General features: G+C 34.7%; 41 protein-coding genes and 1 tRNA gene (1 of these 42 cut by a window edge). 32 read left to right on the forward strand and 10 right to left on the reverse strand.

Annotated features, from left to right (window positions below; genetic code table 11):
* From aroB to ABD692_RS01985, 7 genes are all read left to right on the forward strand, one after another.
* Window positions 1-488 carry the 3' portion of a 3-dehydroquinate synthase gene (aroB, locus tag ABD692_RS01955; protein WP_344764490.1) on the forward strand. The gene continues 571 nt to the left of window position 1, outside the view, so 488 of the gene's 1,059 nt are visible here — the last part of the coding sequence; its start codon lies off the left edge, out of view; the stop codon is at window positions 486-488.
* A gap of 1 nt (window position 489) precedes the next feature.
* Entirely contained in the window at window positions 490-1,452 is a 963-nt protein-coding gene (locus ABD692_RS01960) for a sterol desaturase family protein (RefSeq protein WP_344764492.1), read from the forward strand.
* Window positions 1,453-1,729: 277 nt separating this feature from the next.
* Window positions 1,730-1,933, forward strand: a complete 204-nt coding sequence (locus tag ABD692_RS01965; protein WP_316758009.1) for a hypothetical protein — start codon at window positions 1,730-1,732, stop codon at window positions 1,931-1,933.
* 153 nt (window positions 1,934-2,086) lie between these two features.
* Window positions 2,087-2,290: a hypothetical protein gene (locus ABD692_RS01970; RefSeq protein ID WP_344764494.1), complete on the forward strand. Its 204-nt coding sequence runs from the start codon at window positions 2,087-2,089 to the stop codon at window positions 2,288-2,290.
* A gap of 79 nt (window positions 2,291-2,369) precedes the next feature.
* The gene (locus ABD692_RS01975; RefSeq protein ID WP_344764495.1) at window positions 2,370-3,269 is read left to right on the forward strand and encodes an MBL fold metallo-hydrolase; all 900 of its coding nucleotides are present in this window, start codon (window positions 2,370-2,372) and stop codon (window positions 3,267-3,269) included.
* A 216-nt stretch (window positions 3,270-3,485) separates the two neighbouring features.
* A complete protein-coding gene (locus ABD692_RS01980) occupies window positions 3,486-4,808 on the forward strand; it encodes a cytochrome ubiquinol oxidase subunit I (RefSeq protein ID WP_316758003.1) in 1,323 nt (440 codons plus the stop codon).
* Window positions 4,809-4,888: 80 nt separating this feature from the next.
* Window positions 4,889-5,893, forward strand: coding sequence for a cytochrome d ubiquinol oxidase subunit II (locus ABD692_RS01985; protein WP_316758001.1), 1,005 nt, complete (start codon window positions 4,889-4,891; stop codon window positions 5,891-5,893).
* Window positions 5,894-6,215: 322 nt separating this feature from the next.
* Here ABD692_RS01985 and ABD692_RS01990 read toward each other — a convergent pair whose 3' ends face one another.
* The 3 genes from ABD692_RS01990 to ABD692_RS02000 form a co-directional block, all read right to left on the reverse strand.
* Window positions 6,216-7,760 carry a M20/M25/M40 family metallo-hydrolase gene (locus tag ABD692_RS01990; RefSeq protein ID WP_344764497.1) on the reverse strand — a complete coding sequence of 515 codons (1,545 nt, stop codon included), beginning with the start codon at window positions 7,758-7,760 and terminating at the stop codon, window positions 6,216-6,218.
* Between the two features lie 290 nt (window positions 7,761-8,050).
* On the reverse strand, window positions 8,051-8,374 hold the full coding sequence (locus ABD692_RS01995; RefSeq protein WP_316757997.1) for a DUF3276 family protein: 324 nt from the start codon (window positions 8,372-8,374) through the stop codon (window positions 8,051-8,053).
* A gap of 78 nt (window positions 8,375-8,452) precedes the next feature.
* Complete coding sequence (locus ABD692_RS02000; RefSeq protein ID WP_344764499.1) at window positions 8,453-10,243, reverse strand: ABC transporter ATP-binding protein; 1,791 nt, start codon at window positions 10,241-10,243, stop codon at window positions 8,453-8,455.
* A 108-nt stretch (window positions 10,244-10,351) separates the two neighbouring features.
* On the opposite strand from ABD692_RS02000, the gene ABD692_RS02005 reads away from it, so the two are divergent.
* From ABD692_RS02005 to ABD692_RS02040, 8 genes are all read left to right on the forward strand, one after another.
* A complete protein-coding gene (locus tag ABD692_RS02005) occupies window positions 10,352-11,440 on the forward strand; it encodes a Glu/Leu/Phe/Val family dehydrogenase (protein ID WP_344764500.1) in 1,089 nt (362 codons plus the stop codon).
* Window positions 11,441-11,484: 44 nt separating this feature from the next.
* Window positions 11,485-12,435, forward strand: coding sequence for a transcription antitermination factor NusB (gene nusB / locus ABD692_RS02010; RefSeq protein WP_316757994.1), 951 nt, complete (start codon window positions 11,485-11,487; stop codon window positions 12,433-12,435).
* Window position 12,436: 1 nt separating this feature from the next.
* Window positions 12,437-12,883 (forward strand): DUF1573 domain-containing protein, encoded by a 447-nt coding sequence (locus ABD692_RS02015; protein WP_344764502.1) that lies wholly within the window; start codon window positions 12,437-12,439, stop codon window positions 12,881-12,883.
* Window positions 12,884-12,913: 30 nt separating this feature from the next.
* Window positions 12,914-13,231, forward strand: coding sequence for a preprotein translocase subunit YajC (yajC, locus tag ABD692_RS02020; protein WP_316757992.1), 318 nt, complete (start codon window positions 12,914-12,916; stop codon window positions 13,229-13,231).
* Window positions 13,232-13,350: 119 nt separating this feature from the next.
* Entirely contained in the window at window positions 13,351-14,298 is a 948-nt protein-coding gene (locus ABD692_RS02025; RefSeq protein WP_316757991.1) for a YbbR-like domain-containing protein, read from the forward strand.
* Entirely contained in the window at window positions 14,298-14,903 is a 606-nt protein-coding gene (coaE, locus tag ABD692_RS02030) for a dephospho-CoA kinase (protein ID WP_344764504.1), read from the forward strand. Before ABD692_RS02025 ends, coaE begins: the two co-directional genes overlap by 1 nt.
* A 79-nt stretch (window positions 14,904-14,982) precedes the next feature.
* Entirely contained in the window at window positions 14,983-15,924 is a 942-nt protein-coding gene (locus ABD692_RS02035; RefSeq protein WP_316757987.1) for an MBL fold metallo-hydrolase, read from the forward strand.
* A gap of 75 nt (window positions 15,925-15,999) precedes the next feature.
* The gene (locus ABD692_RS02040) at window positions 16,000-16,143 is read left to right on the forward strand and encodes a C1orf53 family protein (protein WP_344764507.1); all 144 of its coding nucleotides are present in this window, start codon (window positions 16,000-16,002) and stop codon (window positions 16,141-16,143) included.
* 34 nt (window positions 16,144-16,177) lie between these two features.
* On the opposite strand, the gene ABD692_RS02045 is transcribed toward ABD692_RS02040, so the two are convergent.
* The 3 genes from ABD692_RS02045 to ABD692_RS02055 are packed head-to-tail and all read right to left on the reverse strand — an operon-like array spanning window position 16,178 to window position 18,189.
* Entirely contained in the window at window positions 16,178-16,894 is a 717-nt protein-coding gene (locus ABD692_RS02045; RefSeq protein ID WP_316757985.1) for a ZIP family metal transporter, read from the reverse strand.
* Window positions 16,895-16,897: 3 nt separating this feature from the next.
* On the reverse strand, window positions 16,898-17,461 hold the full coding sequence (locus tag ABD692_RS02050; protein WP_344764510.1) for a phosphatase PAP2 family protein: 564 nt from the start codon (window positions 17,459-17,461) through the stop codon (window positions 16,898-16,900).
* Window positions 17,458-18,189 carry a class I SAM-dependent methyltransferase gene (locus ABD692_RS02055; protein ID WP_344764511.1) on the reverse strand — a complete coding sequence of 244 codons (732 nt, stop codon included), beginning with the start codon at window positions 18,187-18,189 and terminating at the stop codon, window positions 17,458-17,460. Before ABD692_RS02055 ends, ABD692_RS02050 begins: the two co-directional genes overlap by 4 nt.
* A gap of 407 nt (window positions 18,190-18,596) precedes the next feature.
* On the opposite strand from ABD692_RS02055, the gene glmM reads away from it, so the two are divergent.
* The 3 genes from glmM (at window position 18,597) to ABD692_RS02070 (ending at window position 22,190) form a co-directional block, all read left to right on the forward strand.
* On the forward strand, window positions 18,597-19,982 hold the full coding sequence (gene glmM, locus ABD692_RS02060) for a phosphoglucosamine mutase (protein WP_344764512.1): 1,386 nt from the start codon (window positions 18,597-18,599) through the stop codon (window positions 19,980-19,982).
* 60 nt (window positions 19,983-20,042) lie between these two features.
* Window positions 20,043-21,191: a cysteine desulfurase family protein gene (locus ABD692_RS02065; RefSeq protein WP_344764514.1), complete on the forward strand. Its 1,149-nt coding sequence runs from the start codon at window positions 20,043-20,045 to the stop codon at window positions 21,189-21,191.
* Between the two features lie 84 nt (window positions 21,192-21,275).
* Complete coding sequence (locus ABD692_RS02070) at window positions 21,276-22,190, forward strand: serine hydrolase (RefSeq protein ID WP_344764516.1); 915 nt, start codon at window positions 21,276-21,278, stop codon at window positions 22,188-22,190.
* Here ABD692_RS02070 and ABD692_RS02075 read toward each other — a convergent pair whose 3' ends face one another.
* A complete protein-coding gene (locus tag ABD692_RS02075; protein WP_344764518.1) occupies window positions 22,191-22,652 on the reverse strand; it encodes a DUF5362 family protein in 462 nt (153 codons plus the stop codon).
* A 138-nt stretch (window positions 22,653-22,790) separates the two neighbouring features.
* On the opposite strand from ABD692_RS02075, the gene ychF reads away from it, so the two are divergent.
* The 3 genes from ychF (at window position 22,791) to ABD692_RS02090 (ending at window position 25,262) form a co-directional block, all read left to right on the forward strand.
* Window positions 22,791-23,891, forward strand: coding sequence for a redox-regulated ATPase YchF (gene ychF / locus ABD692_RS02080; protein ID WP_344764519.1), 1,101 nt, complete (start codon window positions 22,791-22,793; stop codon window positions 23,889-23,891).
* A gap of 394 nt (window positions 23,892-24,285) precedes the next feature.
* Window positions 24,286-24,777 (forward strand): GNAT family N-acetyltransferase, encoded by a 492-nt coding sequence (locus ABD692_RS02085; protein ID WP_344764521.1) that lies wholly within the window; start codon window positions 24,286-24,288, stop codon window positions 24,775-24,777.
* Window positions 24,774-25,262, forward strand: coding sequence for a MarR family winged helix-turn-helix transcriptional regulator (locus tag ABD692_RS02090; protein WP_344764522.1), 489 nt, complete (start codon window positions 24,774-24,776; stop codon window positions 25,260-25,262). Before ABD692_RS02085 ends, ABD692_RS02090 begins: the two co-directional genes overlap by 4 nt.
* Here ABD692_RS02090 and ABD692_RS02095 read toward each other — a convergent pair.
* Window positions 25,259-25,870, reverse strand: a complete 612-nt coding sequence (locus ABD692_RS02095; protein ID WP_344764523.1) for an HAD hydrolase-like protein — start codon at window positions 25,868-25,870, stop codon at window positions 25,259-25,261. The genes ABD692_RS02090 and ABD692_RS02095 overlap by 4 nt on opposite strands.
* A 10-nt stretch (window positions 25,871-25,880) precedes the next feature.
* Complete coding sequence (gene mgtE / locus ABD692_RS02100; protein ID WP_316757963.1) at window positions 25,881-27,257, reverse strand: magnesium transporter; 1,377 nt, start codon at window positions 27,255-27,257, stop codon at window positions 25,881-25,883.
* Between the two features lie 366 nt (window positions 27,258-27,623).
* On the opposite strand from mgtE, the gene ABD692_RS02105 reads away from it, so the two are divergent.
* The 6 genes from ABD692_RS02105 to ABD692_RS02130 all read left to right on the forward strand — a co-directional run bounded on the left by ABD692_RS02105 (window position 27,624) and on the right by ABD692_RS02130 (window position 34,621).
* Window positions 27,624-27,695, forward strand: a tRNA-Arg gene (locus ABD692_RS02105).
* Between the two features lie 350 nt (window positions 27,696-28,045).
* A complete protein-coding gene (locus tag ABD692_RS02110; protein WP_344764526.1) occupies window positions 28,046-28,327 on the forward strand; it encodes a hypothetical protein in 282 nt (93 codons plus the stop codon).
* Window positions 28,328-28,397: 70 nt separating this feature from the next.
* A complete protein-coding gene (locus ABD692_RS02115; protein WP_344764527.1) occupies window positions 28,398-29,402 on the forward strand; it encodes an ABC transporter transmembrane domain-containing protein in 1,005 nt (334 codons plus the stop codon).
* Window positions 29,395-30,759, forward strand: coding sequence for an HlyD family secretion protein (locus ABD692_RS02120; RefSeq protein ID WP_344764529.1), 1,365 nt, complete (start codon window positions 29,395-29,397; stop codon window positions 30,757-30,759). Before ABD692_RS02115 ends, ABD692_RS02120 begins: the two co-directional genes overlap by 8 nt.
* 15 nt (window positions 30,760-30,774) lie before the next feature.
* Window positions 30,775-32,235 carry a TolC family protein gene (locus ABD692_RS02125; protein WP_344764531.1) on the forward strand — a complete coding sequence of 487 codons (1,461 nt, stop codon included), beginning with the start codon at window positions 30,775-30,777 and terminating at the stop codon, window positions 32,233-32,235.
* 370 nt (window positions 32,236-32,605) lie between these two features.
* Complete coding sequence (locus ABD692_RS02130) at window positions 32,606-34,621, forward strand: FUSC family membrane protein (protein ID WP_344764532.1); 2,016 nt, start codon at window positions 32,606-32,608, stop codon at window positions 34,619-34,621.
* Window positions 34,622-34,640: 19 nt separating this feature from the next.
* Here the strand turns inward: ABD692_RS02130 and ABD692_RS02135 are convergent, their stop codons facing one another.
* Entirely contained in the window at window positions 34,641-35,507 is an 867-nt protein-coding gene (locus ABD692_RS02135) for a DUF808 domain-containing protein (protein ID WP_344764534.1), read from the reverse strand.
* Between the two features lie 177 nt (window positions 35,508-35,684).
* Here ABD692_RS02135 and ABD692_RS02140 point away from each other — a divergent pair, with 177 nt between their 5' ends.
* The 5 genes from ABD692_RS02140 to ABD692_RS02160 all read left to right on the forward strand — a co-directional run bounded on the left by ABD692_RS02140 (window position 35,685) and on the right by ABD692_RS02160 (window position 42,179).
* Window positions 35,685-36,053 carry a hypothetical protein gene (locus tag ABD692_RS02140; RefSeq protein ID WP_344764536.1) on the forward strand — a complete coding sequence of 123 codons (369 nt, stop codon included), beginning with the start codon at window positions 35,685-35,687 and terminating at the stop codon, window positions 36,051-36,053.
* Between the two features lie 93 nt (window positions 36,054-36,146).
* Window positions 36,147-36,842: an ABC transporter ATP-binding protein gene (locus tag ABD692_RS02145; protein ID WP_344764538.1), complete on the forward strand. Its 696-nt coding sequence runs from the start codon at window positions 36,147-36,149 to the stop codon at window positions 36,840-36,842.
* Window positions 36,843-36,851: 9 nt separating this feature from the next.
* Window positions 36,852-39,362, forward strand: coding sequence for a TonB-dependent siderophore receptor (locus ABD692_RS02150; RefSeq protein WP_344764539.1), 2,511 nt, complete (start codon window positions 36,852-36,854; stop codon window positions 39,360-39,362).
* On the forward strand, window positions 39,362-40,807 hold the full coding sequence (locus tag ABD692_RS02155) for an ABC transporter permease (protein ID WP_344764541.1): 1,446 nt from the start codon (window positions 39,362-39,364) through the stop codon (window positions 40,805-40,807). Before ABD692_RS02150 ends, ABD692_RS02155 begins: the two co-directional genes overlap by 1 nt.
* A 4-nt stretch (window positions 40,808-40,811) precedes the next feature.
* Window positions 40,812-42,179, forward strand: a complete 1,368-nt coding sequence (locus tag ABD692_RS02160) for a DUF3526 domain-containing protein (protein ID WP_344764543.1) — start codon at window positions 40,812-40,814, stop codon at window positions 42,177-42,179.
* The last annotated feature ends 98 nt before the right edge of the window (window positions 42,180-42,277 follow it).

Here is a 42,277-nt window from a genome sequence, read left to right on the forward strand (position 1 = left end):
ATGAAAAGTTAAAAACGACTGATTATTTAACACCATCGGCAGAAGATATTTACCGTTCGGTAGAAATTAAAAACGAAGTGGTAACCATCGACCCGCATGAAAAGAATCTGCGTAAAATTTTAAATTTCGGCCATACCATTGGTCATGCTGTAGAAAGTTATTCTTTAGCAAACGATGAAAATCCATTAACGCATGGCGAAGCAATAGCCATTGGTTTTGTTTGTGAAGCAGCTTTATCGATTAAAAATAGTGGTTTAACAAAAGAAGAACTGAAAGACATTAGCGATTATATTATTTCGTTATACCCAAAATACGAGATTAAAAAAGAAAGTTTTGATACGATTTTGGAGTTAATGAAAAGCGACAAAAAGAATGAAGATGGCAACATTTTGTTCTCGTTATTAGAAACAACTGGCAAATGCACGTTTAACTGCCGTGTTAGCACAGCTGATATTTTAAGCAGTTTAGATTATTATAATAGTTTATAAAATGAAATACACTGGAAGTGATATTTCTGTAGGCGCATTATTTGGCTTTGTAATCGTTTTAACTTTGGTTGAAATGTATTTCAGCTATGCCCACGACAGAAAATTATACACCAAACGCGATACCTGGACCAATATTTACTTAATGGTTTCGGCAATCGTAATTAACCTTGGCATGAAAACAGCAACATTCTTTCTCTTAGAATATTGCTACCAATTTAGATTATTCCAAATTTCTAATATTTGGATTTATTGGACGGTTTTAATTCTTGCTCAAGATTTCCTTTATTGGTTTTTGCATACGGTTGGTCATTACGTGCGCTTCTTTTGGGCCATGCATGTAACGCATCACTCATCTGAGCATTTTAACCTAACTACAGGTTTCCGTTCAACCGTTTTCGAACCACTGTACCGCGTATTCTTCTATTTACCATTAGCATTTATGGGCTTTACAGCAATGGATATCCTTTTTGCTTATCTGGTGACACAGATTTACGGTAATTTGGTTCATACGCAGTATAAAATTAATTTTCCAAAATGGTACGAATATATATTTGTTACGCCATCGCACCATCGTGTTCACCACGCCAGCAATGTTCGTTATCTGGATAAAAACATGGGCATGGTTTTAATTCTTTGGGATAGAATGTTTGGCACTTTTCAGGCAGAATTAGAAGAAGATAAAATTAAGTATGGATTAACTACTCAACCAACTGATACGGGAGCTGTTAACATTATTTTCCACGAATTTATTGCTTTAACTGCCGATGTTAAAAAGGCACCAACTTTTATGGATAAGATTAAATACATTATTAATCCTCCAGGCTGGAGTCATGATGGCAGCACAAAAATTGCTAAAATTATGCAGCAAGAGCTACATGAAGCGGAGGCCTTAGAAAAACAAGGCAATGCTTATAATAAAATTAAAGAAATAAATGACCAACAAGCATTAAGTTCAACAGGATAATATTAACGGTCTGTATTTTACAGACCGTTTTTTGTTTAAGTATATTTTAAAAAAATGCATGTTTTATTCCGATTAAAATCAAAGCATTATGATGTTGCAATTTTCAGAAATAAAGCTTAAATTTAATATACAAGTAGAATAGAACAGCTAGAGTAAAAGGTACGTGAAAATTTGAGCTGTCGTTGTAATTCCTCCATAAAGCCTTATAAATATCTTTAGAATAAGGTTAAGCATCCATTTAAGAATTTGTTTATAACATTCAATAAATTATTGGGCTATGGAAACTAATGAAATTAACCAAAATCTAGAAAACGCTGAACCAGAAATGAAACGAAACGATGAAAGAAAACACATTTACAAGTTTATTCTTTCTCCTTTTTCATTCGAATCTTCCAATCATTTTAACAAAATCCATAAAAGAAGATTTCATTCTTTTGGATGCATTCATGAGTTGGGAAAACTTCCTGGAGCGATGTTTTAATTAAAATACGTTTTATGTTAAATGCTTAAGTTCTTCTATTCGATTAGAAGAGTTGGGTTTACTTCGATTAATTTTTAAAGCTATTCCCAAAACATCTATCGAAAACAATATTATTTTTTGCTTGTTTCTATTATACATCAATTTACAAATATCATGGAAACAAATAAAGAAAAAGGTAAAGTTGTAGAGAACGATTTGCTAAATAAAACTGCAGAAGATATCAAAGATGATCGAAAATTGGATGAAAATAAATCATCGAAGATTACAACTAATTTATTTAATAAAGATAAAGACCGCAAAAATAATCCCTTAGGACCAGGCCATGAACCAGGTACAACACCAGGTTCAGGAATATAATTTTCGAGCGTAATATTCGAGCAAAAATTATTAAATTTAAGCCATAGCATTTGCTGTGGCTTTTTAAATTAACCCCAAAATGGAAAGAAGAAATTTCATTAAAAATTCAGCTTTGGCACTTGCCATGCTTTCGTTATATAAAACAGATGTTTTTGCTCAAAATGAATTATTGAGAGCTTATAATTTCAAACCCTTACGCAATAACGTAGGCATATTCACCGAGCAAGGCGGCACAATCGGCTGGCTAAATTCGTCGAATGGTTTTGCTGTTGTAGATGCACAATTTCCTACATCTGCACCTCACGTTATTGAAGAGTTGAAAAAACTTGGCGAAAAACCTTTCAAATATTTAATTAATACACACCATCACGGTGACCACACCGCAGGCAACATTGCTTTTAAAGGGCTGGCTGAAAAAGTAGTTGCACATCAAAATTCATTGGTTAATCAGAAAAAAACTGCTGAAAAAGCTAATAATTTAGATAAGCAATTACTACCAGATACAACTTTTGGTACAGGCTGGAAAGCTCCAGTTGGTGATGAAAAAATCAGCGCCTATTATTATGGTTCTGGCCATACTAATGGCGATGCAGTTTATCATTTTGAAAATGCAAACATTGTTCATGTAGGTGATTTAGTTTTCAATCGTAGATTCCCATATATTGATAAAGAAAATGGCGCACATATTGGTAATTGGATTACGGCTCTCGATAAAATTCAAAATCAATTTGATAAGGACACGCTGTTTATCTGGGGACATAGCTTAGATCCTGAAAAAGTAACAGGAAATAAAGCAGATGTAAAAGCTTTTCAAAATTATTTACAGAATTTACTGAAATTGGTTTCAGGTGAGATTACTGCAGGTAAATCAAAAGAAGATATTTTAAAAATTACTACAATCCCAAATGCGCCAGAATGGCAAGGCGATGGAATTCAAAGAAGTTTAGGTGCAGCTTACGATGAGCTTAAAGGGGTTTAAGTACAATGGAAGGCTAATAACAAAAGTATCTTACATATTTCTACTTAAATTTCAGTTAACCAGCTAAATATCTATGCTTAGGTGTAGATATTTTCCAAATATTTTTTCAATTTATAAACGTTCTATATTTGAAATAATTCTAGGCAACAATAGCAAAATCAATATAACTAAACCCTTATCTGCTATATTTGTGTTACACAAAATCCACAATCAGATATGGATGATTTTATTGCAGCCCGTTCGCAAATGGCCTTATCATTAGGCTTCCACATTATTTTTTCCTGTATTGGTATGGTTATGCCTTTTTTTATGGCTGTATCGCATTACAAATGGCTCAAAACAAATGACGAGGTTTATAAAAATCTAACCAAAGCCTGGAGTAAGGGTGTAGCTATTTTTTTCGCTACAGGTGCCGTTTCTGGCACAATGTTATCGTTTGAACTTGGTTTACTGTGGCCTAAATTTATGGAACATGCTGGGCCTATATTTGGAATGCCATTTTCTTTAGAAGGAACGGCATTTTTTATCGAAGCAATTGCTTTAGGTTTCTTTCTTTATGGGTGGAACAAACTAAATAAATGGTTTCACTGGTTTACAGGAATGGTTGTTGGCGTAAGCGGGCTGGCCTCAGGGATATTGGTTGTGGCTGCAAACGCCTGGATGAACAGTCCAGCAGGATTCGATTTTGTAAACGGTAAATACCTTAACATCGATCCAATACAAGCTATGTTTAACAAAGCATGGTTTTCGCAAGCATTACATATGTGTTTAGCTGCATTTACAGCTACTGGGTTCGCTGTCGCGGGTGTTCATGCTTTAATGATTTTGAGAAATCAAAACAAAGAATTCCACCTAAAAGCATTTAAAATTGCGGCAATATTTGCTTGTATTGGCGCTTTACTTCAACCATTAAGTGGCGATATTTCGGCAAAAGACGTTGCTAAAAGGCAACCAGCAAAGCTTGCAGCAATGGAAGCGCTTTACAAAACCGAAAAACCTGCACCACTGTTAATTGGCGGAATTGTAAACGAAAAAAATAAAACAGTTAAAGGAGCTATTAAAATTCCTGGGGCGTTAAGTTTTCTTGCACATGGCGATTTTAATGCCGAAGTAAAGGGATTAGATCAAATCCCTGAAAACGAGCATCCGCCAGTTGCAATAACCCATTATGCATTTCAAATTATGGTTGGCATTGGAACTTTGTTACTGCTGATTTCGCTAATATACTTCTTCAATTTAATTAAGAAAAAATCACTTTTAGAGAAACCCTGGCTACTTAAACTATTTGTTTTTGCTATTCCGTTGGGTTATGTGGCTTTAGAGGCAGGTTGGGTAGTTACCGAAGTTGGCCGACAACCATGGATAATTTACGGAATTATGCGAACCAAAGACGCTGTAACACCAATGCCTGGAATTGCATATTCCTTTTATATATTTTCGGCAATTTATGTTTCGCTAAGTATTGTTGTTACGTTTTTGCTTTACAGGCAAATAAAAATGGTACCCGTGTTATACAGTAAACCTAAATCAAATAGTTAAATATCCACAGGAGAATGTAAACAGCCTTATCAGCAAAAAATCGCTGAGCGTTTTTTCTCATTCTTGGTAAAAAAATAAATATGGAATACGTTGTAATCACCTTCTTATGTTTAGGAATATTGCTTTACTTCCTTTTAGGTGGAGCAGATTTTGGTGCAGGGATAATCGAGCTTTTTACGTCTGCCAAAAACAGAAGCAAAACCCGAAAAACCATGTATCAGGCTATTGGTCCAGTTTGGGAAGCCAATCACATGTGGTTAATTATTGCAATTGTAATTTTATTTGTAGGCTTTCCTCGAATTTATACCACCATGTCGGTTTACCTTCATATTCCTTTGTTAATTATGCTTATTGGTATTATTGCCCGTGGTACGGCTTTCGTATTTCGTCATTATGATGCCGTAAAAGATGACATGCAGTGGCTGTACAATCGAATATTCAGGTATTCAAGTTTCGTTACAGCGCTTTTCTTAGGCATTATTGCAGGCAGTTTAATTTCAGGCCATATCGATACACAAGCCAACGATTTTTTGTCGGCATACGTTTGGGGCTGGTTAAACTGGTTTTCCGTAGCTGTGGGCTTTTTTACAGTTTCACTATGTGGCTTTTTAGCGGCTATTTATCTTATTGGCGAAACCAATGAAGAACATGATAAACGTCGGTTTATCAAAAAGGCCGAGTTTATGAATATTGCAGCTGTTGTATTTGGAGCAATGGTTTTTATCGCCGCACAACGAGATAAAATTCCGCTTATCGATTGGGTATTTAAAAACACGATTGGCCTTTCGGCTATTATTCTAGCAACTTTATCGCTGGTTTTACTTTGGTATTTATTAATAAAAGGTAAAACAAAAATTTTACGCGTACTGGCTGGTTTCCAGGTTACCATGATTTTATTAGCCATTAGTTATGCGCACTTTCCAAACTTTATCCGATTAAAAAACGGCAATACTATTTCCCTTTTCGAAACCGTTGGACCTGAGAAAACCATTTACAGCTTAGGTTTAGCTTTGCTATTAGGTAGTGTCTTAATTCTTCCCTTTCTTGGATATTTGTTTTACAAGTTTCAGAAAAAAGAAGAGTAAGGGCTTTTCATCATTGCCACTTACGACGCAATCTATATGGAAATAGAAATTAAAAAAGTTATTTGAAAAGCAATGGCAGTAGTTCTTTGCTTACGAAAGTCCCGCTCTCGTTCCAATCTTTTTTAAACCTCAGTCATTATGAGGAACAAACAATCTGTTTCATCGCTTGCAGATACTTCGTTTAAAGTTGCTACAATCAAAAAAGTATTTCCACTTTATCGGGTTTATTTTGGGTAAGACAGATCTAGAAACTAAAAGCAAATGCATAAAAAAAGAGCACCTGTTTCCAAGTGCTCCTTTTAAAATCTATAAAACGCTTTATTTACATACCACCTTTTCTATTCGATTTTGTTTGAACTGGCCAGGTTGCTTGTTTCCCAGTACGTTCATTTACAGGTAAATCAGTCGATTTTTCTGTAGAAGTTTTTTCAGGATCTTCACTAGCCATATAAACCATAATTGCGGCTAAAATTACATTGCTTCTAATCTCGTCGAAAACTAATTTATCGTAGCTATCGCGGTTGGTGTGCCAAGTATAGGTTCCATAATCCCAACTGGTAGAACTTAAAGAATAACCCAAAGCACCAGCAGCTACAAAAGAAGCAAAATCAGAACCACCAGCGCCTGGTGTACCAGGGAAATTGGTTTTAATTTGATTTTTAATCGTATCAGGCACTTTAGCCAACCAACGTGTGATATAATCTTTCGATTTAGCAAAACCTTGTCCACCAATATTAACCACACGACCTGTACCATTATCCTGGTTAAATAAAGCTTGTAAGTTGCTTACAATTTCAGGATGATCTTCTACAAAAGCTCTTGAGCCATTTAAACCTTGTTCTTCACTTCCCCAATGGCCAACCAAAATTGTTCTTTTAGGGTTTGGATAGAATTTCTTTAAAATGCGCATGGCTTCCATCATCATAATTGTACCAGAGCCATTATCTGTTGCACCACTTGCACCATCCCACGAATCGAAGTGAGCCGATAACATTACATATTCGTTTGGTTTTTCTTTACCTTTTATTTCGGCAATGGTATTAAAAGTTGGTACGGCACCTAATTTTTTAGATTCAGATTCGATTTTTAACATCGGCTTATTACCATTTAAAGCCAAACGGTAAACTAAACCATAATCCTCAACCGATAAATCCAGTGTTGGAACTTTGGTTGTGTTTGCACCAAATATTTTATCAACACCAAAACCTTGCGACCAGTTATTAATTACCACTGCAACTGCACCAGCATTTTCTAAAGCTACAGGAAGTGTTTTTGCATTATAACCCGTTTTAGCTATACCTGCAGTATATGCTTTTAAAGCTTCAGCCTTTTCTTTTTTAAATTTTTCGAATAAATCTTTTGTTGCAAATTCTTCCCAGTTTTTTTCTGGTCGGCCAGAAAGCTGATTCAAAGAAATTAATACAACCTTACCTTTTACACTTGGTAACCATTTCTGAAAAGCAACAGAATCGGTAATTGTTGGAAGAATAATTGCTTCAGCGTTAATCGTTTTTCCATTTGTAGATGGACTCCATGCCAATTGTGTACCTTCTAATGTTCTTACTCTCGGGCTTACTAAATCGATATGAGTAACACCCCGCTCCCAGCCAGCCCATTCGCCCCATTTTTCGTTTTTCGCAGAGATTCCCCAGTCACTGTATTTTTTAACTGCCCAATCATTTGCTTGTTTCATTTGTGGCGAGCCAACTAAGCGTGGTCCAACAACATCTAATAGCTCGTGAGCCAGTTTTTCTAGCTGAGAGTTTTCATTTACTTCTTTTACAATATTATTTACCACTTTATCTTGTGCAAAAACAAAAGAGTAAGTAAATAAAAGCAAAGTTGGGAAGAGTAGTTTTTTATTCATAATAAGGGTTAGTTTTAATTGATGGAGCTAATTTAAAGATTAAGTAGTTTTAAAAAGGATATTAATAGAAATGTTGCAGTACCAGTTCAACCTTACATTTCTATAAAGACGAAAACTTTAAGATTTTTAAAAAAACTTTAAGCAAACAATATGTATGGATGACTACAATCTCTCGATTTTCATCTCGATAAAACTAAAGGTTAAATGGAATAAACCGAGGAGCGTTAAAAATAATTCACAAAAAAAAAGTCTTGATTTTCATCAAGACTTTATATTGAAATTGTATTTACTTAAAAAGAAAAATCGTCGTTTGCTTTTGTGCTGTGCTCACCATTTTCAGAATATTCGTAGCGTTTTTCAACAACATCCTGGTGAGTTTTAATATATTCAACAGTTTCTGTAAGGCCTTCTGCAAATTTTTCGAAATCTTCTTTGTATAAAAAGATTTTATGTTTTACGAACACACCGTCTTCTAATCTTTTCTTGCTCTCGGTAACTGTTAAGTAATAATCACCTGAACGAGTAGCCTTCACGTCGAAAAAATAAGTTCTCTTACCTGCTCTTACTTTCTTTGAAAAAACTTCTTCTCTCTCTTTATTGTCGAATTCTCCCATGGTTGGTATTGATGTTGGTTTTTGGTTTCGGTAAATATAAAGCAAATATTTAAAGTTCAAAATAGAATTTAACACAAATTAACTTGTTCGGCTTTCTTCTTCTAAAAGCTGATTATTGTAAAGCTCCGTATAACTACCATTTAAGCTAAGCAATTCATTATGTGTACCTTGTTCAATAATTCTTCCATCATCCAATACCAATATTTTATCTGCGTTTTTTATGGTCGATATTCGGTGAGCAATCAAAATACTGGTCTTCCCCTTCATAATCTTTCCAAGATTTTGAAGTATCTCTTCTTCTGTTTTGGTATCAACGGCCGAAAGGCAATCATCGAAGATCAAAATTTTCGGAGATTTAATTAAAGCTCTTGCAATGGATACGCGTTGTTTTTGTCCGCCAGAAAGTGTAATTCCACGTTCTCCGAGCATAGTTTCAAACTTTTCTTCGAAATCGATAATGTTATTATACACCGACGCATTTTTTGCAGCATCGTAAACTTCGTCATCCGTTACGGTATCTAAACCGAAAGCAATATTGTTCTTAATGGAGTCAGAAAAAAGAAAAACCTCTTGTGGCACAAAACCAATCTGACCTCTATAGTTTTTTAAGTTTAACGACTTCAAATCTTGTCCATCAATAGCAATTAAACCATTTTCTACGTCATACATTCGCATAATAAGATTCGCAAGCGTCGATTTTCCTGATCCTGTTTTACCAATTATGGCAACAAATTCGCCGCTATTAATTTCGAAACTTACATTTTTTAATGCTTGTATTCCCGTATCTGCATAATTAAAACTTACATCGTTAAAGCTTAAATTCCCTTTTAATACATGTTCTTCTTTATTGGTCGATTGAATATCCGATGGAATATCTAAAAATTCGTTAATTCTTTTTTGTGATGCAGCCGCTCTTTGAATGAGAGAAGTTACCCAACCTAACATGGTTACCGGAAAAGTAAGTTGATTAATATAAATGATAAATTCTGCAATATTTCCTGGTGTTATGCTCCCATTCATTACCTGTACACCACCAATGTATATGGTTAAAATAGTACTTAAACCGATAAGTAAAAGCATTGTTGGGTAAAACAAAGCAGAAACCTTTACTAAACTCATCGAATCTTTTTTATACTCGTTGCTCTGAATTTCGAACATATTACGTGTATAATCTTCCCTTACGTAAGATTTTATTATTCTGATTCCTGAAAAACGTTCTTGTACAAAACTTGAGAGCTGAGATAAACGTTCCTGAATTTTTCCGCTCTTTTTGAAAATTAAAGTATTTACGTAATAAATAATAATAACCAAAAACGGAAGCGGTAAAAGGCAATAAATAGCGAGTTTAGAATTTACATCAAACATCGACCATATAATTAATACAGATAAAACAAAAGTGTTTATTGTGTACATTATAGCAGGCCCAACGTACATTCGAACACGGTTTACATCTTCAGTAGCCCGATTCATTAAATCGCCAGTATTATTTCTGCGGTAAAATCCTAAACTCAGTTTTTGATAATGCTGATAAATATCATTCTTCATATCGAATTCAATATGCCTCGACATTAAAATTATGGTTTGCCGCATGAAAAATAGAAATAGTCCTCTTAGTAGGTATAAACCGATAATTAGCAAACCAAAAAACAGCAAGGTTTGGCTAAAAATATCATAGATAATTTGCTGACGGTTAAAACCATTAAACAAACTATAAACCTGTATATTTTCTGTAATTAAATCTACTGCATAACCAATAACCTGAGCAGGTACAACTCCAAAAATGTTAGATATTACAACGAAAATACTTCCAGGAATAATCCACCATTTATATTTTAGAAAGTATTTATTTAATCGACTCAGGTGTTTCATACTGTACAAACTTAGCCAAAGCGCAACAAATTTTGTTATAGTTTAGTTAAAATCGTGTAATAATGGTTTTTTATTTTAATTTTGCAGCAGGTTTACCTAACGTTCATTATGCCAGCAAATTTTTCATCAGATTCATCCATTTTAGAGCAATTAAGTGCTTACGGGCACAAAAAGTTGGTTTTCTGTAATGATCCCGACTCTGGTTTAAAAGCAATTATAGCCATTCATGATACCACTTTGGGTCCCGCTTTGGGCGGAACACGCATGTGGAGTTATGTTACTGAAGCTGAAGCTTTGGAAGATGCTCTACGTTTATCACGCGGCATGACTTATAAATCGGCAATTACAGGCTTAAATTTGGGTGGCGGAAAAGGTGTTATCATCGGCGACTCTAGAAAAGACAAAACAGAAAGTTTAATGCGTAGCTATGGTAGGTTTATTAAAAACCTAAATGGTGAGTTTATAACTGCTGAAGAAATGGGCACTAACACACGTGATATGGAATATATCCGTATGGAAACCAATCACGTTACAGGCGTACCAGAATCTATTGGTGGCGCTGGAAACCCTGCTCCTTTTACCGCTCAAGGTGTTTATTTAGGGATTAAAGCAAGTGTTAAAGAAGTTTTTGGCACGGATATGCTTGCAGGCAGAACAGTTGTAGTACAAGGAATTGGGAATGTGGGCGAACATTTGGTTGCTTTACTTAGAAAGGAAAATGCTGAAGTTTTAATCAGCGATATTAACCAGGAGCAATTAACCTATGTAGCTCGTAAATACAAGGCAAAACCAATAGAAGCAGATCGAATTTTTGGTATAGATGCGGATGTTTATGCCCCTTGCGCAATGGGTGCGACGGTTAACAATAAAACTATCGAGCGTATGAATTTTGCAATTATTGCAGGATCAGCTAATAATCAATTAAAAGATGAAGTTTTAGATAGCGAGTTACTACTGAAAAAAGGCATATTATTTGCGCCAGATTATCTTATAAACGCAGGCGGATTGATTTCTTGTTATTCTGAGTTAACGGGCTTTGGAAAAAAACGTACCGTTCAGCTTACTGAAAATATTTACGATGCTACCAGAAATGTAATTAAACTAAGTAAAGCTGAAAAAATACCGACTAACATTGCAGCAAATCGTATTGCTGAAAAACGCATTGCAGATATTAAAAAAATTAAATCAACATATTAAATATTTATTAATCGGTTTAACAAACCACACTCGTTCTTACATTCATGTTAAATAGAAGGCACTTAAGAATTAAAGCTTTGCAAAATATTTTTGCTTGGCAAATGGCAGACAAAAAAGACATTAAAGGTGATTTAAAAACTTTAATGCAGAGTATCGATAGTGTGTACGAAATGTACATCTGGATGCTTTCGTTAATGGTGGAAGTTACCGAGTTTACAGCCAACGATGCTGCAGAGCGTGCAAATAAGCACCTAAAAACTGCAGAGGATATGAATCCAAACATGAAATTGTTGCATAACAAGTTTAGTGTTTTAATGCAGCAAAACCCCGAATACATTTCGGCGGTTAAAAAATACAAGGTAGATTGGGGATTCGATCCAGAAATCCGCAAAACAGTTTACAACTCTTTAAAAGCATCTAAAGAATATGCTGAATATCTTGCAGATACAAACGAAAGTTTAGAATCATCAAAAGATATTATCAAATACATTTTCAGAAAAATTATCCTTAAAAACCAGGCTATTATTCAGGTTTTCGAAGAGAAGTTTATAAACTGGCAGGTTGATCATGAAGTGATGAAAGGCATGGTTGCAAAAACGCTTAAAAACTTTACCTCTGATGATCCATTTAAAAATAAGCTAACTGAAATTAGCGCAGATTGGATTGAAGACAGCAAGTTTGTTCAAGATTTATTCCTTCATACTTTACAAAATGATGTAAAATATCAGGAAATGATTGCCGAACGGACAAAAAACTGGGAATCGGAACGTATTGCCTTAATGGATACTATTTTAATGAAAATGGCGATCTGCGAATTGCTTAATTTCCCTTCAATCCCTGTAAAAGTTACTATTAATGAGTACCTGGAGTTATCAAAAGATTACAGTACACCGAAAAGTAATTCATTTATAAACGGTATTTTAGACAAAATTTTAGGCGATCTTAAGAAAACAAATACCATTAAAAAGCTTGGTCGCGGATTAATTGAAGAATAAAATGAAAAAAATATTCATCCTTGCTATTACTACTCTATCTTTTGCAGCTTGCCGTAATGCAAACAACAGCACTGCAGAAATTTCAACTGCTGCAGTAGAAAATTCAACTTCGGCAATAGCACCTGCAGATGCGGCTGTTATTACCTTTGAACGTGATATTTTCGATTTCGAAAAAATTGAAGAAGGCGCAAGTGTAGAACACGAATTTAAGTTTAAAAATACGGGTAAAAGTCCTTTAATTATTTCGAATGCAACGGCAACTTGTGGCTGTACAATCCCAGAAACACCTAAAGAGCCTATATTACCAGGTAAAGAAGGCGTAATTAAAGTAATTTTTAACAGCTTAGGTAAAGCTGGTATGCAAGATAAGGTGGTGACTATAACATCAAATGCAAACCCAAATATAAATACAGTGCACTTGGTTGGCGAAGTGTTAGCTAAAAAATAAAAAAATTAAACAACACAAATAAATTAAGAAATGACATCAACAGTAATTTTACAAGCAGCAGGTGGTGGTATGTTAGGTACAATTGTACCAATGGTACTAATCATGGTAGTTTTCTACTTTTTCATGATTCGCCCGCAAGTTAAAAAGGCAAAAGATCATAAAAAATTAGTAGCTGAATTAGGTAAAGGCGACAAGGTAATTACAACTGCAGGTATGCACGGTAAAATTATCGACATGAACGATACTACATTTGTAATTGAATCTGAATTTGGAGCTAAATTTCGTTTCGACAAATCAGCTGTTTCTTTAGATGCTACAAAGGCAGCAATTGCTCCAGCAAAAGCTTAAAAAAAACAAATAATATAAAGAGCAGTCCCGAAAACTTTCGGGACTGTTTTTGTTTTATTACATTTGGGATGTAGCGTTTTGCATTGGTTTTCCTTTTCAAAACCATTTTTATATTTATTATGCCCTTTATTAGATTAACAAAAATAGAGAGAAGACGTGTACTGAGCTTGTTAGCCTGCCTATTGTTGGCAATAGCAGCATGGCTTTTTATGGCGCTAAATAATAAATATGTTTATACGGCAAAAACAGTTCTTATTTATAAGAATTTTCCTCAAAATCGTGCTTTTCATCCTTTGCAATCTGACACTGTCGACTTACAAGTTGAAGGAACAGGCTGGCAATTACTTTTTGCCAGGTTAAGGATTAGCCCTCAATCTATTTCTGTAAATTTAAACCAATTGAGCAATAGAGATTTTATTGTTTTTTCAGACCAGCTTTATAACGTTAATAAACAACTCGAAAGTGCGCAAAAGGTAATTTCAGTTAAACCAGATACATTGTATTTCGATTTTACAAAAAGAACAGTAAAAAAAGTGCAGATAAGATTGGTTAAAAAGATAGAATTTGTAAAACAGTATGGAGTTTCCAGTGAAATAAAACTGAATCCAAAATATGTTACTGTTACTGGGCCACTTGAAGAACTTGATCGAATTAAAGAGTGGTTAACAGACACCTTAAAATTGAGCAAAGTACAGAATAGTGCTACAGCTCGAGTAACGATGCAGCATAGTACACACAAAAATGTGAGCATTTTCCCATCAAGCGTAGAAGTTAAGTTACCTGTTGATGAATTTACTGAAAAAACTGTTTCAGTGCCCCTCAAAATTAAGAACAATAAAAATTACAATAGTATAAAATTGTACCCTAAAAAAGTAAATGTTACTTTTTTAGTTGCTTTAAATTATTACAATCAGGTTGATGAAAATTTCATTACTGCAACGGTTGATGCAGAAGATTGGCTGAATTTACACCACAGTCAATTAACAGTTACACTTACCGAATTTCCAGATTACTGCAAACTAGTAAAAATTGTTCCTTCTAAAGTAGATTTCGTAGTAGAAAAATAATGTATAAAGTTGGTATAACAGGTGGTATTGGCAGCGGTAAAACTACCGTTTGTAAAGTTTTCGAAGTTTTAGGCATCCCAGTATTTTATGCAGATACTGTTGCTAAAGAAATCATGGTTAAGGATAACATACTTATCAGGGGAATAAAATCAACCTTTGGTGAGAAAAGCTACTTTGCAGATGGAAAATTGAACAATAAACATATCGCATCAATTGTATTTAATAACGAAACTGAATTAACAAAACTGAATGCTTTGGTTCATCCTGCAGTATTTAGAGCTTTTGATACCTGGGAAGAAAGCATTTCAAACGAGGTTCCCTACACCTTAAAAGAAGCTGCATTACTTTTTGAAAGTGGATCTTATAAAATGTGTGATACGACCATTTTAGTAACCGCCTCTATCGACCTAAAATTGAAAAGAGTAATGCAACGTGATGGTGTTACAGCTGAACAGGTAAAAGCCCGAATGGATAAGCAACTGAGCGATGAAGAGAAAGCTAAGATGGCAAATTATTTTATCACCAACGATGAAGAGTATTCAATTATCGAGCAAGTGTTAGTTTTACACAAAAAGTTTTTAGAAGTTGCTTCAAATAAGAAGTAATTCTCGAAATAATCGTCTAACTAATTATGCTTAATCGTCTAAAATCCTGCCTTATCTTTAAATCCTACAAATCTTGCCCATGATTTTAGAAAACTTTATTACCATAACTCCAACGGGATTATACTGTGTTTATGGCGATTTTTACCTCGATCCACAGCAGCCTGTTAAAGAAGCTGTGGTTTCTCATGCTCACGGCGACCACGCAATTGGTGGAAGCCAGAATGTATATTGCACGGCAGCCACTGAAACTTTCATGAAGCATCGCTATCGTAAATTTGCAGCTGTTGATTTTCATATAAAAGCTTACCACCAGTCATTTAAGATAAAAGATGTAACGATTACTTTCTATTCTGCTGGACATATTCTGGGTTCTGCACAAGTTTTAATGGAATACAATGGTATAAAATATCTTTATACTGGTGATTATAAAATTGAGCCAGACTCGACCTGCGAACCTTTTGAATTTGTTGAGGCTGATGTTTTAATTACAGAAAGTACCTTTGCTAATCCCGATACCAAGCACCCATCGCCGATTGAAGAAATAGAAAAACTAAATGAAACCAATGCAAATATTATGCTTGGTGCTTATGCGTTGGGTAAAAGTCAGCGGATTATTCAGTTGCTAAATGAGCATTGCCCTACTAAAAATATTATGGTTCACCATAGTATTATGCCCTTTGTGAAAATTTACGAAGATTATGGTATGAAATTGGGAGCGTATAAAATGTACGATAGAAAGGTGATGAAAAATAACCTGGAGCATCAAGTTTACATAGTGCCACCAATGGTTTTTCACAGCTATCACAAAGCGATAAATGTTGTCAGGGCTTTTGCTTCTGGCTGGAAAAACTTGCAGCAGCAAAACGGTATTTCCCTTTACATTTCCGATCATGCTGATTGGGCAGCAATTTTAGAAACCATAGAAAAGGTAAAACCTAAACAAGTTTGGACATTACACGGCGACGGAAGGCAACTTAAAGATTATTTTAAAGATAAACTAGAAGTTAAAATCCTGAATTAAGGAGTCGTACTTTCACCATAAATCGTTGTAAATAACAATATATCAATTCAGCAATCAAAAATTCACTCATTTAAGATGAAAGAGGGCGAAGATTTCTATTTTAATGAAGATGGTTTCATGGTTTTTACCGAAGCGTATCATTTAAAGCGTGGTTACTGCTGCAAAAATAAGTGCAAGCATTGTCCTTGGGGCTATGGAAAAAAGAAGGATAAAAAGTAATTCGATTTAGATTACGGCTTTTAAACAAAAAAAACTAGTGTCCTGCAAAGAAACCAATTAAAGCAACCCCAATCCCCAATAAAACGGCAACCATTTTACGCGTATTAATTTTATGGTCGGCGCTCGATTCGAATAAAATTGTAGTGGAAATATGCAAGAAAATACCAATTACAATACCCATTATTTTATTGAAATAGGCTTCTACCCCACCAATTGTTCCATTACTTAAGCCAAAGCTTACATAAAAGCCAAGTGGCGCCATAACAGCAAATAAAACCAGATACATCAAAATACTCTGCTTTTTAAAATGATTTTGCATTAAAATGCTAGCCAAGGCAAAAGCTGCTGGAATGTGATGTAAAGCAATGCCGAAAATTAACTCATTGTGTTGATCTTTAGCCAAAGGCATCCCTTCTAAAAAGGCATGTAAACATAAACTTATCATTATGCCAAATGGAAAAACATGACCATCGTGATGTTTGTGGATGTGACCGTGTTCCACGCCTTCAGAAAATTGCTCTAAAAATACCTGCAGTAAGAAACCAATCAGAATAAAAATACCAATTTCACTTTTATCTGGTCCGCTAAAGGCATCGGGTATTAAATGTAAAACAGTTATAGCGAAAAGATAAGCACCACTAAAAGATAAAATAAGTTTCAGCAGCTTAGATTTATCGCTTTTAACCAAAAAAATAGATGCTCCACCTAAAAAAGCACAAAGAAATAGCACACAAATTTTCCAGATTTCCATAGCTTAAAAATCAGGTTGTAGTTTTTTAAAAATTCTGGAACAGAAAAAACCGATTAACGTTCCAAGTAATGCACCAGTAATTACATCGACGGGGTAATGTACACCAACGTAAACTTGCGCAAAGCTGATAATAGCAGCCCAAAATATACCTATTGGCAAAATTGGTTTCCAACGACTATAAAACAGGCAAATTAAAAATACTGCGATTGCGAAATGATTTGTTGCGTGTGCCGATGGAAAACTTAAACCACTTCCGCACGGCACACGATGAATAATGTTGTTTGCAAGGCTAAAATCATTACACGGACGAACTCTCGAAACTAATGGCTTCACAACTCTGGAGGCAATTAAATCGCCCAAAGCAAAAGTAAAAAGCACCATTGCAATTATGTAATAACCTTGCTTTTTATATTGTTTTATGCAAAATATTATGATAAAAAGATAAAGTGGCGACCAGAAAAATCGGTTACGCATTAACGGCATCAGCCAATCGAAAAAGCCGTTCGAAAGTCCGCGATGGATTTTCAGAAACAATTCTACATCAAATTGCTGAATGCTTTCTATCATGCTTTTTTACAAATTAAAATTAACCTGTCAGATGTAGATTCGTCGAAATCATCTAAAGCATAACTTCCAAAAGTTTTTTCGATCACCATACCTGCTTTAGTTAGCATCCGTTCAAAATCCGTAAAACTGAAAGCCTGAACCCGTTCTTCGAAATTATAAATTTTGCCTTCATCTTCGAAATGTATTTTCTTAATGATTTTTCCTTCTACAACATTTTTGGTAATGTTGAAGTTAATACCATCAAGTGATTTTGTTTCGCAGGAGTTTAAATTTCTGACTATTTTTTCGGTGTTGAAGTAATCTAACACTAAGATCCCATTAGCTTTTAAACACTTTCTAAATGTTTTTAAAGCGTTAACGTGGTCTTTCTCGGTATCGAAATAGCCAAAACTAGTAAACAGATTTAATGCAATATCGAAATAGTTGATATAGAACAACCTACGCATATCGTGTACCAAAAAATGCAGTTTGTTATTTTCGAATTGCTTGGCGTATTTTATGCTCTGCTCGGATAAATCGATTCCAGTTACATCAAAACCTTTTTTGTTGAGGTATATAGAATGTCGGCCTTTTCCGCAAGCAATGTCGAGCATTTTTGCTTCTGGCTGTGGTTTTAGAAAATCTGTTAATTTGTCGATAAAAAACTCGGCTTCGGCATCGTTTCTTTGTTGATAAAGAATGTGATAATATGGCGAATTAAACCAATACTGAAACCATTTGCGTTGCATAGAAAGCCGTTTGTATAATAAAAAGATGCAAATATAAGATTTTAGCTTAGCATGAGAAGAGAGCGATATACTTTTATGCAACAATATTGCAATATTAAAGTGCAATTAGAAAGGCACCGTAAATAAATGCATTAAAATTGCTTGCTAAACCCGACCGAAGTGAGAAAGCCCGCAATCCCGATTTTTCATCGGGAGCGGACTTGAAACGTGGGCGGGACTGCAGAAACCGAAAGGCGTTGAAATTGCTTTTCTAAGCTATTTTATAACAAACGATTGATTAAATATTTCTACTAAATACATGGTATAAATAGATATAAGGACAATGTAAATTAAGTTCGCAAATTGCTTAGAATTGCCTTCTATCTTGTTTTTTTTCTTATTTTTGAAATCTATATAATATAAAATAAGTGACTTTAATAAAATCGATTTCAGGAATAAGAGGAACTATTGGCGGACAGGCAGGAAACGGCCTAACACCGATAGACATAGTAAAATTTACAGCTGCTTTTGGAAGCTGGGTAGTTCAAAAAACGGGTAATAAAAGAATTGTTTTAGGCCGAGATGCTCGTATTTCGGGCGAAATGGTTAATAATTTAGTTATTGGCACCTTGCAAGGTTTGGGTATTGAGGTTATTGATTTAGGATTATCGACTACCCCAACTGTAGAAGTAGCCGTACCAGATGAAAATGCTGGTGGTGGTATTATTTTAACTGCAAGCCATAACCCAAAACAATGGAATGCTTTAAAATTACTAAATGCTGATGGCGAATTTATTAGCGATTTAGATGGTAAAGAAGTTTTAGATTTAGCAGAAAGTGCTGCTTTCGAATTTGCCGAGGTAGATAAATTGGGTAAGGTTATTAAAAACGATACCTACCTGCAAAAGCATATTGATAAAGTTTTAGCATTGCCATTAGTTGATGTTGAAGCCATTAAAAATGCTGATTTTAAAGTTGTAATTGACTGTGTAAATTCGACTGGTGGCATTTTTATTCCAGCGCTTTTAAAAGCATTGGGGGTTACTAAAGTTACCGAATTATATTGCACACCAGATGGTCATTTCCCTCATAATCCAGAACCGCTTCCTGAGAATTTAACTGAAATCTCTAAAGAAGTTCAAAAACAAAATGCCGACTTAGGTATTGTTGTAGATCCAGATGTTGACCGTTTATGTTTCGTAAACGAAGATGGCAGCATGTTTGGCGAAGAGTATACTTTGGTTGCAGTTGCTGATTACGTATTGAAAAATACGCCAGGTAATACGGTTTCAAATCTTTCCTCTACCCGTGCTTTACGCGATGTTACTGAAAAAGCTGGTTCGGAATATAATGCTTCGGCAGTTGGCGAAGTAAATGTGGTAAATAAAATGAAAGAAACCAATGCAATTATTGGTGGCGAGGGCAATGGCGGTATTATTTATCCTGAATCGCATTATGGCAGAGATGCTTTAGTTGGAATTGCTTTGTTTTTAACACATTTAGCTAAGTTTGGCAAATCTATTTCGGTATTAAGAAGCAGTTATCCTCAATATTATATCTCGAAAAATAAGATAACGTTAACGCCAGAAATGGATATCGATAAATTATTGAAACAGGTTGAGGAAAAATACAAAAACCAACCCTACAGTACAATTGATGGTTTGAAAATCGAATTTGACAAAACCTGGGTGCATTTACGCCGTTCGAACACCGAGCCTATTATTCGTATTTACAGTGAGGCTGAAAATGAAACGATTGCAGAGAATCTGGCCAATAAAATCATCGCTGATATAAAAGAAATACTGCACCTTTAATTAAGGGAAGCAAAAAGATTTAATGAACGAAATCACCTTGATTGGTGTAATCAATATAATATGAAAAAGGTTTATTTAGATAATGCGGCTACCACGCCATTGGATAAGGAAGTAATTGCAGAAATGACTAACGTGATGGAGAATTATTTCGGAAACCCATCTGCTATTCATGCGCTTGGTCGTGAGGTACGAACGTTGGTAGAGAAAGCTCGTAAAACGGTTTCAGGTCTGCTAAATGCATCTCCATCTGAAGTATTTTTTACTTCTGGCGGTACTGAGGCAGATAATACAGCTATCCGTTGCGGTATTGCAGCTTATGGTATTAAGCATGCTATTACATCTAAAATCGAACATCACGCAGTTGAGCATACTTTAAATACAATGCTTAAGAACGGCGAAATTGATAAACTTAGCTTTGTTAATATTGATGAAAAAGGCAATGTTGATTACGCACATTTAGAAGAACTTTTGCAAAATAACGAACGTACTTTTGTATCCTTAATGCATGCAAATAACGAATTAGGAACGCTTACCGATATGATTAAGGTTGGCGATATTTGCGAAAAATATAATGCAATTTATCATGCAGATACTGTTCAAACAATGGGACATTATCGACATAATGTTCGCGAATTGAAAGCGCATTTTATTGTTTGTGCGGCACACAAACTGCATGGCCCTAAAGGTGTTGGTTTTTTATATGTTAACAGTAACGTTAAAATACCGCCAATGATTTACGGCGGTGCACAAGAACGTAATATGCGTGGAGGTACAGAAAATGTTTATGGCATTGTTGGCTTAGCAAAAGCCTTGGAAATTGCTTACGCCGAAATGGAAGAACACCAGACGTATATTCAAGGCTTAAAAGATTATTTAAAAGCACAATTAATTGCTGAAATTCCAGGTATTGCTTTTAACGGAGAAACGGATGCAGATAAAAGCCTTTATACAGTGTTAAATGTATCTTTTCCTGAAATGGATATGGCAGATATGTTATTATTTAATTTGGATATTAACGGAATTTGTGCTTCTGGCGGCAGTGCTTGTTCATCAGGCTCTAACATTGGTTCGCATGTGTTAAATGGCATTAATGCTGATCCAAATCGCCCATCAGTTCGTTTTTCTTTTAGTAAATATACAACTAAAGAAGAACTAGATTACGTTATCGATAAAGTTAAAATGGTGGTTAAACAAAATGCGTTAGCCTAAAAAATATCATTAACCAAATAGGAAGAGTCTCGATGAAAATCGGGACTTTTTTTTATTTAAATTCGACAAAGAAAACACATCATTATGAAAAAAATTATTTTCTCGTTATTTATAATCTTGTTCACAATTGGGTTGTCTGCTCAGGAAAAAGTAGATCAAAAACTACAGCAAAAATTAAACGATTTGGTGAAAGGTTTTAATGGTGATGTAGGCATTTATGTAAAAAATTTAAAAACTGGTAAAATAGCTTCAGTTAATGCCGATACTATTTTTCCGACCGCAAGTATGATTAAAGTACCGATAACTTGTGGTGTATTTAATAAAATTGAGAAGGGAGAATTAGATTATCATGCATCTTTAACGTATTGCGATAGTTTATTATATGCTGGCGAAGATATTTTAGGTTCTTTTAAAGACAGTGAAAAAATCGCTCTGAGCAAAGTGTTAATGCTTATGATTACAACAAGTGATAATACGGCAAGCTTATGGTCGCAACTTTTAGCAGGAACTGGTACAGCAATTAACGAAGTTATGGCTAACAATGGCCTAAAAGATACCCGAGTAAACTCCCGTACACCTGGAAGAAGAGAAAATCAAAAACAATTTGGCTGGGGACAAACCACTCCAAAAGAAATGGCTACTTTGTTAACTTTAATTCGAGATGGAAAAATGATTAGTCCAGCAGCTTCAGAAAGAATTTACAGAAACTTAATTCGTATTTATTGGGATACTGAAGCACTTTCTCAAATTCCGCCAACAGTACAAGTTGCTTCAAAATCGGGTGCTGTAGATGCGGCTCGCTCCGAAGTTTTATTAGTAAATGCGCCACATGGTGATTACGTTTTTTGTATTACCACAAAAAATCAAAAAGATATTTCTTGGAACTACACCAACGAAGGCTGGACTATGATTAGAAATCTAAGTAATCTTTTGTGGAATTATTATGAGCCAAATTTTGGATGGAAACAACCAGAAGGCATGCAAAAATATTTCAAGTAATTATTTTACAGCCATACCTGCTGCAAACAGCATTACAAACAGAAAATAGCAAACCATAATTACAATGGTAAATATCCCCCAGAATTTGAATAACGATTTCATATTCATCATTGCATCGTTCATACTTTCCTGATCGCCATATAATACGCCTTGTTTTCCTTTGTTCGAAAATCTAAAAAGCAGTAAGCTCGGGTAGAAATACATTAAAGCCAAAATTAAATAGAATATAGTAATTGCAATACCACCAGCCCCAGCCAATGGTCCTAATTGAGCCAACATAGAAGGATTAGCGCTAATTGCAGCACCGATCCCAAAAGAACCAATGATTAAAAATGCAGACAGGATAAATCCAACAATAGATAAGAATCTTGCCCATTTTGCTATTTCATAAATATAGCTTCTCATTTCTTCGGTAACAATTAATTTTACTTCGGCAGGCACTTGTTGTTCTAAATCTTCCATGATGATAATCTGTAATTTTCGCTAAACTAGATAAAATATCTATCTGCAACAAATTACAGCCTTTAAATAAAGGTTTAAAAGCTTATCTTTGCGGCCTGAAAAGGTGAATTCGTAAATCGTAAAATCAAGATAATATAAATGGCATTACAATGTGGTATTGTCGGATTACCAAATGTGGGTAAATCGACTCTTTTTAACTGTTTATCAAATGCAAAAGCACAAGCTGCAAACTTTCCTTTTTGTACTATTGAGCCAAACGTTGGCGTAATTACTGTACCTGATGAAAGATTGACTAAACTTGCCGAATTGGTTAAACCTAATAAAGTACAACCAAATACAATTGAGATTGTAGATATTGCTGGTTTGGTTAAAGGTGCGTCGAAAGGCGAAGGCTTGGGTAATCAATTCTTAGGAAATATTCGCGCTACAAATGCAATTATACATGTTTTACGCTGTTTTGATGATGGAAACGTAATTCATGTTGATGGATCTGTTGATCCAATTCGTGATAGAGAAATTATCGATACAGAATTACAGCTTAAAGATTTGGATACAGTTGATAAACGTATTCAAAAGGTAGAAAAAATGGCTAAAACTGGTGGCGATAAAGATGCTAAACGTACTTATGAAATTTTAACTTTTGTTAAAACTCATTTAGAAAGTGGAAAATCTATCCGTACAGCTTCTTTAGCTCAGGAAGATTTCGATTTTATCGAAGATTTAGGTTTGCTTACCCAAAAGCCAGTAATGTACGTTTGTAATGTTGATGAGGCTTCGGTTATTAATGGAAACAAATACGTTGACTTAGTTAAAGCGAATGTTGCAGATGAAAATGCCGAAGTATTGGTTATTTCTGCTAAAATTGAATCGGAAATTGCTGAATTAGAAAGTTATGAAGAACGTCAGGAGTTTTTAGCTGATTTAGGCTTAACCGAATCTGGTGTAAACAAATTGATTCGTGCAGCTTATAAATTATTAAACCTTTACACCTACTTTACTGCTGGTGTGCAAGAAGTTAGAGCCTGGACGATTACAAAAGGTTTTACAGCTCCACAAGCTGCTGGTGTAATCCATACCGATTTTGAAAAAGGTTTTATCCGTGCTGAGGTAATTAAATATGCAGATTTCGTAGCTTTAGGTTCGGAAAATGCTTGTAAAGATGCTGGAAAACTGGGTGTTGAAGGCAAAACCTACGTTGTTGAAGATGGCGATATTATGCACTTCAGATTTAACGTTTAAGATTTAAAAAAATTAGTGATCCAAAATATAAAAGCAACCCGAAAAGGTTGCTTTTTTTTTGATTCATTCTTACCACTTCATTATCACGAGGTAAGCAACAACGGTGGCATTTAAGATTGCAATTATATCAAGCCGTAAAGTTTGTGGAAAAAATATACGATATTAAATATCACCACGAAAATACAGAATACATTGATTTTTTTTAATTCGTTAATCCAATATAAACTCAAATTCTTCAGTTTTAATTAATAAAACCTGAAGATTATGCCTCTTTTCATTAAAGAATTAAAGCCTTTAAAACCGTGTATTATTCATATTAATTAAAAAAATTAAAATAATTTTGATTATATGTAGTTAACTACGTAGTTTTGTTTTAAATAAAATTTTTAACAAAATGGAAATACAAATCGATTCTATATCTAATGAAAGTTCTAAAGCAATTATTGATATTATTTTACCAATACAGCAAAAAGAGTTTAATGTTCAGATAACTCTTGAAGACCAGCCAGATCTTTTAGATATAGAAAATTTTTATCATTTAAAAGGTGGTGGTTTTTGGGGTGCTAAAATTAATGGCGAGCTTGTTGGCACAATTGCTTTAATTAAGTTTGATAACGATTCTGCCGCAATTAGAAAGATGTTTGTAAAAAAAGAATTCAGAGGAAAAGAACTGGGAATTGCTCAGAAATTACTCGAAAAGCTTATAGATTACAGCAATAAAAGCAATATAAAAAATCTTTATTTAGGCACGGTAACCGTTTTACAAGCTGCACTTAGATTTTACGAAAAAAATGGGTTTATCCATATTGCAAAAGAAAATTTACCTTCCAAATTTCCTTTTATGAATGCTGATAATGTATTTTGCGAATTAACTTTAAAAAAATGAATGTAATTGACGAGTCGGGCATACTTGCCCTATCAACAAGACTACAAAGGCTTAGCGAACAACTTAGAAAAGATGGTGCACAGCTTTATAAAACGTTTGACATTGATTTTGAGCCGAAATGGTTTCCTATAATTTATACTTTACACCATAAAGAAGTATTGAGTGTAGTCGAAATTTCTTCAGAAATAGGCTACACGCATCCATCTACAATCAGCTTATTAAAAGAACTAGAAAAACAAAAGCTCATAAAATCAAAAAAAGATAAAAATGATGAACGTAAAAGGCTTATTTCACTTACCGATAAAGGGACCGATCTCATTATTAAAATGAAACCAGTATGGGCTATAATGATTAAAATACTTAGCGAAATAGCCAATAATGAAAATAATTTATTGATGGCGATTAACGAAGCTGAGGAAAAATTAAAACTCCAGGGATTTTTACAAAGAGCGTTAGAACTTAAAATTATGGAAAACCAAAGTTAAACTTCCAGTCCGTAAGCAGCCAATTGTGCCTTACTGTCTTCGTAAGTAGTATGGTAAATCCCTTTTAAACCTAAACCCTCTGCAACCTGTACAAAAAGCATTCTGTCATCAATATATAAACTCGTTTCAACATCGCTTTGAGAAATATCTATAGCAACCTTAAAGATATCTGCATCGGGTTTCCGAAAATGAACAAAACTCGAAGACACGAAGAAATCAACAAATTCATTTAATTTAAAAGTATTAATTCGGTATTGATTTAACTCTCTTCCTTCGTTACTAATTACTGCAACTTTAAGATTATATTTCTTTTTTAAATCGCAAATCAATTGAATCATTTCAGGATATGGCAATGATTTTTTAAACATAAACGTTTTAAAATCATCGTAAGTAAACGAGCGTTCTTCGAAAAACACAATCCTTTCCAAGTATTCATCGAGCGTTAATTTGCCAACTTCATAGGTATCGAAAGTTAAGTGATGCCTTTCTTCCAGATCCACAGAATCTAAATTAAAAAGAACCGCAGCCTCACCCCTAGCTTTTCTATCCCATCCGTTAGTTAATAAAACACCACCAATATCCGTAAAAAGAGTTGTAATTTTTTTCATAATTTTTAACTTAAAGTAACACGCCTTTTAAAAACAAAACAGCAAAACTGAAATATATTATCAAACCAGTAACATCAACCAGTGTGGCAACAAAAGGAGCCGAAGATGTTGCAGGGTCTGCACCAAGCTTTTTAAGCAAAATAGGTAACATAGAGCCACTTAACGAGCCCCAAAGCACCACAAAAACTAACGAAACACTAATGGTAAATGCAATTAATAACCAATGTTCGCCGTACGTATTTGGCCAAGCAACATGCCAAAGAAAAATACGAAGAAAACCAATTAAACCCAGGCAAAAGCCTAAAAGAAAACCCGACGTAAGTTCTCTGTTCATAACCCGCCACCAATCTTTAATCGTTACCTCGCCCAAAGCCATTGCCTGAATAATTAATGTTGATGCCTGCGAACCACTGTTACCTCCGCAAGAAATAATTAATGGAATAAACAATGCAAGTACTGTTGCTTTATGAATTTGGCCTTCGAAAAAACCCATTGCTGTAGCGGTAAGCATTTCGCCAAGCATTAAAATAGCCAACCAACCAACGCGTTTTCTTACCAAATTAAAAATAGATGTGTCGAGATAAGGTTCATCTAATGCCTCGGTACCACCTATTTTATGCATATCTTCGGTATATTCTTCGTTCGCAATCCAAAGAATATCATCAACCGTTACAATTCCTAAAAGGATATTATTTTCATCAACTACGGGTAAAGCTACGCGATTATTCATCCTGAAAATACTAATTGCATCTTCTTGCGGGTCGTTGGCTTTTAAAGAGATAATACGTTTATCTGTTAACTCACCAATAATTGCTTCGGGGTCAGCTAATAATACTTCTCTAATTCGAATATCATCCAGCAAAGTACCATCTTTATCAATCACATAAACCACATCAATGGTTTCTGAGTTCTTACCGTAACGCCTAATATGCGCTAAAACCCTTGTAACCGACCATTCTGGCTTCACCGCAATATAGTCGGGCGTCATTAAACGACCAATACTATCTTCTTTATAACCTAACAGTGCGAGCGATTCTTTACGTTCTTCGGGAGGCAAAAGGGTAATCATTTTCTTTACCACATCGCCCTTTAACTCACTAAATAATGCTGTACGATCATCAGGAGGCAAATCTTTTATAATTTGATTTAGCTTATTGCCCGAAAGTTTTTTAATTATACGTTCTTGAGTAGGAAAATCAAGAATACGAAAAACATTTACCGCACGGTTTAAGGATATGGTTTCGATAAATTTAGCTGCACATTGTGGAAGTTCATCAATCAGTTCTTCAACATCAGAGATATTCAGTTCATCAAGATAACGCTTTAATGCTTTATCATCTTCTTTTTCAAGCAATTCCCGAACCTCTTCTACAACCAATTCTTCCATAAACGACTAAATAATTTTGTTACATGCCTAAACCTCTATTAACGGTTCGCAAAGGTGCGTTTTTATTTTTAAAAAAGCCAATTTTGGTATTAACAGGGCATTAATTTTTAGTAAAGCAAATGCAATAATACTTCGGTTGCTGCAGTCCATCTTTCCGCTAAATCTTTTTCACAAAAAGTTCAAAAGGATATCGCTTCAATATGGTTTATTTAACCCAATTAAATTTTTCATGGCAAAAAGGCACCTTTTCCAATTAAAGCAAATAGCTAAATCCGCTAAAGATTTTCGTTGGCACAAAACTATCTCGATTTTAACCTACATATTACAATAAACTAACATTTTGATTTTCTATATTTGCAGCCGCCTGCTCCCGTAGTTCAATGGATAGAATTATGGTTTCCGGTACCATCGATATGAGTTCGAATCTCGTCGGGAGCACAAATTAAAAAAGTTGATTATGCATTCATGATCAACTTTTTTTCATTTATCATCTTTACAATTAATTTCTCCTTAGTTTTTGAAAATCGTTTTTCTTACCACAATGTTTGCCGTCAAAAATCTTCTTCGGCTTAAAATAGAACTTCTTGATCGCAAAAAATTATTATTCTAATACGGTTTTAATTTAATTATAACATTTTAGTTATTTGTTTATTAACGGCCTCAAATTTGACTTTTAGATGAGTTGTAACCCGAATTAGAGCAAGACTCGAACCTATATTTGCAGCCTTATGATGCGGATATTACGGAACGATTACTTAAAAAATATTTTCAGTGGCATATTGTTATGTATGCTAGTTGTTAAAATTTTTTCTGTTGCAATTTCTTCGTTTAGTTTGGGTAATGAAGCTTCTGCTTATGAAAAAAGTATAGGCGATAATAAGGATAAGGAAGAAGAAGAATCAGTTGAAAAAGGAAAGAAAAAACTCCTGATTTATGAGTCTTATTCCGTAGATCAAAATTATGTTGTATTTACAAATAGTGCTTTAGTTCACTCCTACTTCCTTCGGATAATATTAGATAATTTCCCATCCAAAAACATTCCCACTCCCCCTCCCGATTATTGTGCTTAAAAATATCTAAAGCCGAATGAATAATTCAGGTACGAAGCATTATAATAATTTCTAAATTTTAAAAATACAAATGAAAAATCATCAGATTGTCGGTGCTCCAACGCCCTGGCAAAGATTAGTACGTTTGCTCCATTTGGAGCGTCGAACCATTAATTACATCTTAATATACGCCATGTTGATTGGATTAATAGGCCTTTCATTACCTCTTGGTACCAGTGCCGTTTTTAATCTACTATCTAACGGCGCCATGTATAGTTCTACTTATATTCTAATTGCAGTAATTCTTGCAGGAATTGTTATTGGCGGCATATTGCTTATCGGGCAACTCACTTTAGTAGAGTTTTTGGAGCAAAAAATATTTACAAAGGCTGCTTTAGAGTTCGCCTTTCGTTTACCACGTATTAAGAAAAAAGCATTAGAAGGCGAAAATCCATCAGAACTTATTAATAGATTCTTCGACATTCTAACAATTCAAAAAGGATTGACCAAGCTGCTTGTAGACATTGTTGCAGCCGCTGTTCAAATATTCTTCAGCGTGATTTTATTATCTTTCTACCATCCGGTTTTTATGGTATTTGGCACTTTTGTATTGATTGTGATAATCGTGATTTTAGCCTTGTATTATCGTCAAGGTGTACAAACCAGTATCGAAGAATCGGGCTTTAAATATGAAGTTGTTGGTTATCTGGAAGAAATTGCCGCAGATTTAGATACCTATCGCCAAAGCAGCAGTAAAAGAAAAGAGATTATTAATCGTACCGATGAGATTACGGCAAATTACATTCAGGCTCGGAACCAACATTTCGGTGTATTAAAAAAGTTCTTTGTTACCGCTGTTGCTATGCGAACTATTTTGATGGGCGCCTTGCTCCTTTTAGGTTCTTATTTTGTTTTTGAGAGACAAATGACTTTTGGGCAATTCGTAGCCGCAGAGGTAATTATCGTACAAATTAGTTATGCTATCGAAAAACTGATGACTAATTTAAATACTGTATTTGATATGGTTACAGGTAGCGAAAAACTTGCTGTAGTAACAGATCTTGAATTAGAGGAAGGAGATGTACACCATGGGTAAGATAAGTAACAATTTGGCGCAGCTAAAAAATTGGGAAGAGCTTTCTGTACATGCTAACAGTAGAATTATCGATGCTAAAGGACCAAAAAGATTAGGCAGAATATTACTTTTCATTTTTGCCTTTTTCTTAGTCCTACTTTTTCTTCCTTATCGCCAAACTATACCAGGACGTGGAACAGTGACCGCTTTGCGACCAGAAGACAGACCTCAAACTATTCAAAACCAGATTGGAGGCAGAATAGAACATTGGGCGGTAAGTGAAGGACAGGAAGTGAAAAAGGGTGATACAATTTTAGTGATTTCAGAAACCAGTCAGTCGTATTTCGATCCTGAACTACCTACCCGATTAACTGAACAACTCGATGCAAAACGAGGAAATGAAATTGCGGCTATACAGAAAATAGATGCCACTAAAGCGCAGATGAGCGCTATGAATAGTGGTTTAAATTTTCAGATAAAAGCCGCGGAGAATAAAGTTAAACAGGCAAAAAATTACGTTAGTATAGATAGTGCAGAACTTTTATCAGTACAAAAATTTTACGAAACTACTAAAGTGCGTTTAGAACGGTATGAAACTGGTTATAAAAATGGTCTTTTTTCGTTAACGGATATTGAAACTCGCAGACTTAAACTTCAGGAGGATAATGCAAAAGTAATCAGTCAACAGAATAAGCTTAGTAATTCAAATCAGAATTTATTAAACGCATCGATCGAACTGGATAATATCAGAGCCAAATATCAAGAATCAATTTCAAAGGCGCAATCCGATATGAGTTCGGCAGTTTCTAGTCGTGCAAGTGCGCAGGGAGATATTGCGAAATTGCGCAACGACATTTCCAATGTCAATATCAGACGAGGCCTATATGTAATTAGGGCACCACAAAGTGGATTTATTGTTAAAACCCTAAAGGCGGGTATTGGTGAAAACATTAAAGAAGGCGAATCAGTAGCAACCTTACAACCCAAATCGCCAATGGTTGCGGCAGAAATATATGTTAGAGCAATGGATGTTCCATTAATTTTAGACACCAGTGATGTACGTTTACAGTTTGAAGGTTGGCCATCGGTTCAATTTTCGGGTTGGCCATCGGTAGCTGTCGGTACTTTTGCCGGCAAGGTATTTTCTATCGATCGGGTAAGCAGTGTAGGCGGAAAATACCGTTTACTAATTAGTCAAACTAATCCACTACCATCAAAAGATGAACCATGGCCGCCACAACTTAGACAAGGATCGGGTGTTTACGGGCGAATAATCTTAAGATCGGTACCGCTATGGTACGAAATATGGAGGCAGCTTAATGGTTTTCCTCCAAGCTTGGAACGAGAACCAGCAAGCGGAATAAAGGATAAAAAATAAATGGGGAGGTTATCAATGAATATTAAGTTAAAACACCTCTGTTTATTTTTTCTGCTTACATTTCTCTTTAAAAAAAATGGTTTTGCGTACGATAAAAGAAAAGAAATATCAGGTATTGACACAGCTAAAGTTTTTACGCTTGAGGATTTACAGTTAATGGTTTTCAGGTTTCATCCAATTATAAAACAGACTGCGTTATTAAGCGAATCAGCACAAGCAAATGTGTTGCAATCGTTAGGTTATTTTGATCCAGCTTTGAAATCGACTTTTGGCCAAAAATTATTTGGCAATACAGATTACTACAATAAATGGAGTTCTGAACTTAAAATCCCTTTATGGCTCGCAGGTGCCGATTTAAAAATTGGTTATGATAGAAATGTTGGCAATTACGTAAATCCTGAAAGCCGAACAAATTCACAAGGTTTATCAGCTATTGGTTTAAGCATACCGATAGGCCAGGGATTAATAATTGATGCCCGCCGCAGCACTTTGCGCCAATCGAAGATTATGGTACAATATGCCCAAGCCGATCAGTTAAAGCAGATTAACAGCATCTGGTACAATATGGTAAAAGATTACTGGAATTGGTACTATGCTTATAAGCAATTTGAATTAATAAAAGAAGGATTGGATTTGGCTCAACGACGGTTTAAAGCATTGAGTACTCAAACTTTGTTAGGTGATAAACCTGCAATCGATTCTGTGGAGGCTTATATAACCGTTCAGGAACGCATGATTCAAAGGGAAAAAACGGCAATAGAGTTGCAAAATGCCAGGCTTGTTTTATCAAATCATCTTTGGAACGAAACTGGGAACCCATTAGAACTTCCTGAAGAGGCTTTACCTCAAAATATAAATGCGGTAAAGTTGCCTGGCAAACTATTGATCGACAGCCTTTTGACTCAAAGTAGTAGCCAACATCCTGAATTAATTAAACTAAAAAGTAAAAGTGCTCAGCTGGAGATTGAAAAAAGTTATCGTCAGGAAATGCTCAAACCAAAATTAAATTTAAGCGGAACGTTAATTTCAAACCGAATAAATTTTACCAATAACATTCCAGGCTATTATGATTTTAATTGGGGCAACTATAAGCTGGGTGTAGAATTCGCGTTTCCACTTTTTCTGAGATCGGAACGAGGGAAACTTCGCGAAGTTAAAATTAAGCAGCAAGAATTGAATTATGAATTACAGCAATCTGGTCGGGAAATCAGGAATAACATCCTTTCTTCTTACAACGATTTGTCTGCCTATTCTTCTCAATTATCGCTGCAGCAAAAAAGCATTCAAAACCAACAGTTTTTAGTTAATGGCGAAAACCAGAAGTTTGCTCTTGGTGAAAGCACGCTTTTCTTAATCAACAGCAGGGAAACTAAGCTGATAGATATGAAAATTAAACAAGAAAGTATGGCAGCTGGTTATCAGAAAACATTGGCTGAGCTATTTTATAAAGCGGGTACAAAGCAGCAAATAAATTAAATTCATAAAAAACCTTTCCTTCAAAAGGAGCAAATAACATCCTCAAATCTGGCGATGAGGATGTTATTTTATTTGTAAAAAATAAATTTCACTAGTGATTCGCATATCACCAAGTTAAAAAGTATAACAATACATTTATTCATTTTCAAAATGGATAAGGAATGATAATCAATTGTAAAAGGCAACTAAGGCTCAAAATAGATATTCGACCAACACGAAAAAAGAATATCAAAAGCCGCATTAAACCTTTTCAATATCCTCCAATGAAAGAATTTTAAATATTAACAAAAAATTGAATTAGCTTTGTAACATTAAATTCTAACTGATTATCATCCCTATCAATCATATTTTTCTAAAACTCAAAATATTCTTGTTTCGCTGGTTTTACAGCGAATACTTTACTGATGCGCTTCGAAATACGCTAACAATTGTATTACCTGTTATTCTATTCTTTTTCCTTGGCGATAAAAGCAGAGCAATTGGCATTGGAGTTGGCGCCTTACTAATCAGTCTAACCGATTTACCAGGTAACAGGGGTAATAAATTCAGAACAGCATGGCTAAGCGTAATATTTTTTATACTTTCTTCAGTTCTTATTACGATAAGTTTAAACCATCCTTTAGCACTCGGAATAGTTATCGTTGTGCTTACTTTTTTGTTTTCAATGTTTGCCATTTTTGGGTTCAGAATGGCATTGATTGGCTTAATGAGTACGGTACTAGGCATCTTTATTCTTGGTTTACGCCCTGCAAATCCGATTATCTTAATTACAAATATCTTAATTGGCGGAATTTGGTATTACATAATAAGTCTATTACAGGTTTGGATTTGGCCTTACCGTTCCATTCATCATGCCATATACGAGTGTTTAACAGGTACAGCATCCCTACTTGCTCTTCGGGCTAAAGCATATGATGAATTATTAAAACCAAAAGATTTTGATGCTCAAAACATTGTTTTACACCTTAAACTAAATGCCAAACAGGAATTAATGCGTGACTTGCTTATTGGCGATAAACAAGCCATGCGTAAAGGAAATTTAAAAGGAAACCGACTTTTAGCCATCGGCACCGATGTTATAGACCTTTATGAACAGGTAACAGCTATTCATCAGGATTATGAGCTTTTACAAAAAGAATTAAAAGAAATTGATGCTTTAAAACACGTTCAATACCTAGTAAAAACGCTTTCGATTGCCCTTTACAAATGCAGTGGCCGATTTTTGGGAAAGGCTGGGTTATCCAAAACACTAATACTTGGCGATAAATTTGAGGCAGACCTCAATCACCTTATTCAATTAACACATTCAAGTTCGCAATCTTTGCCAAAAAAAGTGGCAACTAACATTCAATCAATTGCTAAATTAATTCGAAATATCGATTCAGATATAGAAACGAACAATAAAACTGAATTTAAAAAGGTTGAATACATTGATTTCTTATCTAAGCAGTCACTAAGTATTAACGATATTAAGAATCAGTTTTCGATACATGCTCCAGTTTTTCGTTTTGCCCTTAGACTTTCTATTTTAAGCTTGATTGCAATGAGTATTAATTATTGGATACCCGAACAGCATTATACATATTGGTTTTTATTAACGATCATGATTGTTAATCGCCCAAGTTTCGGGCTTACCAGAAAAAGAAATTCAGAACGTCTTAAAGGAACTGTAATTGGGCTTGTATTAAGCTTTATGCTGATACAACTGTCATTACCAATCTGGCTTCAGCTTACATTATCTGTTTTATCATTACTAGGTTTCTTTGCTTTTAATAGAATCAAATATCTTTTTAGCGTTTTTTGTATTACCGTTATGGTTATACTTTGCCTAAATCTGTATCACGGGAGTCCGCTGTTAATAATTGGCGACAGACTTATTTTTACGCTTATGGGATGCGGACTTTCATTTGCTGCTGCTTATATTTTCCCAATTTGGGAAACGCCAAGAATAAATATGTTAATTTCTGACACCATTGGTGCTAACCACGATTACCTTTTTAGTGTTTTGAATTTTAAGAATGGGAATGGCAATTTGCACCAAACCAGGCTTGCCAGAAAAGTTAGTTATTTAAAGTTTGCTAGTTTTACCGAGGCAATAGAATCGCTGAAAAAAGAACCACAATCTAAAAAATTAGATATGGCAGGATTATTAAATATCCAGGTTCTTTGTTATCAAATTAACGGGCATATTGCGGGCATATTTGCATCTACCGATTTAGCTGATTCAAATAACTCTAATTCGGAAGTTTTAGCAACTTTAGATTATTGCAAAAAAGAAAGTCTAAACTTGGATATTACAGCGATAAAGAAAGGCTTTCATAACAACAACGAATCTTCACCGCTTTTATCTAAACTTGTTTTTCAGCTGAAACAACATTTCAGCTAGCAAATACAAAGCAATTAAGTTATTTCTTAAATAACGCGATAATCTTTTTAACTAAAGTTACAATCGCAACAACAATTAATCCAGCAACTAATCCAAACGCAGCCTCTTTAATTATAGGTGTTATTTGTGGAAATAAATGATGTAAATAATCTATGTTGTGTACAAAAATACCCCCAGATACTAAAATCAAGGCGAATGTTCCGACAACGCTCAAAAATCTTATAATAAGTGGAAGCGACTTAACCAATAAATGCCCAAGTTTAGCAAAGAAACCCTTGTCGTTAGTGCTTTTAATCAGTTTATAACCAGCATCATCCATTCTAACAATAAGGGCAACAATACCATAAACACCAATTGTAGCCAATAATGCAACAATTGAAACTGTTAAAATTTGGATGGTTAAACTTTTATCTAAAACAGTTCCTAGTGCAATAATTACGATTTCTACTGATAATATAAAATCTGTAGTAATTGCAGATTTTACTTTTGTCTTTTCCGCATCTGCACCATCTTCTTCCTTTTCTTCTACAACTTCTTTACCTGTTTTTTGGCGATGAAAAAGGTACTCGACTATTTTTTCGACACCTTCGAAAGCCAGGTAAAATCCGCCAAGAATTAAAACAAATTTAATTGCAATTGGAAAAAACGCATTTAATAATAAAGCTATGGGAACTATTATTATTTTGTTAACTAAAGAGCCTTTAGTAATCGACCACAGTACAGGAAGTTCTCTTGATGATAAAAAGCCTGTAGCCTTTTCTGCATTTACAGCCAAATCATCGCCTAGTATACCCGCTGTTTTTGTTGTGGCTACTTTTGCTGTTACAGCAACATCGTCCATTAAAGCAGCTATATCATCTAAAATCGCAAAAATACCTGAGGCCATACTTATCTAATTTATGAGGCCGCAAATTATAAATTCAGTTTTAAATTTTATCATAAAAGATGATATAAACTGATTGCTTTATATTATAAAAGCTTAATTATAAATTTTAGTAAAACTTTATTCAATTTTTTAGCTTCTTAATTTTGAATCCTACATTTTAAATGTAACTTTGTTGCATTGAATAATTGGACTCATAAATATCGTTATACAATTTTTGCCCGTATTTGGGCGATTTTGCTATTGGCAATTTTTATAAACGCCACATTAATCGAAAGTCTACATCATCATGAATTTGAGCGTGTTTCTGCCTCAAAGCAAAAAGTAAATGTGATAACACATCACGAACAATTAAAAATTTCGGTATTAAAATGTAAACTATGTGATTTAGTTAAACATCACAATCATTTTTATACACTACCTACAGCCAATCCATCTGGTTTTATTTCGGCAAAGCCTGAAGAAAAATCTTCTATTTTTATTTTAGCAAAATCTTCCGCTTTTGTACTCCTTAGCTCTAACAAAGGGCCACCAAGCGTTAATGCTTAATTTCTAAAGGGATTTTTTCCTTTCATAATCTTTAATTTTTTTCTGTTCAATGTCGCAGCCAGATTTGGCATGCGCTAACAAGACTATATCTATATGCTTCAAGCTATCTCATTATCTAAAAACTATCAATCGCATCAGGCTTTAAATCAACTGGATTTAACTGTAAAACAAGGTGAAGTATTTTGTTTACTCGGCCAAAATGGAGCTGGAAAAACAACAACAATTAATTTATTTTTAGGCTTTATCTTACCAAGTTCGGGCAAAATTCTCATCAATAACGAAGAAATAATCGCTACCAGTGATCAGCGGAGAAAACACATTGCCTATATACCAGAAGTGGTAATGCTTTATGGAAACTTAACTGCTTTAGAGAATCTTGACTACTTTTCTAAACTTGCTGGATTTAACTATTCATCACATTCTTTGGTAGAATTCCTTAATGAATGTGGCCTGCAAAATGAAGCGCATAACAAGCATTTATCAGGTTTTAGTAAAGGCATGCGCCAAAAGGTTGGTATTGCCATTGCTCTTGCAAAAGATGCAAAAATTTTTCTAATGGATGAACCCACAAGCGGACTCGACCCTAAAGCAACTGAAGAATTTACTCAATTGGTAAAAAAACTGGCCGGCGAAGGAAAATCTATTTTAATGGCCACCCACGATATTTTTAATGCCGTAAATGTAGCTACAAACATCGGCATTATGAGGCAAGGTAAACTTGTTCACACCATTAAAGCCAGCGAAATAACCGCAGCCGATTTGCAAAAACTTTACCTCCAAACTATTTAAGAAATCAAAATGAAATCACCCAGTAATTATCCTATATTTTTAAAATCATTCTTTGCAATCTTATTATTATCTATAACTATTAATAATGTTTTCGCACAGGTAAAAGTTAATGGCAAAATAACAGATACACAAAATCGGCCAATTGTGCAGGCGACAATCAAATTAAAAAATGGCAAAAACCAACTAAATACCCATTCAGATTCTGCTGGAAATTTTTCAATTACAGCTCCAGATACAGCAACATATTCGCTCAGCGTTAGCGCAATTGGTTTTACCAGTTATAGTTCGATTTTACCAATAAACAAATCCGCTGATTTAAACATCCAAACCATTGTGCTCCTGGTTGCTGACGAAGAATTACAAACCGTGGAAGTTGTAGGCACAAATGGGAAGAAATATTATGGAAATTATTCATTTTCTGCCACCAAAACAGCGGCTTTAAATAAAGATATTCCGCAATCTATCTCTTCTGTTTCGAAAGAATTAATAGCTGATAGACAAGCAGCTGTTTTATCCGATGCAGTAAAAAACGTAACAAGTGTTTCGCAAAGTAGTTATTACAATCAATTCTCCATCCGCGGCATTAATCAGAATGAAGAAGGTGCAATTATAAATGGTATGCGCACCAGGCAATATTACTTTAATCAGCCGTTAACGAATAACCTGGAAAGAATAGAGGTAATCAAAGGTCCTGCAAGCGCAACATTTTCTAGTGTAGATCCTGGCGGAAGCATTAATTTGGTTACCAAAAAGCCACTTGCAGAAGATCGTAAAGAAATCAGTATTTCGGCGGGGAGCTTTAGTACCGTTCGTGGCGCTCTTGATTTTACTGGACCATTAAACGATGATAAAACCTTGCTTTACAGATTAAACATCGGTTATGAGGATAGCAAAAGCTTTAGGGATTTACAACATCGAAAAGGTTATCTCATTTCGCCATCCATTTCTTATATCCCAAATGATAAAACCAGCCTAAATGTAGAAGTTGTTATGAATAACAGCAATTCTCGATTAGACAGAGGGCAGGCAATATTTGGTGCAATTGCAGGTAAAACGGATTTGCAGAGCACTCCGATTACTTTTAATATGGGTGCCAGTAACGATCGTTTCAACAGTCAGGATTTAATGCTAATGGCAAGTTTTTCTCATGCTTTAACAAAAAATATTACCTTCAATGTGGCTTATATGAAGCAAAACTGGACGGAAGATTTGCTAGAACACAGAACGACCAATGCATTTGCAGTAGACGAAAATAACCAGCCCATACCAACATTAGCCGCAATGAGAGCAGTACAAAGGCAGCAAAAATGGGGTACCGATAATTTGAGTACTTATTTGAGTATTAATGGGAACACTTTGAGATTGAAACATAAAATTATTGTTGGTTACGACAGATTAAACACACAAAAATTTAAAGGTGGCGGAGAAAATTCGGCACAAGGATACCGATTAAAGGATGGCACAATTGCCGCTAGATATGAGGTAACTAAAAAAGACCTTTATTTATTCAAATTGGTTAATGGTGTTAATGCACCTGTTCCGAATGTGGAGCATTTTAACTTATCTAATCCAACCTACACCATCAAAAATTTAAGTGATTATGTTTTTACTAAAACTGAAATTCCACCAGCATATTATCTTGTTAATGGGATTTACCTTCAAGATCAAATTAAATACGAAAGGTTAACATTAACGCTTGGTTTAAGGCAAGAATGGTATCAGGATTATAGCAATTATCAGTTAGTCAACGAAAAGAAAATTAAACAACATAAACTTTTACCAAGAGCTGGAATTACCTATGCGGTAACTTCAAATATTAACCTTTACGGCACTTATTTACAAGGTTATCAGCCACAAGGAAATACTTCATCCTTAGTTATTGTTCCTCCTCCTGCTGGCGCAAATTTTAAACCTTTAGAAAGTGATTTAAAAGAGATTGGCGCAAAATCTGAATGGTTAAACAAAAAGTTGATGGTAAATATTTCGCTGTTTGAAATCAACCAAAAAAACCTTTTAATGAATGCCAACGATCCTTTGGATGTAAACCGATTAATTGAGCGTGGTGCTCAAAGAAGCCGAGGATTGGAAATCGAAGCGTCTGGATTTTTACGACCAAATTGGCAGTTCAATGCAGGCTATAGCTATGTTGATGCAATAATTAAAGACGATTTCAATCCAGATTTAGTTGGACAAAGAGTACAAAATACCCCAAAAAATAGCGCAAGTTTTTGGAGTAGGTATGATTTTAAAGGAGCAGGAACATTAAAAGATATTGGATTAGGAGCTGGCGTACAATATAGTGGTACAAAACTTCCACTTTATATCAGAGATTTTGTGCTTCCTTCTTACACTTTGGTCGATGCCGCTTTGTATTACGCTCCATCAGGCAAAAAAGTTCAGCTTGCAGTAAATATGAACAACATTTTAAACAAAACATACTGGGTTGGTGCACAAAACTACCTGCGTCTTTTCCCAGGTACACCAAGAAATGTAATGTTTAACGTAACCTATAGAATATAATGCAAAATACAATTACCGTCATAGCCAGGCAAACTTTTAAATCGGCTGTTGCCAACAAAGCCACACTAACATTTACAATTTTGCTGGGCTTATCGCTTTGCTTAGCAACTTATGTTGGTTGGCAAAATTTCAGACAACAAAATAATCAACGTTTACATTATAAGGAAGTTGTGAGAGCGCAATGGCTTGCCAAGCCTGATAAGCACCCACACAGAATGGCGCATTACGGTTATCTTGCTTTTCGAGAGAAGCATGAACTTAGTTTTTTCGATTTCGGAATAGAGAGTTTTGCTGGTGTTTCTATTTTTTTAGAGGCGCATAAGCAAAATACAGTAAATTTTAGTGAAGCTGGTTTTTCTAATGGCATGCTTCGCTTCGGCGAAATTAGTGTTGCCATGGTACTTCAACTGCTTGTTCCGCTACTTATTTTCTTTTTAGGTTACAATAGTATTTCCGCAGAGCGGGAATCTGGAACGCTAAAAATACTTTTGTGTCAAAATGTGAGCTGGAAGCAGTTGCTTTGGGGCAAAACTTTAGGCATTATTTCCGTATGCCTGTCTATCTTCATTCCAATAATATTGCTTACCATTTTACTTTGGGCATCACTAAGCAATTGGCAAATTACTTTAGATGCAACATTGCGGTTATTAATCCTGATTTTAAGCTATTCAGTGTATTTTTTCGTGGCTTCAGCGATAACAGTTTTAGTTTCAGCATTTCAGCGAAATTCGAAATCTGCACTTATTACACTATTATCTTGCTGGATATTTTTTATGATTATTATGCCTAGGATTACTCAGGCTATTGGCGTAAAAATGCACTCAACACCATCAAAAATAGAATTTGCAGATGCCGTTACCAACGATATTGAGAAACAAGGTGATAGCCACAACCCTGATGATGCACACTACGCTTCGATAAAAGATTCTTTGTTAAAAGCTTATCGAGTTGATGATGTAAAAAAACTTCCGTTTAACTATGGTGGCTATATAATGGCCGAAGGCGAGAAAATCACTTCTGCAATTTATAGTTTGCATCAAAAAAGACTTAATCAAACTTTTGAGAAACAGAATGGCGTTACTACTATAGCAGGCTTTCTAAATCCTTACCTGACGCTTAAAAACATTTCTATGGCACTTACGGGTTCTGATTTTAGAACTTACGTAGATTTCCAAAATCAGGCTGAACTTTACAGATACGGGCTGGCTCAAAAAATGAACAAACTGCAGATTGATAAAATCAGTAATATCTCTCCTGCATCAAATGGTAAACCGCTTGCAATAAGCAAGTCCAACTGGGCACAACAACCAGATTTTAATTATCATTTTAACACGGTAAGTACAGTTTTAGTTAATGAACTGTTGCCTTTAATTTCACAGCTCTGTTGGTTACTTGCTGCAATTCTATTCCTTCAATACTCATCAAATTGGGTTAAAACAATTTAAAAACATGAGAAATAGCATATATAAACTAGAATTTAAATTATTTTTCAGAAATCCTTCGTCGCTAATTGGTATTGCAGTAATACTTTTATCAGGTTTTATTGGGCTTTATCTTGGCAAAACATTTATTCAGAAACAAGAACTGGTAATTGAGAAAGCATCTGCTCTGCAAAGGAAAAACACCTTAACCAATGTAGAACATTTCGGAGATGAACTCGGGCTCTTGCTCTTCCATAATAAGTTTTCAATAGCTAATGTTCCTAATCCATGGGCTGCATTTGCAAACGGACAAAGAGATGTAAATCCTTACCTAATTTCGGTAACAATGCTTGGACTTGAAGGTCAAATTTATGATACTGACATTAACAATCCAGTAACCTTGCTCTTAGGTAATATGGATTTAAGTTTTGTATTTATTTTTCTGTTTCCTCTTGTAATTATTGCATTTAATTATAACCTGCTTTCAGCTCAAAAAGAAGGGGGCGTTTGGTCATTACTAAGGTCACAGTCTGATAAATCGCTAGGTATTATTTGGAAGAAAATGTTGGTTAGAATTGCTGTAATATTTTCAGTTGCCTTTCTATTAATTATTTCAGCAATAATTTATCTTGGATTACCAATTGATTTTACCTTAGCAATCACCTGTATAGTAATTATACTTTATTTAACCTTTTGGTTTGGAGTTTCATTTTTATTTATCTCGTTTAATAAGTCTTCAAACTTTAATGCATCTGGATTGGTTGCAGTTTGGGTTATGCTTTGCATCGTAATTCCTGCATCTGTAAATCTGTTTTTAACGCAGAAGTTCCCTGTGCCAGAAGCTTTACAAAATGTAATTAATCAACGTGAAGGGTATCATGAGAAATGGGATAAGGCAAAAGAAGTGACAATGAAACCATTTTTTGAACATTATCCTCAGTTGAAAAAATATCCTTTTCCAGAAGAAAAAGCATTTAGCTGGTATTGGTATTATGCCATGCAGCAAATGGGCGACGATCAGGCTTTTGAAAGTAGAAAAGCTGTTGAGCGTAAACTTCAATCAAGACAAGATTTTACCAGAATTATTGCGCTTTTCTTTCCATCAATTCAAACCCAAATTGCGATGAATGAATTGGCTAGTTCTGATTTAAATGCGCATTTGAACTTTCAAAATTCGGTTAGAAAATACCATGAGCTAATAAGATTAAACTTCTACCCGAGCATTTTTCAGGAAAAATTGGTAAGATCGACAAACCTCTTAGATTATAAATTACAAAAGTATAATCCAAAGCAAATCAGAACGGTATGGTCGGGTCTTTTTTCGATTTTAACTTCGATAATTTTGCTATTCAGTATTGCTTATCTTAATTTTAAAAGAGGGAAATTTATAGATTAAAGTATAAAAAAAGAAAAAAGCCCTCGGATACTAAGAGGGCACTGAAAAAGTAGACATAAAATTTGTCTTCAAACAGAAAAGCGGATGAATAGCTCTTA

Source organism: Pedobacter ginsengiterrae (assembly GCF_039537385.1).
Classification (GTDB): domain Bacteria; phylum Bacteroidota; class Bacteroidia; order Sphingobacteriales; family Sphingobacteriaceae; genus Pedobacter; species Pedobacter ginsengiterrae.

What these genes read in the sequence shown, in the direction of transcription:
- ABD692_RS02115 (WP_344764527.1), top strand. Translation starts at nt 28,398, where the DNA reads ATGAAAAATCATCAGATTGTCGGTGCTCCAACGCCCTGGCAAAGATTA.
- ABD692_RS02055 (WP_344764511.1), bottom strand. Translation starts at nt 18,189, where the DNA reads ATGCAACGCAAATGGTTTCAGTATTGGTTTAATTCGCCATATTATCAC.
- ABD692_RS02005 (WP_344764500.1), top strand. Translation starts at nt 10,352, where the DNA reads ATGCCAGCAAATTTTTCATCAGATTCATCCATTTTAGAGCAATTAAGT.
- yajC (WP_316757992.1), top strand. Translation starts at nt 12,914, where the DNA reads ATGACATCAACAGTAATTTTACAAGCAGCAGGTGGTGGTATGTTAGGT.
- ABD692_RS02050 (WP_344764510.1), bottom strand. Translation starts at nt 17,461, where the DNA reads ATGATAGAAAGCATTCAGCAATTTGATGTAGAATTGTTTCTGAAAATC.
- ABD692_RS01990 (WP_344764497.1), bottom strand. Translation starts at nt 7,760, where the DNA reads ATGAATAAAAAACTACTCTTCCCAACTTTGCTTTTATTTACTTACTCT.
- ABD692_RS02040 (WP_344764507.1), top strand. Translation starts at nt 16,000, where the DNA reads ATGAAAGAGGGCGAAGATTTCTATTTTAATGAAGATGGTTTCATGGTT.
- ABD692_RS01970 (WP_344764494.1), top strand. Translation starts at nt 2,087, where the DNA reads ATGGAAACAAATAAAGAAAAAGGTAAAGTTGTAGAGAACGATTTGCTA.
- ABD692_RS02075 (WP_344764518.1), bottom strand. Translation starts at nt 22,652, where the DNA reads ATGGAAGATTTAGAACAACAAGTGCCTGCCGAAGTAAAATTAATTGTT.
- ABD692_RS02065 (WP_344764514.1), top strand. Translation starts at nt 20,043, where the DNA reads ATGAAAAAGGTTTATTTAGATAATGCGGCTACCACGCCATTGGATAAG.
- ABD692_RS02095 (WP_344764523.1), bottom strand. Translation starts at nt 25,870, where the DNA reads ATGAAAAAAATTACAACTCTTTTTACGGATATTGGTGGTGTTTTATTA.
- ABD692_RS02045 (WP_316757985.1), bottom strand. Translation starts at nt 16,894, where the DNA reads ATGGAAATCTGGAAAATTTGTGTGCTATTTCTTTGTGCTTTTTTAGGT.
- ABD692_RS01975 (WP_344764495.1), top strand. Translation starts at nt 2,370, where the DNA reads ATGGAAAGAAGAAATTTCATTAAAAATTCAGCTTTGGCACTTGCCATG.
- ABD692_RS02070 (WP_344764516.1), top strand. Translation starts at nt 21,276, where the DNA reads ATGAAAAAAATTATTTTCTCGTTATTTATAATCTTGTTCACAATTGGG.
- ABD692_RS01965 (WP_316758009.1), top strand. Translation starts at nt 1,730, where the DNA reads ATGGAAACTAATGAAATTAACCAAAATCTAGAAAACGCTGAACCAGAA.
- ABD692_RS02015 (WP_344764502.1), top strand. Translation starts at nt 12,437, where the DNA reads ATGAAAAAAATATTCATCCTTGCTATTACTACTCTATCTTTTGCAGCT.
- ABD692_RS01980 (WP_316758003.1), top strand. Translation starts at nt 3,486, where the DNA reads ATGGATGATTTTATTGCAGCCCGTTCGCAAATGGCCTTATCATTAGGC.
- ABD692_RS02135 (WP_344764534.1), bottom strand. Translation starts at nt 35,507, where the DNA reads ATGGCCTCAGGTATTTTTGCGATTTTAGATGATATAGCTGCTTTAATG.
- ABD692_RS02090 (WP_344764522.1), top strand. Translation starts at nt 24,774, where the DNA reads ATGAATGTAATTGACGAGTCGGGCATACTTGCCCTATCAACAAGACTA.
- coaE (WP_344764504.1), top strand. Translation starts at nt 14,298, where the DNA reads ATGTATAAAGTTGGTATAACAGGTGGTATTGGCAGCGGTAAAACTACC.
- ABD692_RS02145 (WP_344764538.1), top strand. Translation starts at nt 36,147, where the DNA reads ATGCTTCAAGCTATCTCATTATCTAAAAACTATCAATCGCATCAGGCT.
- ABD692_RS02155 (WP_344764541.1), top strand. Translation starts at nt 39,362, where the DNA reads ATGCAAAATACAATTACCGTCATAGCCAGGCAAACTTTTAAATCGGCT.
- ABD692_RS02110 (WP_344764526.1), top strand. Translation starts at nt 28,046, where the DNA reads ATGCTAGTTGTTAAAATTTTTTCTGTTGCAATTTCTTCGTTTAGTTTG.
- ABD692_RS02035 (WP_316757987.1), top strand. Translation starts at nt 14,983, where the DNA reads ATGATTTTAGAAAACTTTATTACCATAACTCCAACGGGATTATACTGT.
- nusB (WP_316757994.1), top strand. Translation starts at nt 11,485, where the DNA reads ATGTTAAATAGAAGGCACTTAAGAATTAAAGCTTTGCAAAATATTTTT.
- ABD692_RS02000 (WP_344764499.1), bottom strand. Translation starts at nt 10,243, where the DNA reads ATGAAACACCTGAGTCGATTAAATAAATACTTTCTAAAATATAAATGG.
- ABD692_RS02120 (WP_344764529.1), top strand. Translation starts at nt 29,395, where the DNA reads ATGGGTAAGATAAGTAACAATTTGGCGCAGCTAAAAAATTGGGAAGAG.
- ychF (WP_344764519.1), top strand. Translation starts at nt 22,791, where the DNA reads ATGGCATTACAATGTGGTATTGTCGGATTACCAAATGTGGGTAAATCG.
- ABD692_RS02150 (WP_344764539.1), top strand. Translation starts at nt 36,852, where the DNA reads ATGAAATCACCCAGTAATTATCCTATATTTTTAAAATCATTCTTTGCA.
- ABD692_RS01985 (WP_316758001.1), top strand. Translation starts at nt 4,889, where the DNA reads ATGGAATACGTTGTAATCACCTTCTTATGTTTAGGAATATTGCTTTAC.
- ABD692_RS02085 (WP_344764521.1), top strand. Translation starts at nt 24,286, where the DNA reads ATGGAAATACAAATCGATTCTATATCTAATGAAAGTTCTAAAGCAATT.
- ABD692_RS02125 (WP_344764531.1), top strand. Translation starts at nt 30,775, where the DNA reads ATGAATATTAAGTTAAAACACCTCTGTTTATTTTTTCTGCTTACATTT.
- ABD692_RS02025 (WP_316757991.1), top strand. Translation starts at nt 13,351, where the DNA reads ATGCCCTTTATTAGATTAACAAAAATAGAGAGAAGACGTGTACTGAGC.
- ABD692_RS01960 (WP_344764492.1), top strand. Translation starts at nt 490, where the DNA reads ATGAAATACACTGGAAGTGATATTTCTGTAGGCGCATTATTTGGCTTT.
- ABD692_RS01995 (WP_316757997.1), bottom strand. Translation starts at nt 8,374, where the DNA reads ATGGGAGAATTCGACAATAAAGAGAGAGAAGAAGTTTTTTCAAAGAAA.
- mgtE (WP_316757963.1), bottom strand. Translation starts at nt 27,257, where the DNA reads ATGGAAGAATTGGTTGTAGAAGAGGTTCGGGAATTGCTTGAAAAAGAA.
- ABD692_RS02160 (WP_344764543.1), top strand. Translation starts at nt 40,812, where the DNA reads ATGAGAAATAGCATATATAAACTAGAATTTAAATTATTTTTCAGAAAT.